The organism is Marinobacter bohaiensis (genome assembly GCF_003258515.1).
Lineage (GTDB): Bacteria > Pseudomonadota > Gammaproteobacteria > Pseudomonadales > Oleiphilaceae > Marinobacter_A > Marinobacter_A bohaiensis.
On the sequence record NZ_QGEH01000001.1, the window covers coordinates 2,511,609 to 2,568,454 of the forward strand.

General features: G+C 62.2%; 56 protein-coding genes (1 of these 56 only partly in view). 32 read left to right on the forward strand and 24 right to left on the reverse strand.

All coding sequences use genetic code 11. The features are described 5' to 3' along the window. Window positions 1–151 precede the first annotated feature (151 nt). Entirely contained in the window at window positions 152–463 is a 312-nt protein-coding gene (locus DKK67_RS11280; protein ID WP_111496433.1) for an Mpo1-like protein, read from the forward strand. Window positions 464–504: 41 nt separating this feature from the next. Next, a complete protein-coding gene (locus DKK67_RS11285; protein ID WP_165854998.1) occupies window positions 505–1,965 on the forward strand; it encodes an adenylate/guanylate cyclase domain-containing protein in 1,461 nt (486 codons plus the stop codon). On the opposite strand, the gene queF is transcribed toward DKK67_RS11285, so the two are convergent. The 3 genes from queF to DKK67_RS11300 are packed head-to-tail and all read right to left on the reverse strand — an operon-like array spanning window position 1,932 to window position 4,468. Continuing rightward, window positions 1,932–2,750, reverse strand: a complete 819-nt coding sequence (queF, locus tag DKK67_RS11290) for an NADPH-dependent 7-cyano-7-deazaguanine reductase QueF (protein WP_111496434.1) — start codon at window positions 2,748–2,750, stop codon at window positions 1,932–1,934. The genes DKK67_RS11285 and queF overlap by 34 nt on opposite strands. Before the next feature lie 12 nt (window positions 2,751–2,762). After that, entirely contained in the window at window positions 2,763–3,536 is a 774-nt protein-coding gene (locus DKK67_RS11295) for an ABC transporter permease (RefSeq protein WP_111496435.1), read from the reverse strand. Further along, complete coding sequence (locus DKK67_RS11300) at window positions 3,533–4,468, reverse strand: ABC transporter ATP-binding protein (protein WP_111496436.1); 936 nt, start codon at window positions 4,466–4,468, stop codon at window positions 3,533–3,535. Before DKK67_RS11300 ends, DKK67_RS11295 begins: the two co-directional genes overlap by 4 nt. Window positions 4,469–4,700: 232 nt before the next feature. On the opposite strand from DKK67_RS11300, the gene DKK67_RS11305 reads away from it, so the two are divergent. Then, window positions 4,701–5,828 (forward strand): organic solvent ABC transporter permease, encoded by a 1,128-nt coding sequence (locus tag DKK67_RS11305; RefSeq protein ID WP_228160577.1) that lies wholly within the window; start codon window positions 4,701–4,703, stop codon window positions 5,826–5,828. Between the two features lie 17 nt (window positions 5,829–5,845). Here DKK67_RS11305 and DKK67_RS11310 read toward each other — a convergent pair whose 3' ends face one another. Both DKK67_RS11310 and DKK67_RS11315 read right to left on the reverse strand, forming a co-directional pair. Then, window positions 5,846–7,186 carry an HD-GYP domain-containing protein gene (locus DKK67_RS11310; RefSeq protein ID WP_228160578.1) on the reverse strand — a complete coding sequence of 447 codons (1,341 nt, stop codon included), beginning with the start codon at window positions 7,184–7,186 and terminating at the stop codon, window positions 5,846–5,848. A gap of 324 nt (window positions 7,187–7,510) precedes the next feature. Next, entirely contained in the window at window positions 7,511–7,777 is a 267-nt protein-coding gene (locus DKK67_RS11315) for a PilZ domain-containing protein (RefSeq protein ID WP_111496437.1), read from the reverse strand. A gap of 239 nt (window positions 7,778–8,016) precedes the next feature. On the opposite strand from DKK67_RS11315, the gene DKK67_RS11320 reads away from it, so the two are divergent. Together DKK67_RS11320 and DKK67_RS11325 are read left to right on the forward strand one after the other, a co-directional pair. After that, the gene (locus DKK67_RS11320; protein ID WP_204355776.1) at window positions 8,017–9,036 is read left to right on the forward strand and encodes a Fe(3+) ABC transporter substrate-binding protein; all 1,020 of its coding nucleotides are present in this window, start codon (window positions 8,017–8,019) and stop codon (window positions 9,034–9,036) included. A 55-nt stretch (window positions 9,037–9,091) separates the two neighbouring features. After that, window positions 9,092–10,780: an ABC transporter permease gene (locus DKK67_RS11325; RefSeq protein WP_111496438.1), complete on the forward strand. Its 1,689-nt coding sequence runs from the start codon at window positions 9,092–9,094 to the stop codon at window positions 10,778–10,780. 10 nt (window positions 10,781–10,790) lie between these two features. On the opposite strand, the gene DKK67_RS11330 is transcribed toward DKK67_RS11325, so the two are convergent. Together DKK67_RS11330 and DKK67_RS11335 are read right to left on the reverse strand one after the other, a co-directional pair. Beyond that, window positions 10,791–11,249: a YiiD C-terminal domain-containing protein gene (locus DKK67_RS11330; protein ID WP_111496439.1), complete on the reverse strand. Its 459-nt coding sequence runs from the start codon at window positions 11,247–11,249 to the stop codon at window positions 10,791–10,793. Window positions 11,250–11,441: 192 nt separating this feature from the next. Next, window positions 11,442–13,109: an AMP-binding protein gene (locus tag DKK67_RS11335; RefSeq protein ID WP_111496440.1), complete on the reverse strand. Its 1,668-nt coding sequence runs from the start codon at window positions 13,107–13,109 to the stop codon at window positions 11,442–11,444. A gap of 252 nt (window positions 13,110–13,361) precedes the next feature. Here DKK67_RS11335 and DKK67_RS11340 point away from each other — a divergent pair, with 252 nt between their 5' ends. The 6 genes from DKK67_RS11340 to DKK67_RS11365 all read left to right on the forward strand — a co-directional run bounded on the left by DKK67_RS11340 (window position 13,362) and on the right by DKK67_RS11365 (window position 19,970). Next, complete coding sequence (locus DKK67_RS11340; RefSeq protein ID WP_111496441.1) at window positions 13,362–13,730, forward strand: hypothetical protein; 369 nt, start codon at window positions 13,362–13,364, stop codon at window positions 13,728–13,730. 142 nt (window positions 13,731–13,872) lie between these two features. Continuing rightward, window positions 13,873–14,841 (forward strand): ABC transporter substrate-binding protein, encoded by a 969-nt coding sequence (locus DKK67_RS11345; protein WP_111496442.1) that lies wholly within the window; start codon window positions 13,873–13,875, stop codon window positions 14,839–14,841. A gap of 18 nt (window positions 14,842–14,859) precedes the next feature. Beyond that, window positions 14,860–15,756 (forward strand): ABC transporter permease, encoded by an 897-nt coding sequence (locus DKK67_RS11350; protein WP_111496443.1) that lies wholly within the window; start codon window positions 14,860–14,862, stop codon window positions 15,754–15,756. A gap of 4 nt (window positions 15,757–15,760) precedes the next feature. Next, window positions 15,761–16,555 carry an ABC transporter ATP-binding protein gene (locus tag DKK67_RS11355; RefSeq protein ID WP_111496444.1) on the forward strand — a complete coding sequence of 265 codons (795 nt, stop codon included), beginning with the start codon at window positions 15,761–15,763 and terminating at the stop codon, window positions 16,553–16,555. 542 nt (window positions 16,556–17,097) lie between these two features. Further along, window positions 17,098–19,239: an adenosylcobalamin-dependent ribonucleoside-diphosphate reductase gene (locus DKK67_RS11360; RefSeq protein ID WP_111496445.1), complete on the forward strand. Its 2,142-nt coding sequence runs from the start codon at window positions 17,098–17,100 to the stop codon at window positions 19,237–19,239. A gap of 29 nt (window positions 19,240–19,268) precedes the next feature. After that, window positions 19,269–19,970: a TSCPD domain-containing protein gene (locus tag DKK67_RS11365; protein ID WP_111496446.1), complete on the forward strand. Its 702-nt coding sequence runs from the start codon at window positions 19,269–19,271 to the stop codon at window positions 19,968–19,970. An 80-nt stretch (window positions 19,971–20,050) separates the two neighbouring features. On the opposite strand, the gene murB is transcribed toward DKK67_RS11365, so the two are convergent. The 9 genes from murB to DKK67_RS11410 all read right to left on the reverse strand — a co-directional run bounded on the left by murB (window position 20,051) and on the right by DKK67_RS11410 (window position 28,974). After that, window positions 20,051–21,106, reverse strand: coding sequence for a UDP-N-acetylmuramate dehydrogenase (gene murB / locus DKK67_RS11370; protein WP_111496447.1), 1,056 nt, complete (start codon window positions 21,104–21,106; stop codon window positions 20,051–20,053). Next, window positions 21,103–21,582: a low molecular weight protein-tyrosine-phosphatase gene (locus DKK67_RS11375; RefSeq protein WP_111496448.1), complete on the reverse strand. Its 480-nt coding sequence runs from the start codon at window positions 21,580–21,582 to the stop codon at window positions 21,103–21,105. The genes murB and DKK67_RS11375 overlap by 4 nt, the downstream gene beginning before the upstream one ends. Further along, complete coding sequence (gene kdsB, locus DKK67_RS11380; protein ID WP_111496449.1) at window positions 21,575–22,372, reverse strand: 3-deoxy-manno-octulosonate cytidylyltransferase; 798 nt, start codon at window positions 22,370–22,372, stop codon at window positions 21,575–21,577. The genes DKK67_RS11375 and kdsB overlap by 8 nt, the downstream gene beginning before the upstream one ends. Before the next feature lie 67 nt (window positions 22,373–22,439). Continuing rightward, window positions 22,440–22,628, reverse strand: coding sequence for a Trm112 family protein (locus DKK67_RS11385; RefSeq protein WP_111496450.1), 189 nt, complete (start codon window positions 22,626–22,628; stop codon window positions 22,440–22,442). 17 nt (window positions 22,629–22,645) lie between these two features. After that, the gene (gene lpxK, locus DKK67_RS11390; RefSeq protein ID WP_111496451.1) at window positions 22,646–23,641 is read right to left on the reverse strand and encodes a tetraacyldisaccharide 4'-kinase; all 996 of its coding nucleotides are present in this window, start codon (window positions 23,639–23,641) and stop codon (window positions 22,646–22,648) included. A 5-nt stretch (window positions 23,642–23,646) separates the two neighbouring features. Then, window positions 23,647–25,395, reverse strand: a complete 1,749-nt coding sequence (msbA, locus tag DKK67_RS11395; RefSeq protein ID WP_111496452.1) for a lipid A export permease/ATP-binding protein MsbA — start codon at window positions 25,393–25,395, stop codon at window positions 23,647–23,649. Between the two features lie 64 nt (window positions 25,396–25,459). Next, on the reverse strand, window positions 25,460–25,882 hold the full coding sequence (locus tag DKK67_RS11400) for an ExbD/TolR family protein (protein ID WP_111496453.1): 423 nt from the start codon (window positions 25,880–25,882) through the stop codon (window positions 25,460–25,462). Window positions 25,883–25,887: 5 nt separating this feature from the next. After that, window positions 25,888–26,514, reverse strand: coding sequence for a MotA/TolQ/ExbB proton channel family protein (locus tag DKK67_RS11405; protein WP_111496454.1), 627 nt, complete (start codon window positions 26,512–26,514; stop codon window positions 25,888–25,890). A gap of 78 nt (window positions 26,515–26,592) precedes the next feature. Beyond that, on the reverse strand, window positions 26,593–28,974 hold the full coding sequence (locus DKK67_RS11410) for a DNA internalization-related competence protein ComEC/Rec2 (RefSeq protein ID WP_111496455.1): 2,382 nt from the start codon (window positions 28,972–28,974) through the stop codon (window positions 26,593–26,595). A gap of 124 nt (window positions 28,975–29,098) precedes the next feature. Between DKK67_RS11410 and DKK67_RS11415 the strand changes: the two genes are divergently transcribed. Next, window positions 29,099–29,566 (forward strand): DUF2062 domain-containing protein, encoded by a 468-nt coding sequence (locus tag DKK67_RS11415; protein ID WP_228160579.1) that lies wholly within the window; start codon window positions 29,099–29,101, stop codon window positions 29,564–29,566. Window positions 29,567–29,570: 4 nt separating this feature from the next. On the opposite strand, the gene lolD is transcribed toward DKK67_RS11415, so the two are convergent. Then, window positions 29,571–30,287, reverse strand: a complete 717-nt coding sequence (gene lolD / locus DKK67_RS11420) for a lipoprotein-releasing ABC transporter ATP-binding protein LolD (RefSeq protein WP_111496457.1) — start codon at window positions 30,285–30,287, stop codon at window positions 29,571–29,573. After that, entirely contained in the window at window positions 30,280–31,521 is a 1,242-nt protein-coding gene (locus DKK67_RS11425; protein WP_111496458.1) for a lipoprotein-releasing ABC transporter permease subunit, read from the reverse strand. Before DKK67_RS11425 ends, lolD begins: the two co-directional genes overlap by 8 nt. Before the next feature lie 176 nt (window positions 31,522–31,697). Here DKK67_RS11425 and DKK67_RS11430 point away from each other — a divergent pair, with 176 nt between their 5' ends. The 9 genes from DKK67_RS11430 (at window position 31,698) to infA (ending at window position 38,942) form a co-directional block, all read left to right on the forward strand. Next, complete coding sequence (locus tag DKK67_RS11430) at window positions 31,698–32,300, forward strand: PilZ domain-containing protein (protein WP_111496459.1); 603 nt, start codon at window positions 31,698–31,700, stop codon at window positions 32,298–32,300. Window positions 32,301–32,411: 111 nt separating this feature from the next. Beyond that, window positions 32,412–32,738 (forward strand): hypothetical protein, encoded by a 327-nt coding sequence (locus tag DKK67_RS11435; protein WP_228160580.1) that lies wholly within the window; start codon window positions 32,412–32,414, stop codon window positions 32,736–32,738. Window positions 32,739–32,946: 208 nt separating this feature from the next. Then, a complete protein-coding gene (locus DKK67_RS11440; RefSeq protein ID WP_111496460.1) occupies window positions 32,947–33,981 on the forward strand; it encodes an agmatine deiminase family protein in 1,035 nt (344 codons plus the stop codon). Then, window positions 33,978–34,892, forward strand: coding sequence for a carbon-nitrogen hydrolase (locus DKK67_RS11445; protein WP_111496461.1), 915 nt, complete (start codon window positions 33,978–33,980; stop codon window positions 34,890–34,892). The genes DKK67_RS11440 and DKK67_RS11445 overlap by 4 nt, the downstream gene beginning before the upstream one ends. A gap of 8 nt (window positions 34,893–34,900) precedes the next feature. Next, a complete protein-coding gene (locus DKK67_RS11450) occupies window positions 34,901–35,812 on the forward strand; it encodes an AAA family ATPase (protein WP_111496462.1) in 912 nt (303 codons plus the stop codon). 202 nt (window positions 35,813–36,014) lie between these two features. Then, complete coding sequence (gene trxB / locus DKK67_RS11455; protein ID WP_111496463.1) at window positions 36,015–36,962, forward strand: thioredoxin-disulfide reductase; 948 nt, start codon at window positions 36,015–36,017, stop codon at window positions 36,960–36,962. 146 nt (window positions 36,963–37,108) lie between these two features. Further along, a complete protein-coding gene (gene aat, locus DKK67_RS11460; protein WP_111496464.1) occupies window positions 37,109–37,822 on the forward strand; it encodes a leucyl/phenylalanyl-tRNA--protein transferase in 714 nt (237 codons plus the stop codon). An 11-nt stretch (window positions 37,823–37,833) separates the two neighbouring features. Then, window positions 37,834–38,550 carry an arginyltransferase gene (locus DKK67_RS11465; RefSeq protein ID WP_111496465.1) on the forward strand — a complete coding sequence of 239 codons (717 nt, stop codon included), beginning with the start codon at window positions 37,834–37,836 and terminating at the stop codon, window positions 38,548–38,550. A gap of 173 nt (window positions 38,551–38,723) precedes the next feature. Next, window positions 38,724–38,942, forward strand: coding sequence for a translation initiation factor IF-1 (gene infA / locus DKK67_RS11470; RefSeq protein ID WP_008938619.1), 219 nt, complete (start codon window positions 38,724–38,726; stop codon window positions 38,940–38,942). A 210-nt stretch (window positions 38,943–39,152) separates the two neighbouring features. Here the strand turns inward: infA and clpA are convergent, their stop codons facing one another. Together clpA and clpS are read right to left on the reverse strand one after the other, a co-directional pair. Further along, on the reverse strand, window positions 39,153–41,420 hold the full coding sequence (gene clpA, locus DKK67_RS11475) for an ATP-dependent Clp protease ATP-binding subunit ClpA (protein ID WP_111496466.1): 2,268 nt from the start codon (window positions 41,418–41,420) through the stop codon (window positions 39,153–39,155). An 18-nt stretch (window positions 41,421–41,438) separates the two neighbouring features. Continuing rightward, complete coding sequence (clpS, locus tag DKK67_RS11480) at window positions 41,439–41,801, reverse strand: ATP-dependent Clp protease adapter ClpS (protein ID WP_111496467.1); 363 nt, start codon at window positions 41,799–41,801, stop codon at window positions 41,439–41,441. Between the two features lie 330 nt (window positions 41,802–42,131). On the opposite strand from clpS, the gene DKK67_RS21950 reads away from it, so the two are divergent. The 8 genes from DKK67_RS21950 to DKK67_RS11520 all read left to right on the forward strand — a co-directional run bounded on the left by DKK67_RS21950 (window position 42,132) and on the right by DKK67_RS11520 (window position 49,428). After that, on the forward strand, window positions 42,132–42,452 hold the full coding sequence (locus DKK67_RS21950; RefSeq protein ID WP_111496468.1) for a cold shock domain-containing protein: 321 nt from the start codon (window positions 42,132–42,134) through the stop codon (window positions 42,450–42,452). 352 nt (window positions 42,453–42,804) lie between these two features. Continuing rightward, the gene (locus DKK67_RS11490; RefSeq protein WP_111496469.1) at window positions 42,805–43,413 is read left to right on the forward strand and encodes a pseudouridine synthase; all 609 of its coding nucleotides are present in this window, start codon (window positions 42,805–42,807) and stop codon (window positions 43,411–43,413) included. Further along, entirely contained in the window at window positions 43,414–43,860 is a 447-nt protein-coding gene (locus DKK67_RS11495) for an NUDIX hydrolase (protein ID WP_111496470.1), read from the forward strand. 111 nt (window positions 43,861–43,971) lie between these two features. Further along, window positions 43,972–45,117, forward strand: coding sequence for a tRNA 2-thiouridine(34) synthase MnmA (mnmA, locus tag DKK67_RS11500; RefSeq protein WP_111496471.1), 1,146 nt, complete (start codon window positions 43,972–43,974; stop codon window positions 45,115–45,117). Between the two features lie 71 nt (window positions 45,118–45,188). Beyond that, window positions 45,189–45,830, forward strand: a complete 642-nt coding sequence (hflD, locus tag DKK67_RS11505) for a high frequency lysogenization protein HflD (RefSeq protein ID WP_111496472.1) — start codon at window positions 45,189–45,191, stop codon at window positions 45,828–45,830. Between the two features lie 120 nt (window positions 45,831–45,950). Further along, window positions 45,951–47,318 carry an adenylosuccinate lyase gene (gene purB, locus DKK67_RS11510; RefSeq protein WP_111496473.1) on the forward strand — a complete coding sequence of 456 codons (1,368 nt, stop codon included), beginning with the start codon at window positions 45,951–45,953 and terminating at the stop codon, window positions 47,316–47,318. Continuing rightward, complete coding sequence (locus tag DKK67_RS11515) at window positions 47,318–48,469, forward strand: cupin domain-containing protein (RefSeq protein WP_111496474.1); 1,152 nt, start codon at window positions 47,318–47,320, stop codon at window positions 48,467–48,469. The genes purB and DKK67_RS11515 overlap by 1 nt, the downstream gene beginning before the upstream one ends. Then, complete coding sequence (locus DKK67_RS11520; protein ID WP_111496475.1) at window positions 48,466–49,428, forward strand: GNAT family N-acetyltransferase; 963 nt, start codon at window positions 48,466–48,468, stop codon at window positions 49,426–49,428. The genes DKK67_RS11515 and DKK67_RS11520 overlap by 4 nt, the downstream gene beginning before the upstream one ends. On the opposite strand, the gene DKK67_RS11525 is transcribed toward DKK67_RS11520, so the two are convergent. Continuing rightward, the gene (locus tag DKK67_RS11525) at window positions 49,417–50,427 is read right to left on the reverse strand and encodes a LysR family transcriptional regulator (RefSeq protein WP_111496476.1); all 1,011 of its coding nucleotides are present in this window, start codon (window positions 50,425–50,427) and stop codon (window positions 49,417–49,419) included. The two genes, DKK67_RS11520 and DKK67_RS11525, sit on opposite strands and share 12 nt — an antisense overlap. Before the next feature lie 298 nt (window positions 50,428–50,725). Here DKK67_RS11525 and DKK67_RS11530 point away from each other — a divergent pair, with 298 nt between their 5' ends. After that, window positions 50,726–51,502 carry a hypothetical protein gene (locus DKK67_RS11530; protein WP_111496477.1) on the forward strand — a complete coding sequence of 259 codons (777 nt, stop codon included), beginning with the start codon at window positions 50,726–50,728 and terminating at the stop codon, window positions 51,500–51,502. Window positions 51,503–51,593: 91 nt separating this feature from the next. Beyond that, a complete protein-coding gene (locus DKK67_RS11535) occupies window positions 51,594–53,912 on the forward strand; it encodes a hybrid sensor histidine kinase/response regulator (RefSeq protein ID WP_111496478.1) in 2,319 nt (772 codons plus the stop codon). On the opposite strand, the gene DKK67_RS11540 is transcribed toward DKK67_RS11535, so the two are convergent. The 3 genes from DKK67_RS11540 to DKK67_RS11550 form a co-directional block, all read right to left on the reverse strand. Next, entirely contained in the window at window positions 53,900–54,355 is a 456-nt protein-coding gene (locus DKK67_RS11540) for a MarR family winged helix-turn-helix transcriptional regulator (RefSeq protein WP_111496874.1), read from the reverse strand. The genes DKK67_RS11535 and DKK67_RS11540 overlap by 13 nt on opposite strands. 18 nt (window positions 54,356–54,373) lie before the next feature. Continuing rightward, window positions 54,374–54,862 carry a glutathione peroxidase gene (locus DKK67_RS11545; protein ID WP_111496479.1) on the reverse strand — a complete coding sequence of 163 codons (489 nt, stop codon included), beginning with the start codon at window positions 54,860–54,862 and terminating at the stop codon, window positions 54,374–54,376. A gap of 134 nt (window positions 54,863–54,996) precedes the next feature. Continuing rightward, window positions 54,997–55,665 (reverse strand): DNA-3-methyladenine glycosylase I, encoded by a 669-nt coding sequence (locus DKK67_RS11550; RefSeq protein WP_111496480.1) that lies wholly within the window; start codon window positions 55,663–55,665, stop codon window positions 54,997–54,999. A 228-nt stretch (window positions 55,666–55,893) separates the two neighbouring features. On the opposite strand from DKK67_RS11550, the gene DKK67_RS11555 reads away from it, so the two are divergent. Then, a protein-coding gene (locus DKK67_RS11555; protein WP_111496481.1) for a pyridoxal phosphate-dependent aminotransferase crosses the window boundary here: on the forward strand, window positions 55,894–56,846 show its 5' portion. It continues 262 nt past the right edge of the window; the window shows 953 of its 1,215 coding nt (coding positions 1–953); the start codon lies at window positions 55,894–55,896; its stop codon lies off the right edge, out of view.

Below are 56,846 nucleotides of genomic sequence, written 5' to 3' on the forward strand. Positions count from 1 at the left end.
AGATCACGTTGCAATTGTGACATTTCACCAATACTGCTAACCTTTTTCCGACAGGTCACACCGCTCGACGTCTGGCAGTCCGGCTTCGCTGGACGGGCGCCATCGACCTTTCGGATACCACACTATAACAACAAGTTGACGGCGGAAAGCCATGACAGAACAACGCCATTTTGATCGTTTTGCCGATTTCTACCCTTTCTATCTGGAAGAGCACAGCGATCCCACCTGTCGCCGCCTGCATTACCTGGGCAGCGTCCTGGTGATTGCCGTCCTGCTCTACGCCATCACCACCGGGCAATGGCTCTACCTGCTGCTGGTGCCGGTGCTGGGGTACGGGTTTGCCTGGGTCGGCCACTTCGTGTTCGAAAAGAATCGTCCGGCCACGTTCAAGCATCCGCTCTACAGCCTGATGGGTGATTGGGTAATGCTCAAGGACATGCTCACGGGCCGCATCCGGTTCTAGCGCCTTCAGTCGATCAGCGAACCAACCCGACGGGATACCCGATGATGAACGCTCCCCTGGCCAGCGGAAAATCACTGCTGCTTGAGGCACAGAGCAAGCCGGTCGCCATCCCCCCGATGCCGGATTACAACGGCCGGGTGCTGGCCTACACCGGTGCGGCCGCCATCATTTTCACCGGCCTGCTCACCGACCACTTTCCGGACTGGCTGATCTGGCTGGTGCCCGCCGCGCTGCTCTGGCCCCACACCGTCCACTTCCTGACCCATCAGACCCGACTGCGCCATTCCAACCGCATCCGTCAGAAAATGCTGCTGCTCGACTGCCTGCTGGGAGGCGCGTTCACCGGCGTGATCGGGCTGGTCGCGGTGCCGTCGCTGGCGGTGCTGATGATGCTGATGTTCAGCGCCATGCTGGTCGGTGGCCTGCGCCAGTGGTTCTTCGGAACCTTGCTGTTCGCCGGTGCCGCGGCCGTGGGCCTGACCTGCCGCGGCATGTCGGTATCGCTGCAGGCGCCGCTGGCGCTCAGCCTGGTCGCCCTGCTGGCGACCGCCCTGTACATCTGCATCACCGCCTATTACGCCCACCAGCAGGCGCGCGCCCTGATGACCGCCAAATCCCAGATCCAGTATCAGCGGGAGCAGTCCATCGCGTTATCCCACAAGCTCTCCAAGTACCTCTCGCCGCAGGTCTGGCAATCCATTTTTACCGGCGAGCGGGACGTGCGCCTGGAAACCCAGCGCAAGAAGCTGTCGATCTTCTTCTCGGACATCAAGGGCTTCACCGAGCTGTCCGAGGAAATGGAACCGGAAGCCCTGACCGAGCTGCTCAACCACTACTTCAACGAAATGTCCCAGGTGGCCCTGAAGTACGGCGGCACCATCGACAAGTTCGTCGGCGACTCCATCATGATCTTCTTTGGTGATCCCACCAGCCGTGGGCCACGCGAAGACGCCCTGGCCTGCGTGTCCATGGCCATCGACATGCGCAAACACATGAAGATCATGCGTCAGAAGTGGCGCAGCCAGGGCATCAAGACCCCGCTCCAGATCCGCATGGGAATCAGCGCCGGCTATGCCACGGTCGGGAATTTCGGTGCCGAGAACCGGATGGACTACACCATTATCGGCAAGGAAGTGAATCTGGCCAGCCGGCTGGAATCCCTGGCCGACCCCGGCGAGATCCTGATTTCCTACGAGACGTTTTCACTGATCAAGGACAAGATCATGTGCCGGGACAAGGGAGAGATCACGGTGAAAGGATTCGGGCGTCCGGTGCCCATCTACGAGGTGGTCGATTTCCGTCGCGACCTGGGCGCCGAACGCAGCTTCATGGAACACGAGCAGGCCGGCTTTGCCATGTACCTGGACTCGGACAAGGTCCGCAGCACCGAGCGGACCGAAATCCTGCGCGCGCTGGAAGAGGCGGTTGACCGCCTCCGCATCGAGGAGGAGCCCGCACCGCCGGCCAATTACTGCCGCACCAGCCGCAAGCATTCCGGCTGACCCGGACCGGTACTGCGCCAGGGGTTGATATCCAGTCCGCCACGACGGGTGTAATGGGCGCTGACGGTCAGCGACTGCGGCTGGCAACGCGCCATCAGCTCAGTGAACACCGTCTCCACGCAATGCTCGTGGAAATCCTGCTTCTGCCGGAATCCCACCACATAGGCCAGCAGCCCCGCCCGATCGATTTTCGGACCGGTGTAGTGAATCAGCAGGCTGCCCCAGTCCGGCTGCCCGGTCACCGGGCAGTTACTCTTGAGCAGATGCGAGCACAAGGATTCGGTGACCACCGGACCGGACGCCTGCAGCCGCTCCGGACAGGGCTCGTAGCCATCCACGTCGATCGGCTCGTCGTCAATCAGCAGATAGTCCGCCGGACGCCCGGGGACCGTCGCTCCCTCGTCCACCGAATGCAGGCGGCAGTGCACCGCCGCTCCCGAGGCGCTGGACAGATCCTGCTCAATGCGCTCGGTCACCTGGCTGGCGTCGGAAAAGGTTTCCTGATTCAGCGAGTTGAGATAGAGCTTGAGCGATTTGGATTCGATAATCGAAGGCGACGCCGCCGGCACCTCAATGACCGCCCAGGCGACCGCCGGCACGCCGTTGGGGCGAATCCAGGAGATTTCCCAGGCCTGCCAGTAGTCGCTGCCGAACCAGGGCCAGCGGCCATCCTCCAGCCCGATGCGCTGACGGTTGTCCCGTCGCGGCACCGGGAACAGCAGCTCCGGCGCGTAATGTTCGGGGTATTCGCTGCTCTTGCCCAGCGGGGCGTGTTCCAGGGCCATAGACTCGTTTCCTCAATGGCGAATGCCGCGACCGCGAGCCAGCATTCGCAGGCTGACAACAACCAGAATGATAATGAACAGCAGCACCATGGCCAGCGAAATGCCCACGTTCACATCGGAAATCCCCAGAATTCCGTAGCGGAACGCGTTCACCATGTACAGGATCGGGTTGACCATCGACACCGCCCGCCAGAAATCCGGCAGCAGCTGAATCGAGTAGAACACCCCGCCCAGATAGGTCAGCGGCGTGAGCACGAAGGTCGGGACAATGGAAATGTCGTCGAACTTGGTGGCCAGCATGGCGTTGATAAAGCCGCCCAGCGAAAACAGCATCGACGTGAGGATCACGGTGATGACGGTTGCCAGCGGATGATGCAGGCTCAGATCCGTGAACCACAGGGATAGCACCGTTACGATCAACCCCACCCCAAGGCCGCGAGCCATGCCACCGGCCACGTAACCGGCCAGGATAATACCGTTGGGTACCGGCGACACCAGCAGTTCCTCGATGCTGCGCTGGAACTTCATGCTGAAGAAGGACGACACCACGTTGGCGTAGGAACTGGTAATCACCGACATCATGATCAGCCCGGGCACGATGAAGGCCATGTAGTCGTGGCCTTCCATCTGCCCGATGCGCGAGCCGATCAGGTTGCCGAAGATGACGAAATAGAGCGTCATGGTCACCGCCGGGGGCAACAGCGTCTGCGGCCAGATTCGCGTAAAGCGGCGGATTTCACGGACGACGATGGTGAGGAAGGCGGTCAGTTTGGCGTCGAAGCTCATGCCTCACCTCCTTCCTGCTTGTTTTCCTGGACCATGCGGATAAACAACTCCTCGAGACGGTTGGCCTTGGTGCGCATGCTGGTGACGCGGACGCCCTGCTCGTCCAGTTGACCGAACACTCTGTTAAGGTCCTGACCCTGGCGTACATCCACTTCCAGTTGCCCGTCGCCGTTGATGCGGGTATCGAAGTCCGCCAATGCCGGCGCCTCCTCCAGTGCCTCGGCCGTATCCAGCAGGAAGGTCTCCATGCTCAGTTGCTTGAGCAGGTCACGTTTGCTGGTGTTGTGCAGGATCTGGCCGTGATCGATGATCGCAATATTGCGGCAGAGGGCTTCCGCCTCTTCCAGGTAATGGGTGGTGAGGATGATGGTGGTGCCGCGGCGGTTCATCTCCTCCAGGAAGGTCCACATGGAACGGCGCAGTTCGATATCCACGCCGGCGGTGGGCTCGTCCAGGATCAGCAGCTTCGGTTCGTGGACCAGGGCCCGGGCAATCATCAGGCGCCGCTTCATGCCGCCGGACAGCATCCGCGCCGGCGTATCCCGTTTATCCCACAGCCCCAGCTCACGCAGATAGTGCTCGGCAGACTGACGCGCCTTACGGGCGGGGATGCCGTAGTAACCAGCCTGGGTGACGACGATATCGAGCACTTTTTCGAACTGGTTGAAGTTCATTTCCTGGGGCACCACACCCAGGTTGAGCTTGGCCCTGGCCAGATCCCTGTCGATGTCGTAGCCGAACACCGACACCTTGCCCGACGACTTGTTGACCAACGAACAGACGATCCCCAGCGTCGTCGACTTGCCGGCTCCATTGGGGCCCAACAGGGCGAAGAAGTCCCCTTCCTCGACGGCCAGATCGATGCCCTTGAGGGCTTCGAAACCGGAGTCATAGGTCTTGCGGAGGTCCTGTATTTTCAGAGCATTGGTCATGGGCGCGCTGCCTGCTTTGTCTTTGGGGTGGGTCACATGCGGCAACACCCTGTTATTGTGCCGCTTCCCCCGATTTCAACCCGCCCGGGCCGATCGAACCCTTGCTTTGCGATCTCGGCAAACTGCGACGGATGCCCGGAATCCCCGCCGCCTGGCCCCTATACTCGGGCCAACAACAATGAAACCCCGTGCCCCCCTGCCTGGGTCAACGGGAGACGCAAGGAAAGACAACATGCCCCGGACGCATCGATCCCTGACGCTGCTTGCCGCCAGCCTGTGGCTGGCCGGCTGCATGGGCGGCGACAGCAGCAGTGACAGCGACGACGACACCTCGCGAGGCCAGGTGATGCCCTCGGGCGTCCAGGGCCTGACCTATCAGACCCGGAGCCAAAGCGGCACCACCCATGCTGCGGGACGCTTCCGCTACTACCCGGGCGAGACCATCGACTTCAGCATCGGCAATCTGACGCTGGCCAGCGACGTCCCCGCCAGTCGCATGGTGACGCCGCTGGCGTTCTTTGCGGAGGCCCGCTCGGCACTGACCGGCGCGATCGCAGACGACCTGGGCCTTCTCAGCCACAAACCAGTGGAACAACAGGTGATGGACACCCCCGCCGTACAGAACACCGTACGCCTGATGCTGGCCCTGGATGAAGACGGCACCGCCGCCGAGGGTGAGCCACTGGTTTTCAGCGACCGGGTCATCCGCCAGCTCAATGCCGCCCTGCCCGCACTGGCGGAGCCAATCGACGTTCACCAGAGCGTGAACGCCTTCGCCGATCCGGACGTCAGCGACAACAGCCTGTCTCCGGTCAATCAGTTGCTGGCGGCCATCTGCTTCTACCCCGAAGGCGACGAGCTGTGCGAGGAACCGCCCAGTCAGGCGGAAATCGATGCAGCACCCGAGCCGCCACCGCAGAGCGAGGCCCGGGACCCGGACATCGACTACAGCGACGAATTGCAGAACAGACGGAACCGCATTCTCAACGCGGTCCGCTCCATCGAGGATGTCGAGCTGGAGGACGTCGACGACTACCTGATCCGGGAACTGGACGCCATCACCACCGAGCGGACCAACCGCTATTACCTGTCGACGGTCACCGCCAACATTCCGGCGTCAGATACCGCGATCCGCGAGGTGTTCGTCCGGCGCGCCGGCGGCGAGGTAACTCTGGATAACATCGAAGCCCTCAGCACCGATCCCGGGGCCGTGGTCGTGCACGCCGCGAGCGCCCAGACCCATTCTGTGGAGTATTTCGTGGATGGCCGTGCCGGCGACGAGAGCGACCTGATCGTCAACTTCAGGCCTGCCGGCGATTACCGCTGGCTACGCAAACCGTTACGCGTGGTGATCGAGTAGCACGGACCGACAGGCACTCAGCCGATCAAATGACGAAAGCTCCAGCGGCTGGCGGCGCCGGTCACCTCGAAGTGGCGGGGATCAAGACCATCGGCACCGAACGGCAGGCAGCCACTGACCGACAGCGCGTCCTCGGGCTGTCGACCTTCGTTGAGCTCCGCCAGATTCACCACCCGCGCGGTTTTCAGGGGTTTCTGGTCGCGGTCCGTCATCACCATGACCCGCGGCCAGAGACGGCGCCCCGGCGAGTGAGCCACGACCGCACCCCGCTCTCCGCTGCTGAGCTGGACCAGGGTGCCGGTCGGATAGACGCCGATCGACTGGATAAAGTGCTCCACCAGGTCTTCCTGGAATTCGATGTTGCGCAGCTCGTACAGGTGCGCCACAGCCTGAGCCGGGGTCAGCGGCATCTGGTCGGCGCGGGGCTCCACCAGGGTTTCGTAATGGTCCACCAGACCGGCGATCTTGGCCAGCAGCGGAATGCGGTCACCGCGCACCCTTTCCGGGAAACCCGAGCCGTTGTGGCGCTCCCGGTGATAGCGCACCACGTTCACCACGGCCCGTGACAGGCCGGCCGCTTCCAGTCGCTCCACCCCCTTGTCGACGTACCGGCGGAACAGTGCGAAGTCATCCGCATCCAGCTTGTGTTCATTGCGCACCACCTCGACAGGCAGATCCAGCTTGCCTATCTGGCACAACAGCGTGCCCAACGCCAGGTTTTCCAGCGCCGGGCGCTCCAGACCCATGTGCCGGCCGCACACCAACGCCCAGACCGAGGCGTTCAGCGCATGCCGGTAACTGTGGTTGTCGTGCTGATGCAGGCGCGATACCCAGAGCATGGCGTCGGGATGACGCACCACGCTGCTGGCCATGCCCCGGGCCACCCGCGACACCGGCGCAAAATCCGGGGTCTGGCCCGCCCGCACCTGACGCTCGATGGCACTCAGCGTCTTGGCGATATCCTGCATCAGACGCCTGCCCTGGCGGGCCTCGCGCTTGAGCGTGGAAGCCACTGGATATTCCTGGCGGTTACGCACCTGGATGGCAGGCAGCTTCAGGGTTTCCTGCTGATGACGCTTGGAGCTGCGCCGGGAAAAGATGGGCGCATTGGAGGCTTCGTATTCAGACGTGTCACGGGTTTCGGTGACGTCGACCATTACCCAGCGGCAGTACGACGTCAGGGAGCGGACGTCCTCCTGGGTGCGAATGTAGAACCCCTGGATCGGGAACGGCGTTTCGTGCCACGGACGATCCAGGTCCGAGACAAACGATCCAATAGTCAGGTCCTGTACGGCCACTTTCTGCTGACGGACACCCACGGCATACCTCTGATAGAACAAACCGGTCGACGTTTCCATTCTGACGTCAGGGCGGCCAGACTCCACAACATTTTGCAGCTAAAGGGTAACCAACTGGCCACAAAACATTGCAAATCTTTGCTGACTTAAACAGAACGTAGCGTCGAGAATTGAGTAACGGTCGGGCAGAGAACTTCATCACAAAAAGTGGCCGAAAGTCCGCGATTGTTACGTAATCGTCATGACATTGGTTTCGAATGCGCTGTATCTGTCACAGCCAGGAGTACGCTTCAGAGCGCCGATGAGGGGCTCCATCGACGCATCAACGCATGCGGGCACCCGGGATCAGGAAACCAGATATTAAGAAACCAGCGATGCAAGAAACTAGAGATTGAGGAACTCGAGACCGAATCCCTCCGGGGTCAGGCGGACGACCTTCATGCCCAGAACAGGTGCCTCCCCGGGCAACCCCTGTACCTGAACCTCGACCTGGTCACCGATATCCGGCCAGGTATCGTCTTCGACAACGACGAATATACCGCTATCGGAGATATCTCGGGTGTGATACACCCGCTCACCTAAAGTGGGATGGCTAATCCTTACCCGGGCACTGAGAGCGGTTCGAAGCGCTGAACGTCGGTCGTGGGACATCGTGGATCTCGACTACTGCGTTGGCGGTTTTGGTGCTGACAGCTGCCAGACTTCCCTATCTTTTGGCTGAGGATAGCACCAAATGGGTTGTCAGTTCGCGCCCCTGGTCGCTCCCTCTAAAAACAATAATAATTCCGTTTAGCAATATTCTCGATTTTCATGTTTAATGTCGCTTGAAGACGCCGTCCGCCACGCGGCAGAACGTCAAACACAAACTGTGAGCGGGAAGTTACGAAACCATGTCCATTCGCACTGCCGTTATTGCGCTGGCCACTGTGGCCTGCACCGCCGGTTCACTCCAGGCCAATGCCGCCGGCGAAGTCAACATCTATTCCTATCGCCAGCCCTACTTGCTGGAGCCCCTGCTGGAAGCCTTCACCCGGGAAACCGGTATCGAGACCAATGTGGTTTTTGCACGCGCCGGCCTGGCCGAGCGCCTGGAAAGAGAAGGCCGAAACAGCCCGGCTGACGTTGTGATGACGGTCGACATCTCGCGCCTGAGCGAACTGGTCGGGGGCAACCTCACCGCCGCCGTCGAGACCGACACCCTGACCGGAGACATTCCGGAGAACCTGCGCCACCCTGAAGGCAAATGGTACGGCCTGACCACCCGCGCGCGTCTGATCTTCGTATCCAAAGAGCGAGTGGAACCGGGCGCGATCAGCACCTACGAAGACCTGGCGGATCCCCGATGGGAAGGCCGCATCTGCACACGCAGCGGCAAGCACCCCTATAACGTCGCCCTGTTTGCATCGATGATCGCCCATCACGGTGAGCGTGAAGCGGAAACCTGGCTGGCCGGACTCAAGAATAACCTGGCCCGGCGGCCACAAGGTGGCGACCGGGACCAGATCATGGCGATTTCCGAAGGCGTCTGTGACGTCGCCATCGGCAACAGCTACTACTACGGCAAGATGCTGGAGGACGAAAACCAGCTCCCGGCCGCCGAGTCGGTCAATCTGGTGTTCCCGAACGCCGAAGGACGCGGCACCCACGTCAATGTCAGCGGCATGGCCCTGACCCAGAGCGCGCCCAACCGGGACAACGCCATCAAACTGATGGAATATCTCACCACGCCGGAAGCACAGAGCATTTACGCCAAGGTCAACTATGAGTACCCGGCCAACCCGGACGTGCCGCCGTCGGAAGCCGTTGCCTCCTGGGGCTACCTGAATCCGGACTCGCTTTCCCTGAACGAGATCGCCGCCAACCGGGAGGCTGCTGTCAAGATGGTTGACCGGGTCAACTACGATAACTGATGTCACACGCAAAACCGGCGGACGCCACCGTCCGCCGCTCCCGTCCGGGACGGTCATGAACCAGGCCGTCAAAGACCTTCAGCAACAGCCGCCCTCGCACATCCTCCGCTCCGGCGCGGCGCGGCGCTGGGTGCTGTCGGCGGGGCTGACCACCGCCCTGGTGGCGCTGCCCGTGTTTGCCGTCCTCTACCTGGCGCTGTTCCCCGAGGACAACATCTGGCCGCACCTTATCAACACCACGCTGCCGCTGTACCTGTCCAATACTTTCCAGTTGATGCTCGGTGTTTCCCTGCTGACGCTGGTGATCGGCGTATCCACGGCCTGGGTGGTCACCATGTGCCAGTTCCCCGGCCGCCGCTTCTTCGAGTGGGCCCTGTTGCTGCCGTTCGCGGTACCGGCCTACGTCATCGCCTACGTGTACACCGATCTGCTCGACTACCCGGGGCTGGTTCAGTCGTGGATGCGGGACGCCTTCGGTTGGGAGAACGCATCGAACTACTGGTTCCCCAACATCCGCAGCCTGGGCGGCGCGGTGCTCATGATGGGGCTGGTGCTCTACCCCTACATCTACCTACTGGCTCGCGCGGCCTTCATGGAGCAGTCGCCCTCACTGTTTGCCGTCAGCCGCAGCCTGGGCCGGTCAGCCCTCGGGACTTTCTTCCGGGTGGTTCTGCCCATCGCCCGGCCGGCCATCGCCGTCGGCCTGTCGCTGGTGCTGATGGAAACCCTGAATGATTTCGGCACGGTGGACTTTTTTGCGGTCAACACCCTGACCGCCGGCCTGTTCGACACCTGGATGAACCTGGGCAACCTGGGCGGCGCCGCCCAGATCGCCACGGTCATGCTGGCCTTTGTGCTGATTCTGGTGACCCTGGAACGCTACTCCCGTCGACGCCAGCAACAATTCGCCGCCCGCGACCTGCGCGAGCCACTGCAGCGCTTTCGCCTGTCCCGCGGTCGTCAGGGGCTGTGCCTGCTGGTCTGCACCCTGCCACTGCTGCTGGGTTTTCTGGTACCGGCGCTGGTGCTGGGCTATTACGCTACGGAATATTTCGCCGAAAGCTGGACCGACGATTTTGTCGAGAACAGCCTCAACAGCCTGACGCTGTCCTCGCTGGCCGCCGTGTCGACGCTGATCATCGGCCTCCTGCTGGCGTACAGCCGCCGCCTGCACGATACCCCGGGCATGCGTCTGTTGATGCGACTGTCCAGCCTTGGCTATGCCATGCCCGGCGCGGTGCTTGCCGTTGGCGTGATCGTTCCCCTGGCAGCGTTCGACAACTGGTTCGACCTGCGCATGCAGAACTGGTTTGACTGGAATTCCGGTCTACTGCTGAGCGGCACCGCCTTCGCCATCGTCTTCGCCTATACCGTCCGCTTCCTGGCGGTATCGGCAGGCAGCCTGGAAAGTGCACTGCAAAAGATTACGCCGAGCATGGACATGGCCTCACGCTCTCTGGGCATGCCGGCCGGCAGGACGCTGTTGCGGGTGCACCTGCCCATGCTGCGGGGAACCCTGATTACCGCTGCGCTGGTGGTGTTCGTGGATTGCATGAAGGAGCTGCCGGCCACGCTGATCCTGCGACCGTTCAACTTCGAGACCCTGGCGACCTATGTCTACCAGTACGCGTCAGACGAAATGCTTCGCCAGAGCGGCCTGCCGTCGCTGGTTATCGTGTTGGCGGGGATTGTGCCGGTGATCCTGATGAGCCGATCGATCGGCCAGTCCAGGGAGTTCCAGTAGCGGACGGCATTCACTCCCGGACCACGACGAAGCGCCCGGAAAACGTCGCAGCGGGAAAAGCCGTACCGCCCTCTTCGGCAAAGATGGTCGACTCCAGCGTCACCCGGCCTTTGCCCCGGCGTTCGATGCTCCGTTCGAGACGCTCCAGGTCGTCCGATACGGGCAGCGCGCACTGGGCGTAGAAATCACTGCTGACGGGCAACCCGTAGTCCATGCTCCCGGATTGAACGACGACGCGGCAGTTCAGGTCGCGCTGAGCCAACCACAACTCCAACAGGGACCAGGCGGCGGTAACCGCAACGGCATACAGACTGCCACCGAAACCGGTCCCCTGATGGTTGTGGTTTTCCTCAAGCGGCGCGCGGACGCTCAGACGCTCGCCATCAAAATCCTCAAGCGTTACGCCGAGGGCCCTGGTTAGCGGTATCTGCTCGTGGATACGAGCCTGAAATGCGTCAAGATCGATCATCGCTGCGCCTCCTTTACCACCAGTCTAGGGCCCACCTCGAACACGCCCAATTCGACCAAAGGCTTGCGCCCCATAAATACTGTCATGACGACAGGACAACCGTCATCGGCTGTCGGCCCGCGCACCGGAAACGCAAGAGGGCTCCACACGGGAGCCCTCTTGCCGGCAGGCTTCCACCTGACGCCGGGAAGTCTACTGCCAGATGACCGGCTGCTTCTCGTCGTACCAGCGATCCGCTTCCACCTTGTAGGCGTCCTCCACCACGTTGCGTTTGAGCTTTAGGGTGGGTGTCAGGAAATTGTTCTCGATGCTCCACTCATCCCGGACCACGGCGATGAACTTGAGGCGCTCGTGAGGGTCCACCGCCCCGTTGACCTCATCGAGCAACGACTTGAAGCTGGTCTCCAGCTGCATCCGGAAAGCGTCGTCCGCGGTCTTGCGGTGAGCCTCCTCCGAGAGCATGACCAGGCAGTGGGGCTGAGGCTGATCCGCGCCGGAGACGCACACCATCTCAATATCGGGATGGCTCATCAGGCGGTTCTCGATGGGTGCCGGCGCCACGTATTTGCCCTTGCTGGTCTTGAAAATCTCCTTGATGCGGCCGGTCAGCCGCAGCCGCCCCTGCTCGTCGATCTCGCCCTTGTCGCCGGTACGCAGGTAGCCATCCTCGGTAAAGGCCTCGCGGGTTTTCTCTTCATCCCGGTAGTAGCCCATCATGGTAGCAGGGCTCTTGACCAGCACCTCGCCCTGATCGCTCAGTTTGACGTCCACGCCTGGCAACGCTTCGCCCACGTATCCGGTCCGGGCACGGCCGGGCTTGGTCATATGGGAATAGGCGAAATTCTCGGACATGCCGTAACCTTCGAGCAGCTCAAGCCCAAGGTCCCGGTACCAGTCGAGAATATCGTGCGACAACGGCGCCGACCCGCTGCCGGCGAACTTGACGTGCTGCAACCCCAGTCCGGTCAGGATCTTCTTCTTGATCAGGCGGTTGAGAATCGGCACGCGCAGCAGACGCTGCAGCTTTTCCTGGGGCATTTTTTCGAACACGCCGTGCTGGAACTTGGTCCAGATCCGCGGCACCGCCAGGAACAGTGTGGGCCGGGCTCGCTTGAGGTCCTCGACAAACGTGTCCAGGGACTCGGCGAAATAGATATGGAAACCGCGGTAGATCGACCCCAGCTCCACCACGAAACGCTCGAACACGTGGGACAGCGGCAGATAGGACAGCATGCGCTCGCTGGCCGTCACTTCCAGCGCTTCGACCCCACCCAGGGAGGCAAACGCGAGGTTCTGGAAACTGAGCATCACGCCCTTGGGTCGACCGGTGCTGCCGGACGTGTAGATGATCGTCGCCATCTCATCCGGATCCCGCGTCACGTTTTCCTGCACGGGAGCGAACTCGGCAACGATGTCGTCCCAGGTGGGGAAATCATTTTCCGGGCTCAGCGGGTAGGAAATGCAGTGGATCGAGGCCGGCACCCCGGGTTTCATCTGTTCCCAGTCGTCCAGTTTGCCCACGAACAACACTTCGCATCCGCTGTGTTCCAGGGTGTACTGAACGGTGTCCGCATTCAGCGTGGGATAGAGCGGCACCGACACGTGGCCCGCCATCCAGATCGCCCAGTCCGACATGATCCAGTGGGCGCAGTTCTTGGAAACAATCCCGATGCGGCTTTTCTCGGGCAGGTCGAGAGATTTGAGATAGGCCGCCATCCGGCGAGCCTCACCGACCGCCCGGCGCCAGGTGAAATCCACCACATGGCCGTCGCCCATGGGCTGAGACATGTAGACGTCACCGGCCTTGGCCGATTCCCAGTAATACAGCATTTCCAGGGGGAGTTTATTGTTGGTGTCCATGGAAGTTCCTTGTCTATTGTTATTGGAATTCACGTGTTCTTTGTCACGGTTTTGTCGCTGAACTGGACCACTGCAGTGCCGCTCCGCCCAATCACCGATGGTACCAACTGCAAGCGGCCCATTTGACGATAGACCGAATCCCCCGCCCGCTCAACCAGGTAGCGCGCCCAACGGACAAATTGTGACCATTTCCCGGCATGTTTCCTGAATTCCGGCCATAATGCCTGCACGTGGACTGACAGGAATGCCCCTATGTATGTATGCATTGACTGCCGCAAGGGTCTGATGGATCCGGTTTCGCACCTGGACGAACCCACCGCCACAGACCGTTTCCAGTGCAGCTATTGCGGCGCCCGCGCCACCATCCCGCCGCTGATGATCAGCCTGACACAGATCGGCTCCTGCCTGCTCGGGCTGGGTTTCACCCTCTTCCTTTTGTTGCAGCACCTGGGCGCGGCATTAAAGGTGTTCCAACTGGGACTCAGTGGCAGCGTCACCCGGGATCTCCTGTTGGCGGGACTGGCCCTTGTGTTCGTTGGCGGTTTCACCTTCACCCTCTATAAAGCCTTGCGTAACCTCCGCACGCAGTTCCGCTACCGGCACCGCCACCCCGCCCACTGACGGCCTGCCGGCTGCGGCATCCCCGTAGGAGGCAATACCTACGGTTTGTGGTAGACTCCGCTCCCTTTCAGCGACCCCGCTTGTTGTATTTCATCGACCGATAAAAACCCATCACTAAAAAATGGACCGGGAGTATCAGCGCATGAACCGCTCTATCCTGAAAGCCCTCGTTTCGGCCGGCCTCGTGTTGGCCGCTGGCGCTCTGCACGCGGAGCCCCGCACCGTGGCTGTCACCCAGATCGTCGAACACCCTGCCCTCGATGCCGTCTATGAAGGCGTCAAGGATGAGCTCGCCGAAGCCGGCTATAAGGAAGGTGAAGACGTGCGCTACGTCCACGAAAGCGCCCAGGCCAACACCGCGGTGGCTTCCCAGATCGCCCGCAAGTTTGTCGGCGAACAGCCGGACGTGATCGTGGCCATTGCCACCCCGTCCGCCCAGACCGTGGCCGCCGCGGCCCGCAACATCCCGGTGGTCTTCTCCGCCGTCACCGATCCGGTCGGTGCGCGTCTGGTCAAGAGCCTTGAGAAGCCCGGCGCCAACATCACCGGCATCACCGACATGCTGCCACTGGACAAGCACCTGGACATGCTGCAGCGCGTGGTGCCGGACGCCAAGCGCATCGGCACCGTCTACAACCCCGGCGAGGCCAACGCCGTGGCACTGGTCGACCAACTTGAGAAGAAGCTGGATGCGCGCGGCCTGACCCTGGTCAAAGCCGCCGCCACCAAGACCTCCGAGGTGCTGGGCGCGGCCCGTTCCCTGGTCGGCAAGACCGACGCCATCTATCTGACCACCGACAACACCGTGGTCTCGGCGGCCGAAGCCGTCATCTCCGTGGGTGAGCGCGCCAAGATCCCCGTCTTCGCCGCCGACACCGCCACCGTTTCCCGCGGTGCCATCGCCGCCCTGGGCTTCGACTACTACGACGTGGGCCGCCAGACCGGCAAGGTTGTCGGCCGCATCCTGGCCGGCGAGAACCCGGGCGACATCCCGGTCGGCGGGGTTGATGCCCTGTCGCTGTTCGTCAATCCCGAAGCCGCCAAACGTATGGGCGTCGAACTGGCACCGGACGTCATTGCCGATGCCGAAGAAGTCGTGACCACCGAATAAAACAGCCGCAGGATCAACATGCTTAGTGAAATCGCCCTCTACGGGGCCTTCGAAACCGGGCTGATCTACGGTCTGGTTGCCTTCGGGATCTACCTGTCTTTCCGGGTACTCGATTTCCCCGACCTGACAGTGGACGGCAGCTTCCCTCTCGGGGCTGCCGTGTCCGCCGTGCTCATCATCGGCGGCTGGAACCCCTGGCTGGCCACCGCAGCGGCGATTCTCGCCGGCATGGCCGCGGGCGCCGTCACCGCCATCCTCAACGTGCGCCTGAAGATCCTCAACCTGTTGGCGTCGATCCTCACCATGATCGCGCTCTATTCGGTCAATCTGCGCATCATGGACCGCCCCAACATCGCCCTGCTGTCGGAAGACACGGTACTGACGCCCTGGTACGACCTGGGCCTGGCCTTCCACCAGGTACCGGTGATCCTGTTCCTGATCGTGGCCATCGTGGTCATGGTCCTGCTGTGGCGCTTCATGCAGTCGGAAGTCGGCCTGGCCATGCGGGCCACCGGAGCCAACCCGCGCATGGCCCGGGCACAGGGCATTGCCACCGGCTGGATGATCATCCTCGGCGTGGCCCTGTCCAATGGTCTGGTGGCCATGGCCGGCTCCCTCTTCGCCCAGAGCCAGGGCGCCGCCGACGTCACCATGGGCGTGGGCGTGATCGTGATCGGGCTGGCGTCACTGATCGGCGGTGAAGCCGTCCTGTCGCCGCGCTCCGTGTTCCGGGCGCTGCTGGCCTGCCTGATCGGCGCCATTCTCTACCGTCTGGCGATTGCCCTGGCCCTGAACGCCGACTTCATCGGCCTGAAGACCCAGGACCTGAACCTGATCACCGCGGTGCTGGTGACCCTGGCCATCGTGCTGCCGAATGCCCGGCATTCGGTGAAATCCTTCTTCGCCCGGAGCTGAGCCCATGATCAGCGCAGACAACCTCAAGCTCACCTTTGGCAAGGGCACGCCGCTGGAAAACCCGGCGCTGCGCGGCCTGAGCCTGACCGTTAACCAGGGCGAGTTCGTCACCGTGATCGGCAGCAATGGCGCCGGCAAGTCCACCTTCCTCAATGCCTTGTCCGGCGAAGTCCTTGTGGACAGCGGCCGCATTGAGGTGGACGGCAAGGACGTCACCCGCCTGCCTACCCACAAGCGTGCCGACCGGGTGGCGCGAGTGTTCCAGGACCCCCTGGCCGGCACCTGCGAAAACCTGACCATCGACGAGAACATGTCGCTTGCGATCAAGCGTGGCATGCCCCGCGGCCTGGGCGCGGCGGTCAAATCCCGCTACCGCAAGCGCTTCCGCGATGGCCTGGCCAGCCTCAATCTGGGCCTGGAAGACCGCCTGGGGGACAAGATGGGCCTGCTGTCCGGCGGACAACGCCAGGCGGTGAGTCTGCTGATGGCCAGCCTTAACCCGTCCAGCATCCTGTTGCTGGACGAACACACGGCTGCACTGGACCCGCGCACAGCCGCGTTCGTGCTGGACCTGACCACCCAGATCATCGACGAGCAGAAGAAAACGGCGCTGATGGTCACCCACAGCATGAAACAGGCCCTGGAAGTCGGCGATCGCACCGTCATGCTGCACCAGGGGCAGGTAGTGTTCGACATTGCGGGCAATGAGCGCCAGGGCCTGACGGTCAGCGACCTGCTCCAGCTGTTTGAGAAACAGCGCGGCATCGAAGTCACCGACGACAGCCTGTTGCTGGGCTGAATCCGCCTATGCGGGCCTGCGTCGCCTCGGCGCCGGCCCGCATGCCCCCCATTCCGCTGCGCTTCTTTCTGGCAAATCGGCGCCCGCGCCCGCTACACCCCAGCCCCTGGACAGGACACGATGGCGCCGGTTGCGATCAGAGCAGCGGACACAATATGTAGTAGCCGCGACCTGGCGGAAAGGAACCCCAAACCTCCCTGGTTTGCAAGTATCGCTGCATTGATTTTTATTTTTCTCCGGCACGATCCGATAGTTTCCGCTTCCTTCACAGACCACAATATCCTGTTATACTCTCCCGAAAACGACCGATATATTGGGTTTTTCTCCACCAACCCAATACTAGCCGACACGATTCGACGCCCGCTCTCTCGACGCCAAACAGCGTCGCAGCAGGCTTTCAGGGGCGTCGAGCGATGGTCCGGAGTGTCGCGCAGGCAGACACCAGATGTAGTGATCAGGATTTAGCCAGGGAAGCACTCCCTGGACGGGGTCAGGCTGACAGCAGCCTGAAGCAGAGAACATTCGGAGCTTTGAGGGCGGCAATGAACGCAAAAGTACAGGAACTCATGAACACCATTCCCATGCAGGATGCTTCGCTGGATATCTGGAATTCCAAATACCAGCTGAAAACCAAGAGTGGCGATCCGGTGGACGCCACGATCGAGGAAACCTATGCGCGCGTTGCCCGCTCCCTGGCGGACGTGGAAACCAGCAAGGCGAAACGGGAAAAGTATTTCAAGGAGTTCCTGTGGGCCCTGCAGAACGGTGCCATCCCGGCCGGCCGCATAACCTCCAATGCTGGCGCCGAAGCGCACAAACCGGCCACGTCGACCATTAACTGCACCGTTTCCGGCAGCATCAACGACTCCATGAATGACATCCTGGAGAAGAACCACGAAGCCGGCCTGACCCTGAAAGCCGGTTGCGGTATCGGCTACGAGTTCTCCACGCTGCGCCCGAAAGGCGCCTACGTCGCCGGTGCTGGCGCCACCACGTCCGGCCCGCTGTCGTTCATGGATATCTTCGACCGCATGTGCTTCACCGTGTCCTCCGCCGGTGGCCGCCGCGGCGCCCAGATGGCGACCTTCGACGTGCACCACCCGGACGTGATCGACTTTATCCAGGCCAAGCGTGAAGACGGCCGCCTGCGTCAGTTCAACCTGTCCCTGCTGATCACCGAGGACTTCATCGAGGCGGTCAAGAACGGCGACGACTGGCACCTGTCCTTCCCGGTTACCGAGCAGGAAGCCGAGGCGGAAGGCCTGGACCTGACCGATACATCCAGCTTCGTCTATCGCGACTTCCCGATCCAGGAGAGCTACGTCTGCAACAGCGAAGGCAAGGTCGCCTGCCGGATCTACAAGACGGTCAAGGCCCAGTTCATCTGGGACAGCATCATGACCTCCACCTACGATTACGCCGAACCGGGCTTCATCCTGATCGACAAGGTCAACCAGATGAACAACAACTGGTTCTGCGAGGACATCCGCGCCACCAACCCATGTGGCGAGCAGCCGCTGCCGCCTTACGGCAGCTGCCTGCTGGGCTCGGTCAACCTGACCAAGTTCGTGGACTACCCGTTCACCGACAAGGCCAGCTTCAACTACGAGAAATACCGTCAGGTTGTGGGCACCTTCACCCGCATGCTGGACAACGTGGTTGAGATCAACGGCCTGCCGCTGGATGAGCAGCGTCACGAGATCCGCTACAAGCGCCGCCACGGCATGGGCATCCTGGGTCTGGGCTCCACCCTGGCCATGCTGCGCATGCCGTATGGGTCCGACGAATCCGTGGCCTTCACCGAGGAAGTCGTGCGCGAGATGGCCGTGGAAGGCTGGCGCCAGTCTCTCGCCCTGGGCGAGGAAAAAGGCCCGGCACCGATTATGATCGACGAGTTCGAAGTCACCGGTAAGATGCTGGCCAAGTGCCCGCAGATGCGCGAAGACGGCTACAAGGAAGGCGACAAGGTGCCTGGCCGCATCCTCCACGCCAAATACAGCCGCTACATGCAGCGCATTGGCGAGGTGGAGCCGGAGCTGATCACCAAGCTGGCCGAGAAAGGCGGTCGCTTCACGCACCACACGTCGATCGCGCCGACCGGTACCATCAGCCTGTCCCTGGCCAACAACGCCAGCAACGGCATCGAGCCGAGCTTCTCGCACCACTACGCGCGTAACATTATCCGCGAAGGCCGCAAGACCAAAGAGAAAGTGGACGTGTTCTCCTACGAGCTGCTGGCCTACCGCCACCTGATCAACGCGAAGGCCATGCCCTTCTCGGACGACCAGGAAGCCAAGCTGCCGGACTACTTCACTACATCCGACGACGTGACGCCGACGCAGCACGTGGACATCCAGGGCGCCGCCCAGAAATGGGTAGATTCCTCGATTTCCAAGACGGCCAATGTGCCGACAGACTTCCCGTACCCGGACTTCAAGGACATCTACATGTACGCCTACGAGAAGGGTCTCAAGGGCTGCACGACATTCCGCTTCAACCCGGAAGCCTTCCAGGGCGTCCTGGTCAAGCAGAAAGACCTGGAGAACACGGTTTACGAATTTACTCTGGATGACGGTTCCAAGGTGAGCCTGAAGGGCCACGAAGAGGTGGAGTACGACGGTGAGGTCCACACCGCCGCCAACCTGTTCGACGCCCTCAAAGAAGGCACCTACGGCAAGTACTGATCCGTCACCACAGCACAGGACACAGAAAGATGACTGTTAAGATTGAAAAGAACATCGTGGGCTACCGGGTCGCCAAGGCCGGGGAAGACGCCCCGAAGAGCAACGAGGCCGCCGAAACCGCGCAGGATAATGCGCCGATCGAGATGAACGAGCACATCGAGCGCCCGGATTTCCTGCTGGGAACCACCTACAAGATCAAGCCGCCGGTGGCCGAGCACGCGATGTACATCACCATCAACGACATCCTGCTCAATGAGGACACGGACCACGAGAGCCGTCAGCCGTACGAAGTGTTCATCAACTCCAAGTCGATGGAGCACTTCCAGTGGGTCATCGCCCTTACCCGCGTCATTTCCGCGGTGTTCCGCAAGGGTGGCGATGTGACCTTCCTGGTGGAGGAGCTGCGCTCGGTGTATGACCCGAACGGCGGTTACTTCAAGAAAGGCGGCGTCTTCATGCCGTCTCTGGTGGCCGAGATCGGCGCCGTGATCGAGAAGCACATGAAGGCCATCGGCCTGATCGAAAGCGACGAGATGAGCGACGTCACCAAGCGCGTTCTGGCCGAGAAGCGGGCGGAGTTCGAATCGCGCCAGTCCGCCAATAACGAAGACAGCGGCGGCGGGGACTACCCGGCCAACGCCACCATGTGTGGCAAGTGCAACACCAAGGCGGTCATCGTTATGGATGGCTGCGCCACCTGCCTGTCCTGTGGCGACAGCAAGTGCGGCTGATCTGAGTCGCACCGCCACAAACGAGAAAGCCACCCGAGGGTGGCTTTTTTGTTGCTAGGCGTTTTGTTGCTCGCGGGACACTAAAAACGGAACTCCTCCCGCATCGACACCGGAAAAATCCGCGGCTCGACCTCCAGCGCGACGCTGTAACGGGCCTGGACATCGTCGCGGATACGCGAGGCCAGCCCCAGTAATTCCCCACCCTGTCCGTCACCATGGTGCACCAGTACCAGGGCCTGACGATTGTGGACACCAACGTGGGCGTCACGATGACCTTTCCAGCCACACTGGTCGATCAGCCAACCCGCGGCGAGTTTGGCGCTGTCCTGGCCAACATAGGCCACGATGTCGGGAAAGCGCTGTTGCAGGGATTCGAACTGCGCCAACGACACCACCGGATTCTTGAAGAAGCTGCCGGCGTTGGGCAGGAAATCCGGGTCCGGCAGCTTGCGGCTGCGCACCTGGATCACGGCCTGGGCCACGTCTTCGGCGGTGAGCGCGTCAATAGCCTGACCGTCAAAGAATTCCTCCAGATCCCGGTAGCCGAGTCTCAACGGCGCCCGCTTGGACAGACGCAGACGCACTTTCAGGACCACATAACGCTCCGGCTGGCGCTTGAACAGACTATCGCGGTAGCCAAAGGCGCACTCTTCGCACGTCAGTACGCGCTCGGCGCCCTGCTCCCGGTCCCAGACGCTCACATCGACCAAGGCGTGGGACAGTTCCACACCGTAGGCGCCAATGTTCTGAATCGGCGCCGCCCCCACCGTGCCGGGAATCAGCGCCAGGTTCTCAAGGCCGCGATAGCCCGAACGCACCGAGTACATCACCGTTTCGTGCCAGTTCTCGCCGGCGCCCACTTCCAGGATCGCGGAACCATTATCCACGCCGCTCCAGCAGCGCCCGCCGAGGGATACACGCAACACCAGTCCCGGGAAATCCCCGGCCAGTACCAGATTGCTGCCGCCACCAAGCAGGAGCACCGGGAGATCCTGTCGATCCGCCCAGTCCAGTGCACGACGCAGTTCGGTCACATCACCGGCGCGCGCGTACCAGGCCGCTTCGGCCGGGAGCCGCAGTGTGTTGCGGGACTGCAGGCTCACGTTGGCGGCCGGTTCAAACGGCTTCCCGGTCAAAGCCGGTGCTCCCGGATGTGATCGATCAGGCCGTCACAGGCCGACTCCACCAAGTCGAGCACAAATTCGAAGCCGTCGCCGCCACCGTAATAGGGATCGGGCACCTCATCGACCGGGCTGTCGCCGGCGTAGGTCAGGAACAGCTCGGGCTGGGTGCGTCGTGAACTGGCCAGGCTGCGACTGCGGGCCAGGTTGTCGCGATCCATCACCAGCACATAGTCAAAATGGTCCAGATCCGCCGATTTCAACTGGCGGGCGCGAATGGTCGACAGGTCATAACCGCGCTTGCGGGCGGCCGCCATGGCGCGCTCGTCGGGCGGCTCACCAATATGCCAGGCGCCGGTGCCACAGGAATCGATTTCGATAGAGTCGGCAAGACCGGCCTGCTCCACCCGGGCCTGGAAAACACCATGCGCCGTCGGCGAGCGGCAGATATTGCCCATGCAGACGAACAGTACGCGGACCGGATCAGGCATCCTGCTCAACCTCCAGCAGGCCGTCGGCAAAGGCGCGGCGCAACCGCTCCAGGTCGTCAGGGGTATCCACACCGCCGGCAGGCCGTTCGGAGGCCACGTCCACGTGAATGCGAGCACCGTTTTCCAGAGCGCGCAGCTGCTCCAGCGACTCAGCCTGTTCCAGTGGTGACGCCGGCCAGCGCACGAAGTCGTGCAGCAGGCGCACCCGGTAGCCGTAGATGCCGATATGCCGCAGGTACCGAATGCCGGTCGGCATACCGGCCGCCGCGGCGCCGGCCAGATCGGGCCAATGCTCGCGCGCCCAGGGCACCGGCGCGCGGCTGAAGTAGAGTGCGAACCCGTCCAGGCCGCGAACAACTTTCACCACATTGGGGTTGAGCGCCAGTTCGGGGGATTCAACGGACTCGCACAGGGTCGCGATGTCCGCGTCCGGGTAGCGCTCCAGGTTCTGTGCCACCTGGTTGATCAGCACAGGCGGGATCAGCGGCTCGTCCCCCTGCACGTTGACCACACGCTCCTCCGGGCCGAAGCCCAGGGTGTCGGCCACTTCCTGCAGTCGGTCGGTGCCCGAGGCATGATTGGCGGCGGTCATCACTACTTCCGCCCCGAAACCTTCGGCAGCGGTGGCGATGCGCTCGTCGTCGGTGGCGATGATCACACGGCCGGCCTCGCTCTCGCAGGCACGGTTATAGACATGCTCGATCATCGTTTGCCCGCCGATTTCCAGCAGCGGCTTACCCGGCAGACGGGTCGACGCGTAGCGGGCGGGAATGACTACGGTAAAAGACATGGTCGCTCCTGACTCGGTGGTGTTGCGGATTCGCCCGGGACCAGTCTGTGGCCGGCCCCGGACCGCCCTAGCGCTTTTCCAGGCGCTCGTCGGTGGTCAAGGTGCGGGCCTCGACGGCCAGCATCACCGGGATCCCCTCACGGATGGGAAAGGCCATCCCGTCGGGCCGGCAGATCAACTCCTCCCGGTTCTCGGTCAGGTGCAGCTCACCCTTGCACACCGGACAGGCCAGCATGGCTACCAGTTTCTTGTCCATATTCGTTTCTCTCACTGTCAGGCCGGACGCTGGACCAGAGCGGCCAGACGCTGATCCAGCCAACTCCAGAAAGCATCCGGCAAGGTGGCGCGAACTTCAAGCGACCAGCAGTCGGCATCGGCCAGTTCCCGACATTTTACGGCGTCCTTGGCGGTCATGACCAATGCCTGTTGCGGTTGCCGCTGGAGATCGCGCGCCTCAAAGGTGTGATGATCCGGCAGCGGGCGACCGTCGACCCGGGCCCCGAGGGCTTCCAGGGCCTGGAAAAACCGCTGCGGGTTGCCAATACCGGCCACGGCCGCCACCGAGCGCCCCTGCAACCAGTCCACCGGCACCCGCTCGCCGCTGACCAGATTTTTCAGGTGCACCGACTGGAACTGCATGACCACCGTCTGGGGATGATGAATGCCCGCCACCGGACTGCCGTTGAACACTACGGCATCGACGTCAGCCAGGCGCTCCGGCCCTTCACGCAGCGGGCCCACAGGAATCGGGGCCCCGTTGCCCAGCCCGCGCTGACCGTCGAACACCGCGATTTCGAGATCGCGCCCCAGGGCATAGTGCTGCAGGCCGTCATCGCAGACCAGGATGTCCGCCAATCCTTCATCATGGGCCCAGACAGCGGCCCGGGCACGCCTGGGATCGACAACCACCGGCACCCCGGCCTGCTCCAACAGCATCCGGGGCTCATCGCCACTGATGCTGGCCGGCGTATCGCGGGTGACTTCCAGGGGATAGCGATCGGACTTGCCACCATAACCCCGGCTGACAATCGCCGGCCGCCAGCCGGCCTGTCGCAGATGATCGACGAGCGCCAGTGTCAGGGGGGACTTGCCGGTGCCGCCGGCGGTGATGTTGCCCACGACGATGACGGGGATCGGCGGCCGAGCCGACGCCTTGTGACCGTCAGCATAGGCCCGCCGCCGACGCCGACTGACCCAGCGGTAGAGCCAGGCCAGTGGCCACAGGAACCAGAGCGGCCGCCCAGCTCCATACCAGAGGCGCTGGATCATGGTGTTCAGCCGGCCTCGGCAAAGTTGGTCTGGTGCAGCTGGGCGTAGATACCGCCCTGCTCCAGCAACGCCTCGTGGTTGCCGGATTCCACGATCTGGCCATTGTCCATCACCAGGATGCGATCAGCCTTCTCGATGGTCGACAGCCGGTGCGCGATGACCAGCGTGGTACGCCCCTTCATCACCACATCCAGGGCCTCCTGGATATGCCGCTCGGACTCCGTGTCCAGCGCCGAGGTGGCCTCATCCAGAATCAGGATCGGGGCATCCTTGAGCAACGCCCGGGCAATTGCCAGACGCTGGCGCTGACCGCCGGACAGCATCACGCCGTTGTCGCCAATCAGAGTGTCCATGCCTTCCGGCATGCGATCAATGAACTCCAGCGCGTGGGCCTTGGCGGCGGCCTCGCGGATTTCCTCGCGGCTGCAGTCTCGCAGCGCGCCGTAGGCAATATTCGCGGCGATACTGTCGTTGAACAGCACCACGTTCTGGGTCACCAGGGCGATCTGTCGACGCAGCGCTTCCAGGCTGAAATCGGTCAGGGGAACACCGTCAATCAGGATGTCGCCACCAGTGTATTCATAGAATCGCGGCAACAGGCTGACCAGGGTGGACTTACCACTGCCTGAGCGCCCCACCAGAGCCACACTCTGGCCCTGCGGAATCTCCAGATCGATGCCCTTGAGAACGTCATCCAACTGATCGCGGTAGCGGAAACGCACGTCACGCAGGCTGATATCGCCCTTGACGCGTTCCGGCGCGAAGGTGCCCGTGTCGTTTTCCGGCACCTCGTCGATCGTCTCGAACACATCGTGTGCCGCCGCCACGCCTTTCTGGATCTTGGCGTGCACCGACGTGACCTGACGGATGGGCTTGGCCATGGTGGTCGCCGCAGTGATGAAAGCGACCAGTTCGCCGGTGGTCATGCCGCCCCGAATCTCAGGCGCCAGCATGACCCACACCAGCGCGGCAATGGACAGCGCCACCAGGATCTGGATCACCGGCACACTGATCGCCTGGGTGGAGGCCATTTTCAGGCTCTGGTTCAGATTGCGACCGCTGACGGCATAGAAACGATCGCGCTCGTAGCCTTCACCACCGAAAATCCGTACCACGCGATAGCCGCCGATCGACTCGGACGCCACATGGGTAATGTCCCCCATGGAACCCTGGATACGGCGGCTCAGTTTGCGGAAGCGCTTGCTGGCGTAGCTCACCACGAAACCGATCACCGGCCCCAGGGCGACAAAAATCAGTGTCAACTTCCAGTTGGTATAAAGCATGAAGCTCATCAGGCCGATGATGGTCAGCCCTTCGCGCAGGGTGATGGTCACCGCGCTGGTGGTGGCATCGGCCACCTGCTCGACGTTGAAGGTCAGCTTGGACACCAGGTGGCCGGAGGAATGGTCGTCGAAAAAGCGCGAAGGCAGCTTGAGCAGCCGGTCGAACACCTGGTTACGCAGGGCATTGACCACGTGCCGGCCAACGTAGTTGATGAAGTACTGGCCCAGAAAAGTCCCCAGCCCGCGCAGGGCGAACACGCCCACGATCATCCCGGTCAGCAGCATGCGATTCTGGTCGGTCGGGTTCTCAATCGCGTTGATGACGTATTCCATGGCCGCCGCCATGCCAGTGGACGCGGCGGCGTAGATCATGTTGCCGAACACGGCGAGGGAGAAGGCGACCCAGAAGGGCTTAACGTAGGACAGCAGACGCTTGTACGTCTGCCAGTTGGATGCGGAGTCCGCTGTCATAGTCGGGTTCCGTTAAGATGGTCGGTCTGTACACGCGCCCCGGCGGCACGCCAGGGCACTGGATTTATTCGCCATCCGAGGGACGTTCGGTGGTGATACTGAGTTTGACGAAACCCAGTCGGCCAGCCACGTCCATCGCCCGGACAACGTATTCGTGGGGGGTCTGGGCATCGGCCGTGATGATGAACGGCAGCTTGGAGTCGCCTCCCGACACATCCTTCACGGCTTTCTGCAGGGTGTCGCGCTGGTTGTTGACCAGGCGGCGGTCATTGACCGAATACTGCCCTTCGGCATTGATCACCACATCCACCTGCTCGACCGGGGCTTCCGACACCTTGCCGTCCGCTTCGGGCAGGTCCACCTGCAGATGACTCTCCCGAGTGAAGGTGGTCGACACCATGAAGAAAATCAACAGCAGGAACACGACGTCGATCAGCGGGGTCAGGTCAACGCCGACTTCCTGGCTTCTCTGGCGCTTGAACTTCACGACGCTCAAGCTCCCTCTACGTCGATTTCGCGGTCACCGTGGACCACTTCCACCAACTTGATGGCTTCCTGCTCCATGCTCACCACCAGCGCATCGACACGGCGGATGAAGTAGCGGTGGAAGATCAGGGCGGGAATCGCCACGCTCAGGCCCGCGGCGGTGGTCATCAGCGCCTCGGAAATCCCTCCGGCCAAGTTGCCGGCGTTGCCGACGCCGGCCAACTGGATCTCGGCAAACACCTTGATCATGCCGATCACCGTGCCCAGCAGCCCCAACAGCGGCGTGATCGTGGCCACGGTACCCAGCGGATTGAGGAAACGCTCAAGGTCGTGAATGACCTGGCTAGCCTCTTCCTCGATGCTTTCCTTCATGATCTCGCGACCGTGCTTGGCGTTCATCAGGCCACCGGCCAGAACGCGGCCCATCGGGGAGGAACCTTGCAGGGCTTTGAGCTTACGCGCGTTCAGCTCCTTTTTCTTGATCCAGCGCCACAGTTCGTTGATGGTTTCCTGTGGTGCCACGCGGGATTCGCGCAAGGACCAGAATCGTTCGAGAATGATAGCCAGGGCGAGGATGGAACACGCAACAATCGGCACCATGATGATGCCACCCGCCTGAAGAAGCTCTAACACGCTTTATCTCCCTGATAATGAACAGCCGCGCGCTACTTTAGCACAGGCCGCCCCGCGCGCCACACCCTGGCGGGACCTTCATCGTATAGCGTCTGTAAACGGTTCGACCCAGAACGGGACGTCGCTGCGCCAGGGGGTGACCTGAACGCCCGACTCCGACAGCCGGATTCTTACCGCCCCGGCCGTCGCCGTATTGAACAGACGCGCCCCGGCAGCCCGATAGCGCTGCACCACTTCCGGGGCCGGATGGCCGTACGGGTGATGGTAACCGGCAGCGAACACCACCACGTCAGGCGCCAGCGCCCGGATCCAGGCCTCGCTGGACGATGTGGCGCTGCCATGATGCGGCGCCACCAGAATCGTACGGCTGCGGGCCTCATCGCGATGTTGCGCCAGCCAACGCCGTTCCTCCTCCGCCGTCAGGTCGCCGGGCAGCACGATCCGCCAGCCGTCGCGCTGGATAACCAGCACACAGGACGACGCGTTGCCGGGTTCCGCCTGCGCATCCCGCCAGAAGGACAGTCTGGCCTGCCCCAGTTGACCGCTTCCGTAACAGGGTCCAATCGCGCGATGATGCCGTTCGATGCGGTCAGTCACCCGTCCGGGCTCACCGCTGATAAACCGGTCGCTGGACACCTTATCCAGCAAATCATCCAGGCCGCTGGCGTGATCGGCATCGCCGTGGCTGATCACCAGCCAGTCCAGCCTGCCGATACCCAGCGCCCGGTAGACTGGCAACAAAACCGAATCGACCGCCGTATAGCCGGATGCCGAACCGGGCCCGGAATCGTATTGCAGCACCCGGGCGCCCTCGCGATAGGTGACGGCCAGCCCCTGCCCCACATCCCAGACCCAGAGCTCCGGTTCCGTTATGCGGGCGTTGGCGGCGGGTGTCGAGGTGCGACCCGGCACCACGCAACCGGCAATCGCAACCACCGCTACGCAGAACAGGCCGGCGCGCGCGGGCCAGCGGAGCGGCAACAGCGCCACCACCGCCAGCGAGGCAAGCAGCACCGCCAGTGGCAGCGGTACAGCAACGGGCTCCGGGGCAATCGCCGCCACCCACGACAGCCATTGCATCAGCGCTTGCAGGCAGGCATCGATCACCAGCCCGGCCCAGCCCGCCAGAGGTGCCACCGCCAAAGCAATTAGAGCCCCCGCCAACGCCACCGGCAGAACCAGCACCGACACCAGCGGAATGGCCACCAGATTGGCCAGCCAACCCAGCGGCGCCATCGGCAATCCGGCCAGCGCCATCACCGGCAGCAATCCCGCCACCACCACGAACTGGGCCTGCAACAGCCCCTGCAAGCGACCGGCAGGCGCCACCCGGCCCACAAACACCAGGATCAGACTGGCTACCGCGCCGAAAGACAGCCAGAAACCACCGTCCAGCGGTGCTAACGGGTCGATCAGCAGCACAAAACAGAGGGCACAGAGCCAGGCCGTCCAGGCTCCGGACAGCCGAGCTCTGACGTACAGCACCGACGCCACCACGGCCATGACCAGCGCCCGCTGCGTGGGCACGGTAAATCCGGCGGCCAGGGCATAAGCCAGACACCCCAGAAGCACCCCGGCCGCCCGCACCCATCGCTGGCGCCGGGCGTCTGATCCGCGGCCGGAAAGACGGCGCTGAACCAGCCCGAATAGCCCGCCGACCAGCATGCCAACCAGACCGATGTGTAACCCGGAAATAGCGATCAGGTGGGAAGTGCCGGTGGCCTTGAACAGATCCCAGTCCGCGGGCGTCAGCCGCCCCCGCTCGCCCAGCAGCAGCGCTTCCAGCAACCGGTATTCGTCCATGCCGCCCAGGCGGTCCCGCAGAGCCCCGGCGAGATCCTCGCGCAGGGTGTGGTAGCGGCACGTCAGCCAGCAGGGAACATCGGCTTCGCCCCACTCACGGACGCTGCCCGTCGCATCGTATCCGTGCCGGAAAAGCCAGGTTTCGTAACGGAAGCCAGCCGGATTAACCGCGCCATGGGGGCGTTTCAGGCGAACACTCAATTGCATCCGCATGGGAAGGTCAGGTGGCGGGTCCTCGTCGTAGAGCGCCAGACGGAGACGTTTGGGAGCAGTGGTCACCGACGGCGGTTGTGGGCCCCACCCGGTCACGCAGAAATCGAAGCGAAGGCTGTCGTAGGCGCCGGGCGACACCAGGCTGCAGCGATAACCCTGGACCTGCCAGACGCTGTCTTCCATACTCGCCGGCAATCGCGAATCGATGCGTGCGCCAGCGTGCCACCCGGCCCAGGCCAGGCCGAGGACCAGTCCCAACACCCAGGGCGCAATCCGGCGGCAACGGTGCCCAATCCGCCAAAGGCCGATGCCCATGATCGCGGCAATTACGAAGACCGGCCACGGTGGTATTTCGTCAAGGCTATACAGTAAGATTACGCCGCCCGCGAACGCCGTCATCCAGACTCGCACGGTGAAACTCCCGGGCAATCCTTGCCCCTTCATCCATAATAACGGCAGAGTTGACCCTCAGAAGGTCATTTGCCAACGACGGAAGACGACCGACAATCACGCCATGCCGAAACGGTTCATAAAACGGCACATGCCCACGCCGGAGAAAATCAGGGAGATGAAGGCCCTGCATTTTCTGGGCGACGTATTGCATGAGCCCAACCTGTGGCACATCAACCGCCACGCGGTCAGTCGCGCTTTCCTGGTTGGCGTGTTCTTCTGCTTTATCCCGATGCCGTTCCAGATGGTCGCGGCCGGCTTCTTTGCGATCTGGTTCAACGCCAACCTGCCGCTGTCAATCATCCTCGTCTGGATCAGCAACCCGCTGACCATGCCGCCGATGTTCTATTTCAACTACAAGGTAGGCGCCTGGCTGCTGGGCCGTCCGGTTCTCGACTTCGAGTTCCACCTGTCGTGGCACTGGCTCTGTGAGCGCCTGATCGACATCGGCGTGCCGCTCTACTTCGGGTCGATCGTGATGGGCGTTATCGGCGCCTGCATCAGCTACCTGCTGATCCAGTTCCTGTGGCGGAGAAAAGTGCGGGGCGACTGGCGCAAACGCCGTGACCTGCGCCAGTCGGCCTGAGCGATCAATCGACCTCGACCAGGCGCCCCTCTTCCAGTCGCAAAACCCGTCCCAGTTGGCGCGCGATGCCCATGTCGTGGGTCACCACCACGAAGGCGATTCCCAAGTCATCCCGCAATGATTCGATCAGGTGCTGCACTTCGCGAGCGGTATGCTCATCCAGGTTGCCGGTCGGCTCATCCATCAGCACGCATTCCGGTTCGTTGACCAGCGCCCGGGCAATGGCCACACGCTGACGCTCCCCGCCAGACAGCTCGCCAGGCTTGTGTTCCAGCCGGCTGCCGAGGCGCACCTGTTCGAGAATCCGTGTGGCCTTGCGACGCGCCTCGGACATGGACTGCCCCGCCAGAGCACAGGGCATCATGACGTTTTCCAGCGCTGTGAATTCAGGCAACAGGTGATGGAACTGGTAGACAAAGCCAAGCTGGCGATTGCGAAACTTCGCCCGAACCTTCTCCCGCATGGCGTGAATATCGGCGCCACAGATCGAAATGTGCCCGGAGGATGGCTTGTCGAGACCGCCCAGGAGGTTGAGCAGCGTGGTTTTACCCGCGCCGCTGCTGCCCACGATGGCCACCGTCTCCCCGGCGGACACTTCCAGGGAAATGTCGGAGAAGATGGTCAGGGTTTCCGGTCCCTGCCGGTAAGACCGGGTAATGGTCTGACAGTCGATGACCAGCGGTGCTTCGGCCGCTTGCGTGGATGGTACCGCATTACTCATAGCGCAAAGCCTCCGCCGGATCGACACGGGACGCACGCCATGCCGGATAAATGGTTGCCAGTAAGGCCATGATCAGGCCCGACCCGCTGATGATGAACACGTCTTCCCATTCCAACTGGGAAGGCAGGTAACTGATGAAGTACACGTCCGGGCTCAGGAACTTGTGACCCATTACGCCTTCGAGCCAACTGATGATGGCGCTGATATTCTCGGCACCGAGGATGCCCAGCACCGTGCCCACCAGCACGCCGACCACGCCGATGATCGCGCCCTGCACGATAAAGATGCGCATGATGCGTCCGGGGGTGGCACCCATGGTGCGCAGGATGGCGATGTCGGCGGTCTTGTCGGTCACCACCATGACCAGAGTGGACACCACGTTGAAGGCCGCCACGGCGACGATGAACATCAGCAGCAGGCCGATCATGGTCTTCTCCATCCGGATGGCCTGGAACAGGTTGCCGTGGGTGCGGGTCCAGTCGGACACGTAGTAGCGCCCCCCCAGACTGCGCGCGACCCGCTCGGCCACACCGGGCGCCTTGAACAGGTCGGACACCAGCAGTCGCACGCCCTGGGCCTTGCCCCCGGTGCGCATCAGCTTGGCGGCATCGTCCATGTGGATCAGGGTATAGTTGCCGTCCAGCTCGGCACCGACACTGAAGACGCCCTTGACGGTAAACCGCTTCAGTCGCGGCAACACCCCGGCCGGGGTGATCGACGCCTCGGGCATGACAACCGTGACCTTGTCGCCGATGCCCACCCGCAGGCTCGACGCCAGCAGACGACCGATAATAATGCCGAACTCGCCGGACTTGAGATCGTCCAGCGAACCCTGCTGCATGTGCTTGTCGATGATCGACACCTGGCGTTCTTCGTCCGGCACGATGCCGTTGAGCAGGATGCCGTGGACGTTCCCGGAGCCGGTCATCATGCCCTGCCCGCGGATGAACGGCGCCGCCGCCAGGACATCGGGATCCTCGGTGGCCATGCGATCCAGCCGCTGCCAGTCATCGACAGTGCTCTGCCCCTGGATCGTGGCGTGCGGCACCATGCCCAGGATCCGGTTCTGCAACTCGCGGTCAAAGCCGTTCATCACCGACAGCACAATGATCAGCAGGGCGACGCCCAGCATCAGGCCCAGCATCGAGGTCAGCGAGATGAAGGAGATGAAATGATTACGTCGCTTGGCCGCGGTGTACCGCAGACCGATGGAAAAGGTTAAGGGTTTGAACATTAATGAGGGCCTACCACTTCCCTGAAGTCCGTGCTGTTAACCGCCCCAACGGATCGGTCCAGCTGTTAAACTTGAATCGTGCTTACCGTTTGGGGTCCGGAAACCCGGTTGCGGGCCCGCAAGCATCTACCAGTGCCAACCCACAGCCAACCGACAGGAAGTACGAGGTGCAAGGCATGGCTCCGAACGCAAGCGATGATCGCCGCGAATACTACCGAATCCAGGATCACATCGGCCTGGAGGTCCGCCCACTGGAACCGGATCCGCCGGAAGATACGACGCGTCCCTTCGACCCTGACCACCTGGCGGCACTGCATTCCGAGCTGCGCCGGGTCGACCAGGATGTGCGCAATCAGCTCGCCAGCCTGGCGGAAAAAGATCGCCTGCTCGCCAACTTGCTGAAATCCCTGAACACCAAGGTCGACACGCTGGCGCGCATTATGGCCTTTGAGCAAAATCCGTTGCAACCGCAGCAATGGCGGGATGTGACGCTCAGTGAGGGGGGCATCGCCTTTCCCCTGGCCGATGCGGCGTTTTCACCGGGCGACGCCATCGCCGTCCGAATGACCCTGCCACCGGAACTTTACCGTCCGGTTGCCGTGGCCGAAGTCGTCTCGATTCGCGAGGATCCCGAAGGCGCACCCTGGGCCCACGCCGATTTCCGCCAGATTGACGACGCCGACCGCCAGCAGATTGCCCGCCACGTCATGCGCTGGCAGGTCCGCCAGCGGAAACGGGAACGGGTCGACATTGCCGACGACTCGGCCCATACCGGGTAAGCGCAAACGTTTCTTGGGACCTTAACCTGTAGTACTGTTGGCCTGATAATAAATTTACGTAACCAAAACAACGCGTAGCAGTAGCAAGCAGTCACTGAGGAAATCGCATTCATGGACAGACATTCAAAGCATGGGCAACGTCGCACAATGGCTCGGGTCACCATGGCTCTGGTGGCCGGCGGCCTGTTGTGGGGCGCCGCCGGTAGCGTCGCTGCCGATGAGCTCAAGACACCGGTCATGCAGCAGGGCGCGGACCGTGAGCAGGTGCAGATGCCCCGTCACGGCCAGTCCCAGCAGCAGGTGCGGAGCGACTACGGCCAGCCACAGACCGTCAAGGGGCCGGTGGGCGATCCGCCCATCACACAATGGGTCTACGACGATTTCGTGGTTTATTTCGAATACGACCATGTCATCCATTCGGTAAAAAAGCCCGAATAACAACGGTGGGGCGATCGTAAAACCCGGCGCGTCAGTGAAATCCGAAAACGCTGTCAGAGAACGGCCAGGGCCGCTGGCGCCCGCCCCCGAAGCAGGTAGAATAGCGACTTCCCAGGTGACCGCCCCATCCTGAAACAGGCTTCAAATCAACGGCCAGGCGGCACCACGACCGGAAAAAGGTGAACAGAGCTTGAGTACCTTCCGCCGTATGCCCGCCGAATGGGCACCGCAAAGTGCCGTTATGCTGACCTGGCCCCACGCCGGCACTGACTGGCAAGACAGCCTGGATACCGTAGAATCGGCTTTCCGTGCCATTGCCAAAGCCGTGCTGCGCCACGAACACCTCGTACTCAGCTGCGAGGAGGCCGACCGCCTGTCCAGGGTAAGGGACTCACTCAACGCCTGGGCGCAGGCCAACGCCCTGCCGGGCCGGGTACAGGCGACCGCCGCTCCGGCGAACGACACCTGGGCGCGCGACCACGGCCCCATCGCGGTTGAGGAAGATGGCCAGGTGCAGCTGCTCGACTTCCGCTTCAACGCCTGGGGTGACAAGTTCGAATGGCGCAAGGATGACGCTCTCAATCGCCTGCTGAGTGAAGCCGGCCTGTTCGGCCGCACGCCGCTGACAGCGGTGGACTTCGTACTCGAGGGCGGCTCCATTGAATCCGACGGACAGGGCACCATCCTGACCACCAGCGAATGCCTGATGGCCACCGCCCGCAACCCCGACCTGGATCGCAGCGGAATCGAGGGCATGCTGGCGCGGACCCTGGGCGCCGAGCGTGTGCTCTGGCTCAATCACGGCTACCTTGCCGGTGACGACACCGACAGCCACATCGATACCCTGGCCCGCTTCTGTGCGCCCGACCACATCGCCTACGTGGCCTGCGACGACCAGGAAGACGAACACTACCCGGCCCTGCAGGCCATGGCGGATGAACTCAGGCAATTTCGCACGGCCGATGACCGCCCCTACCGCCTGACCGCCCTACCCTGGCCTCAAGCCTGCTACGGCGAAGACGGCGAACGCCTGCCGGCGACCTACGCCAATTTCCTGATCATCAACGATGCGGTTCTGCTTCCGGTCTACGACGTTCCCCAGGACGACGAAGCCATCCGCGTCCTCGGCGACATTCTCCCGGACCGGGAGATTATCCCCATCAACTGCCGCCCGTTGATCGAACAGCACGGCAGCCTGCATTGCGTCACCATGCAGGTGCCGGCAGGAGTCGTCACCCCATGACCGATACACGCCAACTCCGGGTCGCTGCCATCCAGCAGGCCTGCAGCCCGGACAAAAACGAAAGCCTGGCCACTTCCGAGCGCCTGATCCGCGCGGCTGTGGCCGATGGCGCTCAACTGGTGGTCCTGCAGGAACTGCACGCCACCCTGTATTTCTGCCAGAACGAAGATACAGACACATTCAACCTGGCCGAGCCCATCCCCGGCCCCACGTCCGAGCATCTGGCCGGCCTGGCCCGAGAACTCGACGTCGTGCTGGTGGGCTCGATCTTCGAGCGCCGCATGAACGGCGTCTACCACAACACGGCCGTCGTGTTTGAGCGTGACGGCAGCCTCGCCGGGCTGTATCGCAAGATGCATATTCCGGACGACCCCGGCTTTTACGAGAAATTCTACTTCACACCCGGCGACGCCCAGTTCAACGACGGCCACAGCGGGTTTACCCCGATCGACACCTCGGTGGGCAAGCTGGGCCTCCTGGTCTGCTGGGACCAGTGGTATCCCGAAGCCGCCCGCCTGATGGCACTGGCCGGCGCCGAGCTGCTGATCTACCCCACCGCGATCGGCTGGGACATCACCGACAAAGCGGACGAACAGCAACGCCAGCTTGAAGCCTGGGTGACCGTGCAGCGCGGCCACGCCGTGGCCAACAACCTGCCGGTCATCGCGCCCAATCGCGTCGGAACCGAGCCGCACCCGGAAGGTATTGGCGACGGCATCCGGTTCTGGGGCAACAGCTTCATCTGCGGCCCTCAGGGCGAGTTCCTGGCCCGCGCGGGCGACGCCGGGGAATCCATCCTGCACGCGGTGATCGACCGGGACCGTAGCGAGTCCATCCGCCGCATCTGGCCCTACCTGCGGGACCGCCGCATCGAGGCCTATGGTGACATCCTCAAGCGGGTGCGAGATTGATGGATCGTATGAAAAAAGTCATCGATGATACGGTCGCCCGTCTCAACGGCATCCTGTTGGGCAAGGATCACCAGGTGCGCCTGGCCGTGTGCTGCATCCTGGCCCGCGGACACCTGCTGATCGAGGATATCCCGGGCATGGGCAAGACCACCCTGTCCCATGCCATGGCCCGTGCCATGGATCTGAGCTATACCCGCATCCAGTTCACCAACGACCTGCTGCCAGCGGACGTACTGGGCTTTTCCATGTACGACAAGGAAGCCGGCAGCCTCGTATTCCACCCGGGCCCGATCTTCAGCCAGGTGGTCCTGGCGGACGAGATCAACCGCGCTTCTCCACGCACCCAGAGCGCGCTGCTTGAGGCCATGGAAGAGCGTCAGGTCTCTATTGAGGGCGAGACCCGCCCCCTGCCGAAACCGTTCTTTGTCATCGCCACCCAGAATCCGCTGGAACAGGGGGGCACCTACCCCCTACCGGAATCCCAGCTGGACCGGTTCCTGATGCGCATCGAACTGGGTTACCCGGATCCGCGGGCCGAACGTGAGCTTCTGGAAGGCTCGGACCGCCGGCAGCTCACGGCCGAACTGGCGCCTATCCTCACGCCCGACAACCTGTCGGTGCTGCAACAAGCCGTCGACCGCATCAAGACCAGCCCGGCCCTGCTCGACTACGTGCAACGCATCCTCCAGCAGAGCCGCCAGATGCCGGGCGTTCTCTATGGCCTGTCGCCCCGCGCCGGACTGGGTCTGGTGCGAGCCGCCCGTGCCTGGGCGCTGATGGACGGCCGCCATCACGTGCTGCCGGACGATGTTCAGGCGGTCCTGCCTGCCGTTGCCCGCCACCGTCTGGAACAGGGCGATACCGGCCAGAGTCAGCAGCGCATTCGACAGCTGATGGAACAGGTGACCGTTCTGACCTGAGCGGACGGCCCTTGAAAAAGTCGGCTCGACCGTCATATCCGTTGGAAACCCGGCACGGAAGCCACGCCCATAGCCCATTGCAATCGGACAAATTAGGGCGATCAATTCAGGCGAAGACCCGGATCGTGCTATCCTCGCCCCCATTTACACAGGCGGGCGATGCGCCTGTTGGTTACCGACACGTTTCAAGAGAGAGCGCAAGATGAGCGAAGCGAAACATTCCCGACTGATCATTCTCGGTTCCGGTCCGGCCGGCTACACCGCTGCTGTATACGCAGCCCGTGCCAACCTGAGCCCCACTCTGATCACCGGCATCGAAGTGGGCGGCCAGCTCACCACCACCACCGACGTGGACAACTGGCCGGGCGATAACGACGGTGTGCAGGGTCCGGAACTGATGCAGCGGATGCTCAAGCACGCCGAGCGCTTCGAAACCAGCGTGGTGTACGACACCATCAACGAAGCGGACGTCAGCCAGCGTCCGTTCCGCCTCAAGGGTGACAGCGGCGAATACACCTGTGACGCCCTGATCATCGCCACCGGCGCGTCCGCCATGTATCTGGGCCTGGAGTCCGAAGAGAAGTTCAAGGGCCAGGGCGTGTCCGCCTGCGCGACCTGCGACGGCTTCTTCTACCGCAAGCAGAAAGTCGCGGTCGTCGGCGGCGGCAACACCGCTGTGGAAGAGGCGCTCTACCTCTCCAACATCGCCGAGGAAGTCACCCTGGTCCACCGCCGCGACAAGCTGCGTGCCGAGAAGATCCTGCAGGACAAGCTGTTCGAGAAGGACAACATCAAGGTTGTCTGGGATCACACCCTGGACGAGGTGCTGGGCGATGCGACCGGCGTCACCGGCATGCGCATCAAGAGCACCCAGACCGGCGAGACCCAGGACATCGAGCTGGCCGGCGTCTTCATCGCCATCGGCCACAAGCCGAACACCGACCTGTTCAGCGGACAGCTGGACATGGAGAACGGCTACCTGCGCATCCGTTCCGGCCTGGAAGGCATGGCCACACAGACCAGCGTACCGGGCGTTTTTGCCGCGGGCGATGTCGCCGACCACGTCTACCGCCAGGCAGTAACCTCCGCCGGCTTTGGCTGCATGGCAGCACTCGACGCGGAGCGTTTCCTGGACGAACTGGGCGACTGACTCGCCGCAGAAAGCCCGACGGCGCGCCTGATCCGGCGCCCGTCGGGCTTTTTTGTGGGTCATCCCCGAGTCGTGCCCGAGTCCGGCGTAGATGCTACCCTTCCTGTAAAGAGCCAACGGCGTGCACTGGAGTACCCGACCCGACAATGACCTCATTGCCCTGGCTTGATCCCGATGAGCTCTGGTTCCCCTCGCCGGAAGAGGCTTTGGACGAACCTGACGGCCTGTTGGCGATTGGCGGCGACCTCGCCCCCGAGCGGCTGGAAAGAGCCTATCGTTCCGGCATATTCCCCTGGTTCAGTGAAGAGCAACCCATTCTCTGGTGGTCGCCCAACCCCCGCTGCGTGCTCATTCCCGATGAGGTGCACATTTCGCGGCGACTGAGGCGCACGCTCAACCAGGAACGCTTCCGCATCACCATCGACCGCAATTTCTCCGGTGTGATTCGCGGTTGCGCCGAGGTACGCGAGGAAGGCACCTGGATCACCGACGAGATGGAACAGGCCTACAAGCGCCTGCACCGCCGCGGCCTGGCACACTCCTTTGAAGCCTGGAACGACCGGGGCGAACTGGTCGGCGGACTCTATGGCGTCGCCATCGGGTGCTGCTTCTTCGGCGAATCCATGTTCACCCGGGAAACCGACGCGTCCAAGGTCGTCTTCGTCCACGTCGCCCGTCAACTGCAGGCCTGGGGCTATGCGCTCATGGACTGCCAGGTGGAAAACAGTCACTTGATCAGCCTCGGGGCGCGGTGTATTCCACGCAAATCCTTTTTAACTATACTGGAGAAAAACATCGACAAATCACCCGGACACCAGCAGTGGATCCTGGAAAAACACTGGACCCGCGCCGAACGCTAGCAGGAGGTGTGATGAGCAGCCTCAAGACACTGGTATTCTTCGCAACCCCCCCACACGACTGCAGCTACCTGTCTGACCGCGAGGCGACGACCATGTTTGTCGACCCCCGCGCCCATGTCGACAAGCGCCTCTACAGCCAGCTCACGGCCCTTGGTTTTCGTCGCAGCGGCTCCCACTATTACCGGCCGCATTGCGAAAACTGCAACGCCTGCATCCCGGTGCGGCTGGACGCCACCGCGTTTCAGCCCAACCGATCCCAGCGCCGGGTCTGGAAGCGCAACGAGGACATCACCTTCCGCCTGCAACCGGCACGTTTCCAGGAAAATTACTACCAGCTCTACGCCCGCTATATCGAGCAACGCCACCATGACGGCGATATGTATCCGCCCTCACGGGAACAGTTCACCTCTTTCCTGGTGGAAGGCGCCAACCAGAGCGAGTTCCTGGAAATGTGGCGCGACGACGAGCTCATTGGCCTGGCCGTCCTGGACGCGCTTGACGACGGACTTTCCGCCATCTATACCCTGTTCGACCCGGATGAAGAGGGGCGCAGCCTGGGTACCCTGGGGATTCTCTGGCAAGTGGAAGAAGCCCAGCGCCGGCATCTGCCGTTCCTGTACCTGGGGTACTGGATACGTGAATGCCGAAAAATGAATTACAAGTCGCGCTTCAAGCCGCTGGAGGCCCTGATCGGCGGCCACTGGCAACCGCTGAACGTCAGTGATTGAGGCGGCCGGCACGGCCGGCAGGATCCGGCAACTTTCCATTTTGCCATCGGGTTATAATTCAGGCAGAATTGCGCACATTTATCGCGCTGGGCGTCGGGCCCTTGATTTTTCTATTTCCGGCCCGACGTTATAGCCCGTAATCAATCGACTCAAACACGTGAGGTTCCTACTGAATGGCGAAATCCGATGTCATTGAAATGGAAGGTGTGATTGTAGACACCCTCCCCAACACCATGTTCCGCGTTGAGCTGTCCAACGGCCACGTCGTGACAGCCCACATTTCCGGCAAGATGCGCAAGAACTACATCCGCATCCTGACCGGCGACAAGGTCAAGGTTGAGCTGACTCCCTACGACCTGAGCAAGGGCCGCATCGTCTACCGCGCCCGTTAATCGGTTTCCGCACTGCGATTTGCCGGGCCGACAACGCCCGCGCCGTCAAAAGCCCCGCCTTTCGCGCGGGGCTTTTTGTTTTCCCGCTTTTGTATCCCCACTTGTTTGCCGCTTGCCCGTCGGCCCCGTTGCCCAGCGAACCCGCCTGCTGACGCGAGCATAAAAAAACCCGCTTCCAGAGAAGCGGGTTTTCTATACCGATGCCGAATCTCAGACAGCTTCGGCGGGTTCGTTCTCGTACTCGAAAACCAGTTCGTCGTTCTCGAGATGGATATGAACCTCCCCTCCCGTCTCGGCCAGGGCTCCGAACAGGATCTGCTCGGCCAGCGGCCGCTTGATCTTGTCCTGGATCAGGCGCGACATTGGGCGGGCGCCCATGGTCACGTCGTAGCCCTTCTCGGCGAGCCAGAGCTTGGCGTCATCGTCCACATGCAGGACAACGCGCTTCTCATCCAACTGCGCCTGAAGCTCGGTGAGGAACTTGTCCACCACGTGGGTGATGGTGTCCCGCTGCAGATCGGCAAACTGGATGATGCCGTCCAGGCGATTGCGGAACTCCGGCGTGAAGGTCTTGGTGATCACTTCCATGCCGTCGGTGCTGTGATCCTGCTCGCTGAAGCCGATCGAGCGACGCGTCATGGTCTCGGCACCGGCGTTGGTGGTCATCACCAGGATCACGTGGCGGAAATCCGCCTTGCGGCCGTTGTTGTCGGTCAGCGTGCCGTGATCCATCACCTGCAGCAGCAGGTTGAACACTTCCGGATGCGCCTTCTCGATCTCGTCCAGCAGCAGGACGCAATGCGGCTGCTTGTTGACCGCCTCGGTCAGCAAACCGCCCTGATCGAAGCCGACGTAGCCGGGAGGCGCACCGATCAGCCGCGACACGGTGTGACGCTCCATGTACTCGGACATATCGAAGCGCACCAGCTCGATCCCCAGGATTTTGGCCAACTGCCGGGTGACCTCGGTCTTACCGACCCCGGTGGGGCCGGAAAACAGGAACGCCCCTTCCGGCTTCTCCGGTGCCTTCAGGCCCGCCCGCGCCAGCTTGATGGCGGTGGACAGGGACTCTATGGCACGGTCCTGACCGAACACCACCATCTTGAGATCCCGCTCCAGGTTGCGCAGCAGATCCTTATCGCTGGTGGATACGCTCTTCGGCGGAATTCGCGCGATGGTGGCCACCACGTCCTCAATCGAGGAGACACCGATGACCTTGCGGCGCTTGTTGCTCGGCATCAGGCGCTGACGGGCACCGGCCTCGTCGATCACGTCGATGGCTTTGTCCGGCAGGTGCCGGTCGGTGATGTAACGATCCGCCAGCTCAGCCGCCACGCGCAGGGCCTTGTCCGTGTACTTGAGGTCGTGATGCTTCTCGAAGTGGGACTTCAGGCCGCGCAGGATCTGGTAGGTATCCTCGACGCTGGGCTCGTTGACATCGATCTTCTGGAAACGGCGCGCCAGGGCGCTGTCTTTCTCGAAGATACCGCGGAATTCTGAGAAGGTCGTGGAGCCGATGCAACGGATCTCCCCGGAACTCAGCAGTGGCTTGAGCAGGTTGGAGGCGTCCATGACGCCACCCGATGCCGACCCAGCACCGATAATCGTATGAATCTCGTCAATAAAGAGAATCGCATGATCCTCTTTCTTGAGCTCGGCCAGAAGCCCCTTGAAGCGCTTCTCGAAGTCGCCACGGTACTTGGTGCCCGCCAGCAGCGCGCCCAGGTCCAGGGAATAGACCACGGCGTCGGAAATCACGTCCGGCACCTGACCGTCGACCACCCGCTTGGCCAGACCTTCGGCGATGGCGGTCTTGCCGACGCCGGCCTCGCCGACCAGCAGCGGGTTGTTCTTGCGGCGCCGCACCAGAATCTGCACCACCCGCTCGACTTCGTGCTCGCGACCGATCAGCGGATCGATGCGGCCCTGCCGGGCCTGCTCGTTCAGGTTGGTGGCATAGCTCTCCAGCGGCTTGGAGGACGTTCCGTCCTCGCCCACCTCTTCCTGGGTATGGTCGGTGCCTTCCTGCTCTTCTCCGCCCTGAACCCGGGAAATACCGTGGGATACGTAATTGACGACATCAATCCGGGCAATGTTCTGCTTCTTCAGCACATACACAGCCTGACTTTCCTGCTCACTGAAGATGGCCACCAACACATTGGCCCCGGTTACTTCCTTCTTGCCGGAAGACTGGACATGGAAGACAGCCCGCTGCAGCACACGCTGGAAACCGAGCGTCGGTTGGGTTTCACGCTCACTGTCGTTATGGGGAATCAGGGGCGTGGTCGAATCCACGAACTCCAGAAGCTCTTCCTGGAGTCGCTGCAGATCTGCGCCGCATGCCTTGAGCACACCGATGGCAGAGTCATTGTCCAGCAGAGCCAACAACAAGTGCTCCACCGTCATGAACTCGTGCCGCTTGTCACGGGCATTCTTGAACGCAGTATTCAGCGTGATTTCCAGATCTTTACTTAGCATGGGCCACCCCAAGGTCTATCAGTCCGCACGTTCAATCTCGCAAAGCAGCGGGTGCTCACACTCCGAAGAGTACTGGTTCACCTGTGCCGCTTTGGTCTCCGCGATGTCACGGGTGTACACCCCACATACAGCTTTTCCCTGCGTATGGACGAGCAGCATCACCTGCGTCGCCTTTTCTTCGTTCATTGCGAAGAATTTCATCAGGACATCAACGACGAAATCCATCGGCGTGTAATCGTCATTGAGTAACACGACCCGAAATCGCGCCGGGCGTTTCAGGGCCGGTTTCTCAGGAGAAGTCACCAGACCGTCGTCGTGATCCGGATCCTGATCATGATCCCCCTGATTCAATATTAGTAGAGAATTCTCGATGTTCCGCATGGTTCGTTCCGGAATTTAGATGCTCGCCTGCTGGCCGAGTTCCGCTCTTGAATGAAGGTGGTTCCCCTGACGAACGTTTTCAAGACGAGGCAGGTTAAACCTTGTTTATCGACGTCATCATCTTAACGCCTGAGCCGCCCCGCCAACCAGTTTTTTGCCTATTGACTCTGTGGAAATATTGGTCAAGAGTAGGTACTGCTATTGTAAAATTATGTAAACCCGGAAGCCGCACCATCCGGCACCGCATCGACTACACTATTATTCTGTTTCGGCATTTGTAACTTAATGAAAAGCAATAATAAGACGAGCAGGAAACCAAGGGAGTGAATCATGCCTCAAGGCAAAGTGAAGTGGTTCAATAACGCCAAGGGTTACGGCTTCATTATCGAGGATGGCGGCAGCGAAGACCTGTTTGCTCATTTCTCGGCTGTCCAGATGGAAGGCTACAAGACACTGAAAGCCGGCCAGACGGTCAGTTTCGATAAGAAGCCCAGTGACAAGGGAACCCACGCGGTCAACATCGTCCCTCTTGATCGCCTGGAAAAGCGGGAGCCTACGCAGAGCAAGGCAGCAAACTCCGATCACGCGGAATCGCGATCGGAGCGCTCGGAAACCGCCAACGACAGTCAGATGCGAACGGCCCACGCCTGACGCCGGCTACAGGGATTACCAACCGGCCAAGCGTCGGCTAAGCAATGAATAAAGCGGTCTGACTTTGGTCAGATCACCCTCAAACTTCGTGCTGGAGAACGGACAACCCGGCACAACAACGCAGTCTATTTGCCGAAAGCCGGTGCGTGATGCACCGGCTTTTTTATGGGCGGATGTCCTTATGAGCGACTATCGCTCGTAACCGTGCCCGGCACCCACTGAACCGTCCCGCGCGGCGGCGCCTGTAACAGGCCGATGACCGCCCGGTCATAGTGATCGCCGCCACCGTCTTGTAAGATCAGTAATCGAATTCATCCGGCGGCATCACTCCGCCTCTGCCAGCAGAGCATCGATGGCCAACCTGATTCTCCTCAACAAGCCGTACAACGTACTGTGTCAGTTCACCGACCCTGAGGGGCGTCCAACCCTGGCCGATTATGTGCCCCATCGCGACGTCTACCCGGCTGGGCGGCTCGACTTCGATTCCGAGGGACTGGTGCTGCTGACGGATGACGGCCAACTCCAGCATCGGATTGCCTCGCCGCGCCAGAAGATGGCGAAAACCTACTGGGTGCAGGTCGATGGCGCCATCGATGACGCGGCGCTTGAGCGCCTCGCCGCCGGCGTGGACCTGAAGGACGGCCCCAGCCGTCCGGCCAGGGCCAGGCGTCTGGAAGACCCGGACATCTGGCCGCGCCAGCCGCCGGTGCGTTACCGCGCCAACGTGCCCACCAGTTGGATTGAACTCACGCTAACCGAGGGTCGCAACCGCCAGGTACGTCGCATGACCGCCGCCGTTGGCTTTCCGACCCTCCGCCTGATCCGGCGCTCGATCGGCGACTGGTCCATCGACAAGCTGGCGCCCGGTGAAAGCCGCCACCTCAGTATCCATTTACCCCGATCGTCCGGCGCACCCCGCCAGCGCCGGGGCGCGTCGCGGTCCAACAGAAGGAAGACCTGAATGACCTGGAAGCCACACGCCACCGTTGCCGTCGTTACCGAGAAAGACGGTCGATTCCTGATGGTCGAAGAGCGCAGCAATGGACTGGTCGTCTTCAATCAGCCGGCCGGCCATGTGGAAGAGAACGAAACCATCCTGGAGGCGGCCTGCCGGGAAGCCCTTGAGGAAACCGGCTGGCAGGTCGAGCCGCGCCACTTTCTGGGGCTGTACACCTACCAGGCGCCGGCGACCGGCAAAACATACTATCGCATGTGCTTCGTCGCCGAGGCGCTGACTCATGAGACCGACGAACTGGACGACGACATCATCGCCGCCCACTGGCTCACCTACGAAGAGCTCAAGGAGCAGTCGGAAAAACTGCGCAGCCCTCTGGTGATGCGCTGCATTGAGGATTATCTGGCCGGCCGCCGTTTCCCGCTGTCGGTGATCATCGATCCGGCGGCCTGATCCTGAGGCCGGTCGGGGCGGACGTGCTACTACGGATCACCCGGCGCCGCAAACCTGTTAGAATGCGCGTCATTCAACACACATTTGCGAGCAACTGCGTCCGCCACCGTTATGACTGAGTCCGCGTCCAGCGCCAACCAAAACACCCGCGTCATCGTCGGCATGTCCGGCGGTGTTGACTCCTCCGTCGCCGCCCTCCTCCTGCAGGAACAGGGATACACCGTCGAGGGGCTGTTCATGAAAAACTGGGACGAAGACGACGGCACGGAATACTGCACCGCCATGACCGACCTGGCCGACGCCCAGGCGGTGGCCGACAGGATCGGCATCAAACTGCACACCGCCAGCTTTGCCGCCGAGTACTGGGATCGCGTGTTTGAGCACTTCCTGTCGGAATATCGGGCCGGACGCACCCCGAACCCGGATATCCTGTGCAACAAGGAAGTGAAGTTCCGCGCCTTCCTCGACTACGCCGTGACCCTGGGCGCCGACTACATCGCCACTGGCCACTACGCCCGCCGCCGCATCACCGATGACGGCCGCGCGCAGCTGATCAAGGGCCTGGACGACAACAAGGACCAGAGCTACTTCCTGCACGCTGTTTCCGGTGAACGCATTGCGCGCACCCTGTTTCCGGTTGGCGAGATCGAGAAGCCGGAAGTGCGCGGCATCGCCGAGAAAGCGGGTCTGGTCACCCACGACAAGAAGGATTCCACCGGCATCTGCTTCATTGGTGAACGCAAGTTCCGGGATTTCCTCAAACAGTACATTCCGGCCCAGCCGGGAAACATCGAAACGCCGGACGGCGACGTCATTGGCCGCCACCAGGGCCTGATGTACCACACCATCGGCCAGCGACAGGGTCTGGGTATCGGCGGACTGAGCCACTACAACGACGATCCCTGGTACGTGGCGGAGAAAGACCTGGACCGCAACGTGCTGATCGCCGTGCAGGGCAAGCAGCATCCGCTGCTGTTCTCCCGCGGGCTGACCAGCGGCCCCATTGACTGGGTGGCGGGCGAGCCGCCGGCGAAGGAATTCCGCTGCCATGCCAAGACCCGCTACCGCCAGCCTGACCAGGCCTGCACCGTCACGGTGACCGACGCGGGCACCCGCGTGGTTTTTGACGACGCCCAGCGCGCCGTCACCCCCGGTCAATCGGTGGTGTTCTACGACGGCGACATCTGCCTTGGTGGCGGCGTGATCGAAACCACGTGGCGCGATGAAGCGCCCGGCCTGGACCGGACCGCATCCTGAGCCGACGGTGTCGCTGAAAGACGACCACCGGGCACCCCATTTCCCGCTAACCCGACAGACGTGAGGTGACGTTGAGCCGCTCACTGGAAGATCAGACCCTGGCCCTGGCCGGCGTGTTTCAAGCCGCCGAACTGGTGCAACAGATTGCCCACCAGGGCCAATGCGCGCAGTCCACGTTCGAGACCTGCATTCGCTCCCTGTTCATGACCGATCCTCCCAACACGCTCAGCGTCTATGGCGAACTGCGTGACCTGCGGGAAGGCCTGTCGGTCCTGCACGGTCTGATGCAGAAGCAGGACGGCCAGCAGGACGTGGAAATCCTGCGCTACACCCTGAACCTGATCCACCTGGAAGCGCGCCTGCGCAAGCAGCCGGACATGATGGACGTCATCGGCAGCCGCATCGACCAGGCCCGCCACACCGCTGAGCATTTCGGCTACAACCACATCAATCTGATCAACAACCTGGCGTCGATCTACACCGACACCATCAGCACCTTCCGTCTGCGCATCCAGGTCACCGGCGACCCCAACCAGCTGCGGGTCGAGGAAAACGCCGCGCGGGTGCGCGCCCTGCTCCTGGCCGGCATCCGCTCCGCCGTGCTCTGGCGGCAGCTGGGTGGGCGCCGCTGGCACCTGGTGTTCTACCGCAAGCGTGTGGTGGAGACCGCCAGGCGACTTTCGGAGCAGGCCAACCAGGCCGTTTTTCACTGAACCGCGCCGCCGGGTGGTGTATCATAGGCGCCATTTTCCAGCGTGGGTGATCACCGCGAGCGCCCACGCATCCCGCATCGATGAACTGCAGTCCGCATACGATCTATTGAGAGGTTTCTGATGGAATTAACTGCCCTCACCGCCATCTCACCGGTTGACGGCCGGTACGGCGAAAAAGTCCGCGTGTTTCGCGAAATTTTCAGCGAGTATGGCCTGATCAGAAACCGTGTCACGGTGGAAATCCGCTGGCTGCAGCAACTGGCCGCACACCCCGGTATTACCGAAGTGCCGGCCCTGTCCGCTGATGCAGATGCCCAACTGAACCGACTCGTCTCCGAATTCAGCCTGGAAGACGCCGAGCGCATCAAGTCCATCGAGCGCACCACCAACCACGACGTCAAGGCGGTGGAATACTTCATCAAGGAAAAAATCGCGGACAACGCGGAACTGCAGGCCATCACCGAGTTCGTGCACTTCGCCTGCACCTCGGAGGACATCAACAACCTGTCCCACGGCCTGATGCTGCGCGAAGGCCTGGACCACGGCCTGCTGCCGGCCATGGATCGCGTGGTGGAGCGCCTGACCGAGCTGGCCGACGAGCACGCCGAACAGCCGATGCTGTCGCGCACCCACGGCCAGACCGCCTCCCCGTCCACCGTAGGCAAGGAACTGGCCAACGTGGTCTACCGTCTGCGCCGCCAGCTCAAGCAGATCCGTGCCGTCGAGATCCTGGGCAAGATCAACGGCGCCGTGGGCAACTACAACGCGCACCTGTCCGCTTACCCGAGCGTCGACTGGGCGGCCAATGCTGAAGCCTTCGTGACGTCCCTGGGGCTGTCCTGGAACCCTTACACCACCCAGATCGAGCCGCACGACTACATCGCCGAGCTGTACGATGCGGTGGCCCGCTTCAACACCATCCTGATCGATCTCGACCGGGACATCTGGGGCTACATCTCCCTGGGCTACTTCAAGCAGAAGACCGTGGCCGGCGAGGTGGGCTCTTCCACCATGCCGCACAAGGTCAACCCGATCGACTTCGAGAACTCCGAGGGCAACCTGGGCATCGCCAACGCGCTGTTCGGCCACCTGTCCGCCAAGCTGCCGATTTCCCGCTGGCAGCGTGACCTGACCGACTCCACCGTGCTGCGCAACCTGGGCGTCGGTTTCGCCCACAGCCTGATCGCCTATGAGGCGACCCTGAAAGGCCTGGGCAAACTGGAAGTCAACCCGGCACGCCTGGACGCGGACCTGGACCACGCCTGGGAAGTGCTGGCCGAGCCGATCCAGACGGTCATGCGCCGCTACAACATCGAGAAGCCTTACGAGAAGCTCAAGGAACTGACCCGCGGCAAGGCGATGACGCCGGAGCTGATCCAGGACTTCGTGCGCAATCTGGATATCCCCGAGACCGCCAAGGAAGAGCTGCTGGCCCTGACACCGGCGACTTACGTCGGCAACGCGGTCGACCAGACCAGGGCGCTCTGATGCAGCTTCCCGGTGGCCTCGACGTCGATGTCTTCCTGCGCGATTACTGGCAGAAGAAGCCGCTCGTTATCCGTCAGGCCTTTCCCGGCCTGACCTGCCCGGTGACACCGGACGAACTGGCCGGCCTGGCCTGCGAGGAGGCGGTGGAGTCCCGCATCGTCGTCGAGAACGATGGCGGACGCCCCTGGCAGCTGGAGAACGGCCCGTTCCAGCCGGAGCGGTTCGAGCAGTTGCCGGCGACCCACTGGACCCTGCTGGTGCAGGGTCTGGACCACTGGGTGCCGGAGCTGGCCCCGTTACTGGACCGCTTCCGCTTCATCCCCAACTGGCGTCTCGACGACATCATGGCCAGCTACGCGCCGCAAGGCGGCAACGTCGGTCCCCACTACGACCAGTACGACGTGTTCCTGCTGCAGGCGGAAGGCCATCGGGAATGGCAGTTCGGCGGCCAGTGCGATGAAACCTCGCCCCGCGTGGACGGCACGCCGCTGCGCATCCTCAAGGATTGGCAACCGGAAGAAACCGTGGTGCTGGCGCCGGGGGACATGCTCTATATCCCGCCCGGCGTGGGCCATCACGGCATCGCCCAGGACGATTGCATCACCCTGTCCATCGGCTTCCGCGCGCCCAGCCACGACGACATTCTCACCGGCTTCAGCGACTTCCTGTGCAACCAGCCCGGCGCCGAGCAGCTGCTGCGCGACCCGGACCTGGCACCCCAGGACAATCCCGGCCTGGTCAGCGATGCCGCCGTTGATGGCGTCAAGGCGATTGTCGAGAATGCACTGCGCCGGGAAGACCTGCTGGCCCTGTGGCTGGGCCAGTACAGCACCGCGCCCAAGAGCGCCCAGATCGTGCAGCCTCCAGAAGAAGCGCTGGACGCCGAGCAGCTTGGCGCGGCCCTCGAAGACGGTTTTACGCTGCGCTGGAATGAAGGATCGCGCTTCGCCTACCGCCCCATGGACGACCGGATTGCCCTGTTCGTGGACGGTGAACGCTACCTGCTGAACGGCGACGCTCGCTGGATCGCCCCCCTGCTCTGCGCCCGTCACCAGCCGGACCCGGCACGGATGCGTGAAGCCGCCGCGGACCCGGCCCTCGCTGGCCTGCTCGTCACACTGATCAACCAAGGCAGCCTGTACCTGGAATGACACTGAAGATTCGCAAATACAGCTGGCAGCTGGCGCCGGCCTCGATCAAGGCCATTCGTCAGCAGGTGTTCATCGACGAACAGGGTGTCCCGCCCGAGCTGGAGTGGGACGATACGGACGAGGTGTCCGATCATTTCGTCGCGGTCCTGCCGGACAACACGCCGGTGGCGGTCGCCCGCCTGGTGCCGTCGATCACCGACATCGGCCGCATCGGACGCATGGCGGTCGTCAAGGAGCACCGGGGTAAGGGCTACGGCGAGCAGCTGTTGCGCCACCTGATGGCAGAAGGCGCCGAACAGTTCAGCGAACTCTGGCTCAGCGCCCAGCAATACGCGGTGCCCTTCTACGAGAAGCTGGGCTTCCATGTATGCTCCACGCCTTACGACGACGCCGGCATACCGCATCTGGACATGCGCTGTCTGGCCGCGACCCAGATTATCGAGTCCGGCCGGGAACAGGCTCCAACCATCGCTGGGCGCGATGACGCCACCTGGCATTTTGCCCAGGAGAATGATTTTACCGATTTGCTGGACACGATCGCCGGTCAGGCCAACCAGCGCCTCTGGCTCTACGACCGCCTGCTGGATCACGACCTCTACGACCGCGAGCGTCTGCGGGACATTTTCTCCGCCATGGCGCGGCGTCACCGGGTCTGCGAGATCCGCCTGCTGGTCCACGACGACAAGCCGCTGGTCCAGCGCCGCCACCAGATTGTGCAGCTGATGCGCCGACTGCCCAGCAAGATCGAGTTGCGCCTGGTCAATGACGACTACCCGGCCGAAGACGCGCCTTTCCTGATTGGCGATCGCGAGACCATCGCCTGGCGCCACGGTTTCGACACCCTGGAAGGCTGGGCCCGGTTCAGCGACTCCGGGCGGGTCAAACTCCAGGCGGAGGCCTTCCAGCGTATGTGGGATACGGCCCGCCCGTCCCTGGAGCTGCGCGAACTACCGCTCTGACTGCAGACTCGGCTGCGGCCCCTGGTTTTCGAAGGGCCGGCCGAAGTCGGCAAATTCCTCATCCACCTCGGCCGCCACATCCACAATCAGGCGGCGCAGCCACTGGTGATCCGGGTTGTGCTGGAGCAGCGGGCTCCAGGCCATTTTCAGTTCGAACGGGGGGATCCGGAATGGCGGCACTTTCACCACCAGGTTGGCGTTGTGCTGCTGAAGCCAGGCGGCCCGGCTGGGTAGCGTGGCGATCAGGTCGTGTTGCTCGGCCAGCAACATCGCCACCTGATAATGACGGGTAAATACCGAAATCCGCCGCTTGCGCCCCATCAGACCCAGCGCTTCGTCCACCCAACCCAGCCGCTGCACGTCCTGCGGGTTGACCCCGACGCCCACCCCAAACCCGGTCTTGCTGACCCAGATGTGACTGGCGTCAAGGTAGGTGTCGAGGGTAAATGGCTCGCGCAGGATCGGGTTGTGCGCGCTCATCAGGCAGGCGAAATACTCGGTCCACAGGGTTTTCTGGTGGAACGACTGCGGCAGCTTGTCGAAACGGTTGATGGCCATGTCCAGCCGCCCCTGCTCCACATCGGGGAAGCTCACGTCACTGGGCGTCAGCACGTCCAGCGTCACATTTGGCGCTTCCTGGCGGATACGGCGAAGGACCCGGGGGATCAGGCAGGATTCGGCGTAATCACTGGCCATGATACGGAACACCCGGTTACTGTCCGCGGCGGAGAATTCGGACTTGGCCTGCACCGCCCGCTCTATGTCCGAGAGCACGCTACGCACCAGCGGTTTAAGCTCTAGCGCCCTTTCGGTGGCCGTCATCCCCTCACTGGTGCGCACCAGCAGAGGGTCTTCGAACAGATCGCGAAGGCGGCGCAGGCCGTTGCTCATGGCCGGCTGGGTAATACCCAGGTGATTGGCCGCCTTGGTGACGTTCTTTTCGCGCAACAACACGTCGAGATAGACCAGAAGATTCAGGTCGACGCGGGAAATATCCATCGGCAAGTTCCAGAGAGAATCAGGGGCTCAGCCTATCATTCATCAGATAAATACAAAACAAGAAGACCATCACCTTCCGGAATCAAACAGTCGCTCAAACCCAAGGGCCTTGAGTGCCATCCGGCGGACTCGTTGCATAGAACACACAACTTAACCCTTTGAACACGCTTAATACGCTATACTCGAAGCCGGTATTACGGATACGGTATCGACAGATTTTCCGATAGGGATAATCAGGCGGATCCAGGTGATGCGCCGCCATAATAAACATCAACGATAGAGAGACGGCTGCCCGGGCATGGATACAACGCTCATTGTCATTTTCTTCGCGGTTATCGTACTGGTGTCCATCGCCGTTATCGTGCTTGTCCAGGCTCGCGAAAAAGCCCGGATCGAACGGGCCCGCAAGGCCAAATCCAGCGAAGACGGTTTTCGCCTCTGCCTGAGACTGCTGGATGAACTGCCTCCGCAGTACCTCACCCGGGACATCAAGTCGATCCTGCTGATGCGGGCCGAAGACGCTTGCCGCGAGCTGAAGGGGCTCAAGGGGGCTCAGCCCGTCGACGACTGGGAAAAAGATCTCGTCACACGGCGGGAACGGATGCAAGACGGTGCCGACGAACGCTCTCCCGTGCGCATCGACAGTCCGGCCCGGGCCGGCGAAGTCCGCTCCATGTTGCAGTCCCTGTACCGGATCATCGAGGCCATGCAGAAGCGGGGCCGTCTCGACACCAAGCTGGCGCGCAAGAACCTCAAGCTGACGGTTTTCCTGGTGCACAAGACCACCGCCGACTTTCATGTCGCCCAGGCCCGCGACATGATCCGCCAGAAGCAGCTGCGCAAGGCAATCCACGCCTATCACCTGGCATCGACGGAGATGGGCAAGACCAAGGATCACCCACTGGCGGTCAAGTCCATCAAGAGTTACCGGACCCGCATCAAGGAGCTGGAGGACATGGTGACGACCGAAGGGGCCAAAAGCCAGGAAGAGGAAAAGCACCGTCTCGACAAGGAATGGGACACCTTCCTGCACGAAGAGGAAGAGTGGAAGAAAAAAGCGGACTATGACGACTAGTGTTAGTGGCCGATGACCCGGGCAACGCAGTGCACTGCATGGACAGCCTGTTCGGCCGCCTTGTCCGAACAGGGACTGTAAACCGGTGAGTATGACATTCACAAAGCGCCTGTCGTTCAGGCTGACCCGCAACACAGTGCTCCTGGCCATGGCCCTGGGCGTCCTGCTCAATATGGTCCAGGTCACGCTGGACTATTTCACCGCCCGCAAGAGCATGGACGAGGAAATCCGGGCACTGATGGACATCAGTTTCAGCCCTGCCTCCCAGATCGCCTACAACATCGACACCCGCCTGGCCAAGGAACTGCTCGATGGCCTGCTGCGCCACCCGGCAATCATCGACGCCCGCATCGTCGACCCGGACGGCCGGGTGCTGGCCGCCTCTTCACGGCGCTCCACCGAGTCCACCTACCGGGTTCTGAGCGACTTCCTGTTCGGATCTTCCCGCGAATACAGTGAAAACCTGCGCGTGCCCCAGCTGGAGGAAATCCCCCTCGGCCAACTGGAAGTGCGCATCGACACCTATCACTACGGCACGGCCTTTCTGAGCCGCGCCGGGTATACCCTGTTCAGCGGCTTCATCAAGAGCCTGATCCTGAGCATCATCCTGCTGTTCGTGTTCTATTTCATCCTCACCAAACCGCTGATGCGAGTCATCCAGGCCCTGCGCGAGGTGGAACCGCAGGCGCCGGAAAAAGTGCGTCTGCCGATCCCGGGCAATCACCAGAACGACGAGATCGGTCAGATGGTCGGCATCATCAACGAGCACCTGGATACCATCGACAGCAGCCTGGACCAGGTGCGCCTGGCCGAAAGCAAGATGAAGCACTATTCGTCCAAGCTGGAACGGGAGGTCGAAGACCGCACCCGGGAGATCTCCGAGAAGAACGAAGCCCTGCAACGCGGCAACCGGGCCCTGATCCGGGCCAAGGAAGACGCCGTACACCGGGCCCGCAGCCGCGCTAACTTCCTGGCCAGCATGAGTCACGAAATCCGCACCCCACTCAACGGCGTGCTGGGTATGCTGGAGCTGGCCCTGGACGGCGAGATGTCGCCAAGTCAGCGCAACCGGCTGGAGATCGCCCGCAACGCCGGCCAAAGCCTCCTGGGACTGCTCAACGACATTCTGGACATTTCCAAGGTGGAAGCCGGCAAACTGAGCCTGGAAGCGATCGAGTTCAGCCTGCGCGATGTCATTGAGGAATGCGCCACCCTGCTCAACCAGCAGGCCCGAGGCCGCGACGTGCAACTGGTGATCGACATCGACCCGGCCCTGCCGGAAACCTTCCAGGGCGACCCGACCCGGGTACGCCAGATCATCAACAACCTGCTGGGCAACGGCATCAAGTTCACCGAGGCCGGTGAAGTCCGCATCCGCGCTCTGTGCCAGGATGGCGAGACCCGGATTGACGTGATCGATACCGGCATCGGCATGACCGACGAGACCCTGCGCCGCATCTTTTCGCCGTTTGCCCAGGGTAAAGCCGACACCACCCGACGCTTCGGCGGCACCGGGCTCGGGCTGACCCTGTGCCGGCAATTGGTGGAACGCATGCATGGACAGATTACCGTGGAGTCCCGCGAAAACCGCGGCACCCATTTCACAGTCATCCTGCCCCTGCCCGTCCGCAGCCCGTCCCTGGTCACCCAGATGGACCAGTCCCCGTTGCGGGACCAGGGCGTCATCCTCGACATCCCGCTGGACAATCCGCATCGCCTGCCACTGGAACGTCAGCTCCAGGCCTGGCAGATTCCCGTGCTGGAAACCGATGCCGAGCAGGCCGGCGCCTACCTGTGCGACACGGATCTCTGGACCCGGGGGGCGCTGGTGGATCAGTCCCCCGTTGCCCCCCTGATCCTGTTCGGTGAACCGGAGCAGTCGATCACCAACCTGGCCGGGGAAACACCTCGGGTAGTGGCCCTGCCCCTACGCCGCGACCAGCTGCAGGACGTTCTGCAGTGGGCTTCAGGGGAACGGGCAGCGGATGAGATCGCCGCGCCCTCGCCGCCCCGGGAAGCGAGCCCGGACCTGAACATCCTTCTGGTGGAGGACAACCGGGTCAACCAGATCGTGGCCAGCAGCATGCTGCGCAAGCTGGGGTATCGGGTGGATCTGGCGGAGAACGGTGAGCGGGCCCTGGCCGCCCTGCGCCAGCAGGATTACGACATCGTGCTGATGGACTGTCAGATGCCGGTGATGGACGGCTACGCCGCCACTGGCCACATTCGCAAACACCCGCAATGGAAACATCTGCCGGTGATCGCCGTAACGGCCAACGTCATGCAGGGGGACAAGGAAGACTGCCTGGCAGCGGGCATGAACGACTACGTCACCAAGCCCTACAACAAGGACGAGCTACGCGCGGTGATCGAACGCTGGGCCGGCCATACCGTCGCTCAGGGTAAATGATCCAGCAACGCCTGCAGTGACGATCGCAACTGCCGGGCCTGCTCCGTATCCAGGCCGCTGCGGCACATCAGTTCGCCGGGCACGGATTCGGCACGTTGGCGCAGGGAGCGGCCGGTCTCGGTCAGGGATACCACAACCACCCGCTCGTCCTCCGGGTGACGCTGACGCCGCAGCAGACCGCGGGATTCGAGGCGCTTCAATAGCGGCGTCAGGGTCCCGGAATCGAGCCGCAGCCGCTGCCCCAGGAAAGAGACGCTGATCACTTCGGTGGCCTCGGCAACCTGCTCCGCCTCCCACAACACCAACATCACCAGGTATTGCGGATAGGTCAGCCCGAGCTCTTCCAGCAGCGGGCGATAAAGGCCGGTGATCGCGCGATTGGCCGCGTACAGCGCGAAACAGACCTGGTTGTCCAGCGCCAGCGGATCCTTGTTCTCACTCATTGCGGTCGTGGTACCCATTCATGACAGAAGCTTTTCGATATCCTCCCGGATGTCTTCCGGGCGGGTTGTCGGCGGGTAGCGCTTGACCACCTCACCCTCGCGGTTGACGAGAAACTTGGTGAAGTTCCATTTGATCTTCTCCGACCCCATCACGCCGCGCGCCTCACGCTTGAGAAACTGGTAGAGGGGATGCGTTCCGTCGCCATTGACCTCGATCTTGGCGAACATCGGGAAGTCAACGCCATAGTTCAGGCTACAGAACTGGCTGATCTCGTCGTTGTCACCGGGATCCTGGCTCATGAACTGGTTACACGGAAAACCCAGCACGCTGAGCCCGCGATCCGACAGCTCACGGTGAAGCGCCTGCAACCCTTCGAACTGCGGGGTGAAGCCGCACTTGCTGGCCGTGTTCACAATCAGCATCACATGGCCCTTGTACTCGGCCAGGGACCGGTCCCTGCCCTGGATATCCTGCACGTTGAAGCTGTAGATGTCTTCCGTTGCCATAGTCACTCCCCGATTAGCGGTGTCTTTCGGAATCCGGTCGCCAGCCTGACGGGCACCGGGCTTATTATTTTTCACCATTTAATTTTGCACAACAGAGTGCGTCTGGCAACGACGTAACACCGCCGATCAGGCCATCAATCGACGGTCATCGACAGGATCCGGCTGATGTGTGCCATGGGCAGGCCGGACTGTTCGCGCCAGGTGACGAAGGCGTCGTTCACGCGCTGCCTGTCCGCCTTACGAGTGGGTTTATCGTCTATCACATCGCTGGCCTGCAGGGCCGCCAGCACATCGTCGGTCAACAGAAAGGTGTCGCGACCGACCAGACGCAGGAAGCGAGCGCCGGAATGACCGCCCATGCGCTGGAAACGCTTGCCGAGCCAGCGCCACAACCCGAACAGGTCGTCGTCCGGCCACTGCGCCAGAAACTGGCCGAAACCGCCCTCCGCCTGACTGACGCGATGCAGTTCGCCGGCATTGACCGGGATCGTGCGCAGCTTGCCCCAATGACGAATCAGCTTCGGGTTCTGCATGGCGGATTCCAGCTGCTCTTCGGAGAGCAGCATCAGTTTCTCCGGCTCAAAGGCCCAGAACCATTCCTCGAACACCGGCCAGCGCTCGTTGATCAGGCTGTGCTTCATGCCGGCCTGAAAGATCCGTCGGGTCATGGCGGACAGGTAGAATCGATCGGGCAAACCGGCCAGCTCCTGAGCGCTGCGCACCGGCGGCATCCGCGCCGCCAACGCCGAAGGACCGCCCGCGCGGGCAGCGGCACGATCGTGGATGACGTCAAAAGCCAGCATGTCTGTCTCCCTGTACACTGAATACCGATACAGCAAGTCATCAGCCGCCAACTGTACCGGTCGCCGGGCCAGAGACTGTGACTCTCAAATTCCGGGCCATTGTGCCACTATTCATCACAATTCAGGAGCCTTTCGCCCTTTCTACCCAACTGGCGCTTTGGCTAGAATAGAACGCTTCCGGGATAACCGGGCAATCGATACACCCCATCTTTCAGGAATTGAACGCTCATGCAGAATTTCAAGAAGTCCGCCAAGCTGGATAACGTGTGCTATGAAATCCGCGGTCCGGTTCTGCGTGAAGCGCGTCGCCTGGAAGAGGAAGGCCATCGGGTACTGAAGCTCAACATCGGCAACCCGGCCGCCTTCGAGATGGACGTTCCCGAAGAGATCCAGCAGGACGTCATCTATAACATGCACTCAGCCCAGGGCTACGTGGAATCCAAGGGCCTGTTTTCCGCCCGCAAGGCGGTCATGCATTACTGCCAGCAGCGCGGCATCGAAAAAGTCGACATCGACGACGTCTACCTGGGCAACGGCGTCAGCGAGCTGATCGTCATGTCCATGCAGGCCCTGTTGAACACCGGTGACGAGGTGCTCGTTCCAGCCCCGGACTATCCGCTCTGGACCGCCGCCGTCACCCTGTCCAGCGGCAAGCCGGTGCACTACCACTGCGACGAATCCCAGGACTGGTTCCCGGACATCGACGACATTCGCAGCAAGATCACATCGCGCAGCCGCGCCATTGTGCTGATCAACCCGAACAACCCGACCGGTGCCGTGTATCCGCCGGAACTGCTGGAACAGGTCATCGAACTGGCACGCCAGCACAACCTGATCGTGCTGTCCGACGAAATCTACGACAAGATCCTCTACGACGGCGCCAGGCACGTATCCACCGCCTCCCTGGCGGACGACGTGCTGTTCTTCACCTACAACGGCCTGTCCAAGAACTACCGGGCGGCGGGTTACCGCTCCGGCTGGATGATCATCAGCGGCGCCAAGCACAAGGCCCGTGATCTGATCGAGGGCATCGAGATGCTGGCCTCCATGCGCCTGTGCTCCAATGTGCCGGCGCAACTGGCGATCCAGACGGCCCTGGGTGGCTACCAGTCGATCAACGATCTGGTGGCGCCGGGCGGGCGGCTCTACGAACAGCGCGAAACCGCCTGGTCCCTGCTCAA

Coding starts and splice junctions, on each gene's coding strand:
- DKK67_RS11280 (WP_111496433.1), top strand. CDS start 152: ATGACAGAACAACGCCATTTTGATCGTTTTGCCGATTTCTACCCTTTC.
- DKK67_RS11285 (WP_165854998.1), top strand. CDS start 505: ATGATGAACGCTCCCCTGGCCAGCGGAAAATCACTGCTGCTTGAGGCA.
- queF (WP_111496434.1), bottom strand. CDS start 2,750: ATGGCCCTGGAACACGCCCCGCTGGGCAAGAGCAGCGAATACCCCGAA.
- DKK67_RS11295 (WP_111496435.1), bottom strand. CDS start 3,536: ATGAGCTTCGACGCCAAACTGACCGCCTTCCTCACCATCGTCGTCCGT.
- DKK67_RS11300 (WP_111496436.1), bottom strand. CDS start 4,468: ATGACCAATGCTCTGAAAATACAGGACCTCCGCAAGACCTATGACTCC.
- DKK67_RS11305 (WP_228160577.1), top strand. CDS start 4,701: ATGCCCCGGACGCATCGATCCCTGACGCTGCTTGCCGCCAGCCTGTGG.
- DKK67_RS11310 (WP_228160578.1), bottom strand. CDS start 7,186: ATGGAAACGTCGACCGGTTTGTTCTATCAGAGGTATGCCGTGGGTGTC.
- DKK67_RS11315 (WP_111496437.1), bottom strand. CDS start 7,777: ATGTCCCACGACCGACGTTCAGCGCTTCGAACCGCTCTCAGTGCCCGG.
- DKK67_RS11320 (WP_204355776.1), top strand. CDS start 8,017: ATGTCCATTCGCACTGCCGTTATTGCGCTGGCCACTGTGGCCTGCACC.
- DKK67_RS11325 (WP_111496438.1), top strand. CDS start 9,092: ATGAACCAGGCCGTCAAAGACCTTCAGCAACAGCCGCCCTCGCACATC.
- DKK67_RS11330 (WP_111496439.1), bottom strand. CDS start 11,249: ATGATCGATCTTGACGCATTTCAGGCTCGTATCCACGAGCAGATACCG.
- DKK67_RS11335 (WP_111496440.1), bottom strand. CDS start 13,109: ATGGACACCAACAATAAACTCCCCCTGGAAATGCTGTATTACTGGGAA.
- DKK67_RS11340 (WP_111496441.1), top strand. CDS start 13,362: ATGTATGTATGCATTGACTGCCGCAAGGGTCTGATGGATCCGGTTTCG.
- DKK67_RS11345 (WP_111496442.1), top strand. CDS start 13,873: ATGAACCGCTCTATCCTGAAAGCCCTCGTTTCGGCCGGCCTCGTGTTG.
- DKK67_RS11350 (WP_111496443.1), top strand. CDS start 14,860: ATGCTTAGTGAAATCGCCCTCTACGGGGCCTTCGAAACCGGGCTGATC.
- DKK67_RS11355 (WP_111496444.1), top strand. CDS start 15,761: ATGATCAGCGCAGACAACCTCAAGCTCACCTTTGGCAAGGGCACGCCG.
- DKK67_RS11360 (WP_111496445.1), top strand. CDS start 17,098: ATGAACGCAAAAGTACAGGAACTCATGAACACCATTCCCATGCAGGAT.
- DKK67_RS11365 (WP_111496446.1), top strand. CDS start 19,269: ATGACTGTTAAGATTGAAAAGAACATCGTGGGCTACCGGGTCGCCAAG.
- DKK67_RS11375 (WP_111496448.1), bottom strand. CDS start 21,582: ATGCCTGATCCGGTCCGCGTACTGTTCGTCTGCATGGGCAATATCTGC.
- kdsB (WP_111496449.1), bottom strand. CDS start 22,372: ATGTCTTTTACCGTAGTCATTCCCGCCCGCTACGCGTCGACCCGTCTG.
- DKK67_RS11385 (WP_111496450.1), bottom strand. CDS start 22,628: ATGGACAAGAAACTGGTAGCCATGCTGGCCTGTCCGGTGTGCAAGGGT.
- lpxK (WP_111496451.1), bottom strand. CDS start 23,641: ATGATCCAGCGCCTCTGGTATGGAGCTGGGCGGCCGCTCTGGTTCCTG.
- msbA (WP_111496452.1), bottom strand. CDS start 25,395: ATGACAGCGGACTCCGCATCCAACTGGCAGACGTACAAGCGTCTGCTG.
- DKK67_RS11410 (WP_111496455.1), bottom strand. CDS start 28,974: ATGAAGGGGCAAGGATTGCCCGGGAGTTTCACCGTGCGAGTCTGGATG.
- DKK67_RS11415 (WP_228160579.1), top strand. CDS start 29,099: ATGAAGGCCCTGCATTTTCTGGGCGACGTATTGCATGAGCCCAACCTG.
- lolD (WP_111496457.1), bottom strand. CDS start 30,287: ATGAGTAATGCGGTACCATCCACGCAAGCGGCCGAAGCACCGCTGGTC.
- DKK67_RS11425 (WP_111496458.1), bottom strand. CDS start 31,521: ATGTTCAAACCCTTAACCTTTTCCATCGGTCTGCGGTACACCGCGGCC.
- DKK67_RS11430 (WP_111496459.1), top strand. CDS start 31,698: ATGGCTCCGAACGCAAGCGATGATCGCCGCGAATACTACCGAATCCAG.
- DKK67_RS11435 (WP_228160580.1), top strand. CDS start 32,412: ATGGACAGACATTCAAAGCATGGGCAACGTCGCACAATGGCTCGGGTC.
- DKK67_RS11440 (WP_111496460.1), top strand. CDS start 32,947: ATGCCCGCCGAATGGGCACCGCAAAGTGCCGTTATGCTGACCTGGCCC.
- DKK67_RS11445 (WP_111496461.1), top strand. CDS start 33,978: ATGACCGATACACGCCAACTCCGGGTCGCTGCCATCCAGCAGGCCTGC.
- DKK67_RS11450 (WP_111496462.1), top strand. CDS start 34,901: ATGAAAAAAGTCATCGATGATACGGTCGCCCGTCTCAACGGCATCCTG.
- trxB (WP_111496463.1), top strand. CDS start 36,015: ATGAGCGAAGCGAAACATTCCCGACTGATCATTCTCGGTTCCGGTCCG.
- aat (WP_111496464.1), top strand. CDS start 37,109: ATGACCTCATTGCCCTGGCTTGATCCCGATGAGCTCTGGTTCCCCTCG.
- DKK67_RS11465 (WP_111496465.1), top strand. CDS start 37,834: ATGAGCAGCCTCAAGACACTGGTATTCTTCGCAACCCCCCCACACGAC.
- infA (WP_008938619.1), top strand. CDS start 38,724: ATGGCGAAATCCGATGTCATTGAAATGGAAGGTGTGATTGTAGACACC.
- clpA (WP_111496466.1), bottom strand. CDS start 41,420: ATGCTAAGTAAAGATCTGGAAATCACGCTGAATACTGCGTTCAAGAAT.
- clpS (WP_111496467.1), bottom strand. CDS start 41,801: ATGCGGAACATCGAGAATTCTCTACTAATATTGAATCAGGGGGATCAT.
- DKK67_RS21950 (WP_111496468.1), top strand. CDS start 42,132: ATGCCTCAAGGCAAAGTGAAGTGGTTCAATAACGCCAAGGGTTACGGC.
- DKK67_RS11490 (WP_111496469.1), top strand. CDS start 42,805: ATGGCCAACCTGATTCTCCTCAACAAGCCGTACAACGTACTGTGTCAG.
- DKK67_RS11495 (WP_111496470.1), top strand. CDS start 43,414: ATGACCTGGAAGCCACACGCCACCGTTGCCGTCGTTACCGAGAAAGAC.
- mnmA (WP_111496471.1), top strand. CDS start 43,972: ATGACTGAGTCCGCGTCCAGCGCCAACCAAAACACCCGCGTCATCGTC.
- purB (WP_111496473.1), top strand. CDS start 45,951: ATGGAATTAACTGCCCTCACCGCCATCTCACCGGTTGACGGCCGGTAC.
- DKK67_RS11515 (WP_111496474.1), top strand. CDS start 47,318: ATGCAGCTTCCCGGTGGCCTCGACGTCGATGTCTTCCTGCGCGATTAC.
- DKK67_RS11520 (WP_111496475.1), top strand. CDS start 48,466: ATGACACTGAAGATTCGCAAATACAGCTGGCAGCTGGCGCCGGCCTCG.
- DKK67_RS11525 (WP_111496476.1), bottom strand. CDS start 50,427: ATGGATATTTCCCGCGTCGACCTGAATCTTCTGGTCTATCTCGACGTG.
- DKK67_RS11530 (WP_111496477.1), top strand. CDS start 50,726: ATGGATACAACGCTCATTGTCATTTTCTTCGCGGTTATCGTACTGGTG.
- DKK67_RS11535 (WP_111496478.1), top strand. CDS start 51,594: ATGACATTCACAAAGCGCCTGTCGTTCAGGCTGACCCGCAACACAGTG.
- DKK67_RS11540 (WP_111496874.1), bottom strand. CDS start 54,355: ATGAGTGAGAACAAGGATCCGCTGGCGCTGGACAACCAGGTCTGTTTC.
- DKK67_RS11545 (WP_111496479.1), bottom strand. CDS start 54,862: ATGGCAACGGAAGACATCTACAGCTTCAACGTGCAGGATATCCAGGGC.
- DKK67_RS11550 (WP_111496480.1), bottom strand. CDS start 55,665: ATGCTGGCTTTTGACGTCATCCACGATCGTGCCGCTGCCCGCGCGGGC.